A 57,671-nucleotide genomic window follows, 5' to 3' on the forward strand; every position below is an offset into this window, starting at 1 on the left:
CATCCGGCAGTTTGGTGCCCTGCCCAGAGAAAAATTTGATGCCGTTGTCGTAATGCGGATTGTGTGAAGCGCTGATCACAATGCCAGCCTCGGCGTGGAACGTCCGCGTCAGGTAGGCGATTGCCGGTGTTGGCATCGGGCCAAGCAACATGACATCGGCGCCCGCCGCGGATAGCCCGGCCTCCAGCGCCGATTCGAACATATAGCCAGAAATCCGGGTGTCTTTTCCTACCAGAATTCGGCAGGCGCCCATTTTGCGAAACGCCATTCCCGCAGCCCAGCCAAGCTTGAGCATGAAATCAGGGGTAATAGGGAATTGACCAACGCGACCTCGGATACCGTCGGTTCCGAAGTATTTTTTTGTGTTCATGGGTGCTCCAGATTTCTTATTTTGCTGATTCAACAGCAGCAATCATACGCACAACATCTACCGTCTCCGGGACGTCGTGCACACGCAGAATTTTCGCGCCTTTGACCATAGCGAGTGCCGCCAGCGCCAATGCACCGTGCAGCCTTTGGTCAACCGGCTTGTCGAGCACCTTGCCGATCATGCTCTTGCGCGAGACGCCGACCAGCAGCGGCCTCCCCAACGCATGCAACGACTCCAGGTGCTTGAAGAGGCTCAGGTTATGCTCAAGGTTCTTGGCAAAGCCAAATCCCGGATCGAGGATGATTTTTTCAACAGGAATGCCTGCTGCAATGCACGCCTCCATGCGCCCACGCAAGAACCCGCTCACCTCACCCACCAAGTCACTGTAACAGGGATCGTTTTGCATATCGGTAGGCTCGCCACGCATGTGCATGAGGCACACCGGCAATCCAGTTGCCACAGCAGCGTCCAGCGCACCGTCCCGGCGTAATGAACGCACATCGTTGATGAGCCCGGCACCCAGCCGGGCAGTCTCGCGAATGACGGCCGGCGTGGAAGTGTCGACGGAAATAATGACATCCAGCTCGGCGTTGATCGCTTCCACGATGGGCGCAACCCGCTCCAGCTCTTCGACTGAAGACACTGAGCGCGCCCCTGGACGCGTGGACTCGCCACCGACATCGATCAGCGTGGCACCTGCCAGCATCATCGATTCTGCATGACGCAAGGCAAGGTCGCGCTGTGCAAATCGGCCGCCATCCGAGAAGGAGTCTGGAGTGATATTGAGAATGCCCATCACGTGCGTGCGGGACAAATCAAGAACCCGGTTGCCGCAAGGCAACCGGGTTGGGTGTAGCGCAGAAATCATGTCAGGCCTTAGTGTTCAGCGGCAGGGCCACCAATGGGCGATTCCGGACGCGGACCCACTGGCGCGATGGGTGTCCCTGAATCTCCGGAACCACCTTCCCAGTCGCGAGGTTCACGAGGCGTACGCCCTGCCATGATGTCGTCGATCTGCTCGGCGTCGATTGTCTCGTACTTCATCAACGCGTCAGCCATGGCGTCCAGCTTCTCACGGTTGTCAGTGAGGATCTGCCGGGCGGTGCCGTAGCACTGATCAATGATGCTGCGAACTTCGGAGTCGATCAAACGCGCGGTGTCACCTGAAAGGCTGGCGTTCTGCCCACCACCGCCACGACCCAGGTAGCCGCCCTCTTCTTCATCCGAGTACATCAACGGACCGAGTTTTTCGGACAACCCCCACTTGGTAACCATATTCCGGGCGATCTGACTGGCACGCATGATGTCGTTGGAAGCACCCGTGGTGACGCCATCAAAGCCCAGAGTCATTTCTTCCGCGATGCGCCCGCCATACAGCGAGCAGATCTGGCTGATCAGTGCACGTTTCGACAAGCTGTAGCGGTCTTCTTCCGGCAGGAACATCGTCACGCCGAGAGCACGGCCACGTGGAATGATCGAAACCTTGTAGACCGGATCATGCTCAGGGACCACACGCCCCACGATAGCGTGACCTGCCTCGTGATAGGCCGTGTTGCGTTTCTCTTTGTCCGACATCACCATCGATTTGCGCTCGGCGCCCATCATGATTTTGTCTTTGGCGAGCTCGAACTCTTTCATCTCGACAATACGCTTACCCGTCCGAGCCGCGAACAGCGACGCCTCGTTCACCAGGTTAGCCAGGTCAGCACCCGAGAAGCCAGGCGTCCCGCGCGCGATCACGCCCGGCTGGACATCATCGCCCATTGGCACTTTGCGCATGTGTACTTTAAGGATTTGTTCACGACCGCGAATGTCGGGCAAGCCCACAACAACCTGGCGGTCGAAGCGACCAGGCCGCAGCAGAGCAGGGTCAAGAACGTCTGGGCGGTTGGTCGCGGCGATGACGATAATGCCGTCATTCATCTCGAAGCCGTCCATCTCTACCAGCAACTGGTTAAGAGTCTGCTCACGCTCGTCATGACCGCCGCCCATGCCGGCACCGCGATGGCGACCTACTGCGTCGATCTCGTCGATGAAGATAATGCAGGGCGCGTGCTTCTTGGCTTGTTCAAACATGTCACGGACTCGGCTTGCACCGACACCCACGAACATCTCGACGAAATCGGACCCGGAGATCGTGAAGAACGGCACCTTGGCCTCACCGGCGATGGCTTTGGCCAGCAGCGTTTTACCGGTACCAGGCGGGCCGACCATGAGCACACCGCGCGGGATGCGACCACCCAGTCGCTGGAACTTGCCCGGGTCGCGCAGAAACTCAACCAGCTCGCCCACTTCTTCCTTGGCTTCGTCGCAACCGGCGACGTCGGCCAGCGTAGTCTTGACCTGATCTTCGGATAAAAGCCGCGCCTTGCTCTTGCCGAAGCTCATCGGGCCGCCTTTGCCGCCCGCTCCGCCTTGCATCTGGCGCATGAAGAACATGAACACGGCAATAATCACGAGGATCGGGAAGCTGGCGACCAGAAGCTGAGTCCAGATGCTCTGCTGTTCTGGCTGCTTGCCTTCGATCACCACGTTGTTATCAACCAGATCACCAATCAGGCCGTTATCCTGGATGGCAGGTCGGATGGTCTTGAAGGAGTCGCCATCGCTGCGCTTGCCAGTGATGACATAGCCGTCAACGGCAACCTTCTCTACCTTGCCGTCCTTCACCTGCTGGATGAATTCGGAATAGTTGAGGGTCTGTGGCTCGTTAGGACTGGAGAAGTTGTTCATCACGGTCACAAGGACTGCTGCGATGATCAACCACAGGATCAAATTCTTTGCCATATCGTTCAATTAGCTACCCTCTGAAGCAAGCTCCACGCTGGAGCGTGCCTCGCATGATATTCACCGGCCTAACTTACTACAGATCCTACAGGCGTGGCAGGCGGCGTCTGTAACCCTTTGTGAAACTTTGACTACACGATGTTGGTTACGCTCCCTTGATAAAGCCATTTGAAAAAAGCTATCGCTTATTCAAAGGCGCTCATCGCTTGCCGATCCTTCAATGCCACGAAAACCGCGACCCAACAGATACTGCTCTCTCGAACGGTCCCGCGATGACAACGGCTTGCGCATCTGCACCTTGTCAAACAGCTTGCGGATGTCTTTGTGGTATACGTCAAAGCCCTCACCCTGAAAGACCTTGATGAGGAAATCACCACCTGGACGTAAGACGCGACCTGCCAGATCCAGCGCCAGCTCACAGAGGAACATGGCGCGCGGCATATCAACAGCGCTCAATCCACTCATATTGGGGGCCATGTCGGAAATCACAAGGTCCACTTGCGTATTACCGACCGCCTCAAGAATCTGGGCGAGCACGGCATCCTCGGTGAAATCACCCTGAATGAAGGTCACATCAGGGATGCTGTCCATCTCAAGGATGTCTGAAGCGATCAGTCGGCCCTGCCCACCAATCAGACGACTGGTCACTTGGGACCACCCACCCGGCGCAGCGCCGAGGTCGATGACGGTCATACCGGGGCGAATGATCTTGTCCTTCTCCTGGATCTCAAGCAGCTTGTAGCTGGCACGGGAACGGTAGCCGTCCTTCTGCGCCATTTTGACGTACTTGTCGTCGAAGTGTTCTTTAAGCCAGTTATGGCTGGTTTTGGAACGTGCCACGGAGCACCTCAAAAAATTAGGACGACTCGCGATTAACCGGGCGATCCCGGACTCGCTCGGGTAAACTGGCCGCCGCTTTTTACAGATCAGACGCAGAGGTCAGATTATGCCGCTCACTCAAGAGCAGAAGAAACAATACAAATCCATTGGCCACCATCTGAAACCGGTGTTGATCGTGGCGGACAATGGTCTGACTGAAGGTGTGCTGGCCGAACTGGAGCGCGCGCTGGGTGATCACGAGCTAATCAAGATCAAGCTCAACATCCTTGATCGCGAAAGCCGCCTCGGCGCCGTTGCCGAGTTGTGCAAGGCCGGTAAGGCCGATCTGGTACAGGTCATCGGCAAAATGGCGCTGATCTACCGCAAGAACCCGAAGGTCAACAAGCAGCTTTCGAACGTACACCGCTTCAATTGACCCTATCGGGTCCGGCCACGCTACTGGGTAATGCGCCTTTGGGTACCGACCTGTTCGACCCGGCTTTCATCGACATGGATGAGTCGTAACCCATACCAACAGCGTGTCGCCGGGGAGGCTCAATCAACGAGCCTCCCTGGCGGGCTGAGTCAGCCCCCACACCAGGCGGGTGCTGCTGGTCACACGTGGCGCACTTCCACGATCTCGTACTCGATGACGCCGCTTGGCGTTTTGACAGCCACCACGTCGCCTTCTTCTTTGCCAATCAACGCTCGGGCCAACGGCGAACCGACCGATATCTTCCCCAGTTTGAAGTCAGCTTCGTCCTCACCCACGATGTGATAGGTGACGCGGTCATCTGTCTCCACGTTGGCGATTTCGACGGTCGTGCCAAAAATCACTTTGCCCGTGTGAGGGATCGTGGTGACGTCGATAATCACCTGGTTCTGAATTCGCCCCTCGATATCACGAATACGCGCCTCGACCATGCCCTGCTGTTCGCGGGCTGCATGGTATTCGGCGTTTTCCTTGAGATCGCCCAGCTCGCGTGCAGTCCCGATGTCCTGGCTAAGCTTGGGACGCACGACTTTGGTCAGGTGTGCGTGTTCTTCTTCCAGGGCGCGAGCGCCCTGAACTGTCATTGGATACTTGATCATGCTTTGAGCCCTGCGTGTAGATCCTGCAAGCGGCGTACGGTCTTTTCCGGACCGAATTTCAGCGCTTCACAGATAGCCTCGCCCGCAGCAATGGTGGTGGTGCAATAAATCTTGTGCTGCAAGGCGTTACGGCGGATGGAATAAGAATCCGCGATCGATTGGCGACCTTCGGTGGTGTTGATGATCAAAGTGACTTCGTCATTCTTGATCATGTCGACCACATGCGGACGCCCTTCGGTCACCTTGTTGACGCGACGGACCTTCAGGCCCGCTTCTTCAATCAAACGTGCAGTTCCAGCCGTTGCAACGATTTCGAAGCCGAGCTCGATCAGACTGCGCGCCACACCGGCCACGAGCGGCTTGTCGTCGTCACGCACGCTGATGAAGGCAGTGCCGCCTGTAGGCAACACTTCGCTGGCGCCCATCTGGGCCTTGGCGAACGCTTCGCCGAAGGTGTCACCCACACCCATCACTTCGCCGGTCGATTTCATTTCCGGGCCAAGGATCGGGTCAACGCCCGGGAACTTGGCGAACGGGAATACCGCCTCTTTAACGCTGTAGAAATTCGGAATGATTTCTTTGGTGAAGCCCAGCTCTTTCAGAGTTTTGCCTGCCATGACGCGGGCGGCAATCATCGCCAGCGAGACACCGATGCACTTCGACACGAACGGCACCGTACGCGATGCGCGCGGGTTGACCTCGATGACGTAGATGTCCTCGCCCTGCAAGGCCAACTGGACGTTCATCAAACCGACAACGCCGAGCTCCAGGGCCATCTTCTTGACCTGGTCACGCATCTCGTCCTGGATATGAGCCGGCAGCGAATACGGCGGCAGCGAGCACGCCGAGTCACCTGAGTGAACGCCTGCCTGTTCGATGTGCTGCATGATTGCGCCAATGACCACATCGGTGCCATCGCAGACGGCATCAACGTCCATTTCGATTGCGCAGTTCAGGAAGTGGTCCAGCAGCACCGGGCTGTCGTTGGACACTTGAACCGCTTCACGCAGATAACGCTTGAGCTCGTCTTCTTCGTAGACGATTTCCATCGCACGACCGCCCAGCACGTAAGACGGACGGACCACCAACGGGTAGCCGATCTTCGCCGCTGCACGAATGGCCTCGTCTTCGCTGCGCACGGTAGCGTTAGGCGGTTGACGCAGATTCAACCGCTCGACCATCTGCTGGAAGCGCTCACGGTCTTCTGCACGGTCAATGGCGTCCGGGCTGGTGCCGATGATTGGCACGCCTGCGGCTTCCAGAGCGCGGGCCAGTTTCAATGGGGTCTGGCCGCCGTACTGGACGATCACGCCTTTCGGCTTCTCGACGCGCACGATTTCAAGCACATCTTCCAGTGTCACTGGCTCGAAGTAGAGACGGTCAGAGGTGTCGTAGTCGGTCGAAACGGTTTCCGGGTTGCAGTTGACCATGATGGTCTCGTACCCGTCTTCACGCAGCGCCAGCGCAGCGTGAACGCAGCAGTAGTCGAACTCGATGCCTTGGCCAATACGGTTCGGACCGCCGCCCAAAATCATGATTTTGTCGCGGGTCGACGGGTTGGCTTCGCACTCTTCCTCGTACGTGGAGTACATGTACGCGGTATCGGTGGAGAACTCGGCGGCGCAAGTGTCGACACGCTTGTAAACCGGGAGCACGTCCAGCTTGTGGCGGTGAGTGCGCAGGTTTTTCTCGGTCACACCCAGCAGCTTGGCCAGGCGTGCATCGGAGAAGCCTTTGCGCTTGAGGCGATACATGAGATCGCGATCAATGGCCGACAGCCCTAGAGTTTTGACCTTTTCCTCATCCTTGATCAGGTCTTCGATCTGCACCAGGAACCAGGGATCGATCATGTTCATGCCGAAAATCTGCTCGACCGTCATGCCGGCGCGGAACGCATCGGCGACGTACCAAATGCGCTCGGCACCCGGAACGGTCAGCTCGCGCTTGAGAATGCTCATGCTTTCCGGATTGCTCAGGTCCAGCTTCGGATCGAGGCCGCTGACACCCACTTCCAGGCCGCGCAAGGCTTTCTGCAGGGACTCCTGGAACGTGCGGCCGATCGCCATGACTTCGCCGACCGACTTCATCTGAGTGGTCAGGCGAGCGTCGGCCTTGGCGAATTTTTCGAAGGCGAAGCGCGGCAGCTTGGTGACAACGTAATCGATGGATGGCTCGAACGAAGCTGGGGTCTTGCCGCCGGTGATGTCGTTCTGCAACTCATCAAGCGTGTACCCGACAGCGAGCTTGGCCGCGACTTTGGCAATCGGGAAACCCGTTGCTTTGGAGGCCAGCGCCGACGAACGCGAAACCCTCGGGTTCATCTCGATGACAACCATACGCCCGGTGTCCGGGCAGATACCGAACTGAACGTTCGAGCCGCCGGTTTCAACCCCGATCTCACGCAGGACCGCCAGGGAGGCGTTGCGCAGGATCTGATATTCCTTGTCGGTCAGGGTCTGGGCCGGCGCAACGGTGATGGAGTCGCCGGTGTGAACGCCCATCGGGTCGAAGTTTTCGATGGAGCAGACGATGATGCAGTTGTCCTTTTTGTCGCGGACAACTTCCATTTCGTATTCTTTCCAGCCGATCAGCGATTCGTCGATCAGCAGCTCTTTGGTCGGTGAAAGATCCAGACCGCGCGCGCAGATTTCTTCGAACTCTTCACGGTTATAGGCGATACCGCCACCGGTGCCGCCCATGGTGAAGGACGGACGGATGATGCATGGAAAGCCCAGCTTTTCGAGGACCGCATTGGCCTCTTCCATGCTGTGCGCAATACCGGAGCGAGGGCACGCCAGGCCGATGGACTTCATCGCCTTGTCGAAACGGGAGCGGTCCTCGGCCTTGTCGATGGTGTCGGCATTGGCGCCGATCATCTCAACGCCGAATTTCTCCAGGATGCCTTCGCGCTCAAGGTCCAGTGCGCAGTTCAGCGCAGTCTGACCGCCCATGGTAGGCAGCAGCGCATCCGGGCGTTCCTTCTCGATGATCTTGGCAACGGTCGCCCATTTGATCGGCTCGATGTACGTCGCGTCCGCCATGGCCGGGTCGGTCATGATGGTGGCCGGATTGGAGTTGACCAGAATGACGCGGTAACCCTCTTCGCGCAGTGCCTTGCAGGCCTGGGCGCCGGAGTAGTCGAATTCACAAGCCTGGCCGATTACGATCGGGCCAGCGCCAAGAATCAGGATGCTTTTAATGTCTGTACGTTTTGGCATGGGTTGTCACTCGAATCCTGTGTCAGTCGGCAAGCCGTCTTGAACATCTCAGGTGCCGGGCGGGCTGTCGGATCTGGTCCGGTCCGCCGCGGTCACCTGCTCGCTACAGTCGCAAGGCAGCGTTAGCGGCGCTTGTCCATGGCTGTGATAAAGCGATCAAACAACGGGGCGACGTCAGTCGGGCCCGGGCTCGCCTCGGGGTGGCCCTGGAAGCTGAAGGCGTCCTTGTCGGTACGCTCGATGCCTTGCAGGCTACCGTCAAACAGCGACTTGTGAATGGCGCGCAGGTTGCTCGGCAACGTCGCTTCGTCCACTGCAAAACCGTGGTTCTGGCTGGTAATCATGACGACGCCCGAGTCCAGGTCCTGAACAGGGTGGTTAGCGCCATGGTGGCCCAGATCCATCTTGATGGTCTGTGCGCCGGACGCGAGTGCCAGCAACTGGTGACCCAGGCAAATACCGAACACCGGGGTATCGGTCTCCAGCACATCCTTGATCGCCTGAATGGCATAGTCGCAAGGCTCCGGATCACCAGGGCCGTTGGAGAGGAAGATGCCATCGGGCTTGAGCGCAAGCACTTCACTGGCCGGGGTTTGCGCAGGGACGACTGTCACTCGGCAACCGCGCTCGACGAGCATGCGCAGGATGTTCAGCTTGACGCCGTAGTCCCAGGCGACGACATGGTATTTCAAGTCTGCTGCGGCAATTTCAGGGCAGCTGTCGGACTGCAGGTTCCAGATCGTGTTGCGCCACTCGTAGGTCTTCTTGGTGCTGACCTCTTTGGCGAGGTCCATGCCCTTCAGGCCTGGAAAACCTTGCGCCGCCGCGATGGCGGCTTCTTCGGAGATGTCGTCGCCCGCCATGATGCAACCGTTCTGAGCGCCCTTCTCGCGAAGAATGCGGGTCAGGCGGCGGGTGTCGATGCCGGCGATCGCAACGGTGTTGTTGGCTTTCAGATAATCAGCCAGAGGCATCTTGTTACGCCAGTTGCTCGCCACCAGTGGCAGGTCGCGGATCACCAGGCCCGCCGACCAAACGCGGTCGGACTCGGCATCCTCCGGCGTCGTGCCGGTATTGCCGATGTGCGGGTAAGTCAGGGTGACGATTTGCTGGGCATAGGAAGGATCGGTAAGAATTTCCTGATAGCCGGTCATTGCGGTGTTGAACACCACTTCGCCAACGGTTTGACCGTCGGCACCAATGGCTTCGCCGCGAAAAATGCTGCCATCAGCAAGGGCGAGTATGGCTGGCTTAGTCAAGAAGACCTCCCGTAATAAAGCCTGAAAGGGCGATCGCAGGTTGCAAAAAAGCGGAATGACGTATAGACACGTCACCCCGCTTTTTTCATAGAATTATCTGCGCGCTTTTAGTGGACACACTAAAGCTGTAGCTTACAGAAAGAGGCTTTTTTTATCTACCGCTAAAATGCCCGGAGGGCGGAGACTGCGACGGTCCGTCGCGTAGCGGTGTGTAACTGCGGGCAGGATACAGGTAAACCCTCTCACCTGCCCGCATTGCTGACGGATACTTTCAAACCGCAGAACGGCTCAACGCAGATCAAGCACATCCTGCATGTCATACAGCCCCGGCGCCTTGCCATCAAGCCACAAAGCGGCACGTACCGCGCCCTTGGCAAAGGTCATCCGGCTTGACGCCTTGTGGGTGATTTCCACGCGCTCGCCATCAGCGGCGAACAAGACGGTGTGATCACCCACCACATCGCCAGCGCGCACGGTAGCGAAGCCGATGGTCTTGCGGTCGCGCGCGCCGGTCTGGCCCTCGCGACCATAGACGGCCACTTCGTTCAAATCCCGGCCCAGCGCCTGGGCAACCACTTCACCCATGCGAATCGCAGTGCCCGAAGGCGCATCGACTTTGTGCCGGTGATGGGCTTCCATGATTTCAATATCGACGTCATCACCCAGCACGCGAGCCGCCGTGTCGAGCAGCTTCAGGCACAGGTTCACACCGACGCTGAAGTTTGCCGCGAACACAATCGGGATGTCCTTTCCTGCCTCGGCAAGACGCTGCTTCTCTTCGACACTGAAACCGGTGGTGCCGATGATCATTGCCTTGCCCGCCTTGCGGCAGAACGTGAGATTTTTCAGCGTCACGGAGGGGTGAGTGAAGTCGATAAGCACATCGAACTCATCGGCGACTTTCGCCAGATCACCCGACAGTGGCACGCCGATACGGCCCAGCGCAGCCAACTCGCCCGCATCGGCACCAACCAGCGAACTGTCAGGACGGTCCACCGCAGCGGTCAGGCCGGCTCCCGCCGTCGCCTGCACCGCCTCGATCAATGTCTTGCCCATGCGCCCGGCGGCGCCCATCACAGCAATACGTCGCATGCCCTGCTCCTTAGAGGTCGCCGAAGAAACGCTTCACACCTTCAAACCAACCGCTGGCTTTCGGCGAATGAGAGCTATCGCCTTCAAGCGATGCACGGAACTCTTCGAGCAATTCACGCTGACGCCGACCCAGGTTCACTGGCGTCTCAACCGCAACGCGGCACATCAGGTCCCCCGCGCCACCGCCACGGACAGGGGCGACACCCTTGCCGCGCAAACGGAACTGCTTCCCGGTTTGCGTGCCTTCCGGGATCTTCAACTTGACGCGACCGTCCAGCGTGGGCACTTCCAGTTCACCGCCCAATGCAGCGTCGGTGAAACTGATCGGAACTTCGCAATAAAGGTGCTTGCCGTCACGCTGGAAGATTGCGTGTTCACGCACATTGATCACGACATACAGATCACCCGTCGGCCCGCCCTGAGTCCCGGCTTCGCCTTCGCCCGAGAGACGGATGCGGTCGCCAGTGTCCACGCCTGGCGGTACCTTGACCGACAACGTTTTGGACTCTTCGACGCGGCCTTCGCCATGGCAGGAATCGCAAGGGTCGGAGATGATCTTGCCGTTGCCGTGGCAACGCGGGCAGGTTTGCTGGACCGAGAAAAAGCCCTGCTGCATGCGTACCTGACCTATACCGCCACAGGTTGGGCAGGTGACCGGCGAAGAACCCTTCTTGGCGCCGCTACCGTCGCACGGTTTGCAGTTAACCAACGTGGGCACGCGGATGCTGACGGTAGTACCGCGCACGGCCTCTTCAAGATTGAGCTCAAGGGTGTAACGAAGATCGCTGCCACGCTGAGCGCCGCCACGACCACCGCCGCCAGCACGGCCACCGCCGAAGAAATCACTGAAAACATCACCGAAGATGTCGGAGAAATTCGCGCCACCGCCGCCGAAGCCGCCGCCGCCCATGCCCTGGTCCACACCGGCATGACCGTACTGGTCATACGCCGCGCGCTTGCTGGCATCGGAAAGCACTTCGTACGCTTCGTTGGCTTCCTTGAAGGCCTCTTCCGATGCCTTGTCACCCGGGTTGCGGTCAGGGTGGTATTTCATGGCGAGGCGACGGTAAGCCTTCTTGAGGTCTGCCTCGCTGGAGCCGCGCTCGACACCCAGTACTTCGTAATAATCACGCTTAGACATAAATTTTCTGCACTCTTGAGGACGTCCGACATGACCCTCCTGAGTCTGCCGAACTCGTTGAGCCCCTTTCAGGCCCGGACCCAACTCACGTCAATTCAACGATCCTGGTCTTGGTTCGACGGCCTTGGATCGACCGAACAAAAGCGGCTGAACAAGCCGGACTGCAGGAGCATCCGGCTTTGCCACAAAGCCCGCGATACAGCGTCGCGTGCTTGAAAAATTTTGGGTATTCCAGACACGCCAACGCGGGAGCAAGCTCCCGCGCGGCGACATCCTACCAGCGACCACAACGAAGCGGTCAACCGGCGATCAAGTGAGCCTGCGCTTACTTGTGGTCTTTGACTTCTTCGAACTCGGCGTCGACAACGTCATCAGCCGGCTTGCTTTCTTCCTGTGCAGCTTGAGCGCCACCTTCAGGCTTTTCGGCTTGCTCGGCATACATCTTCTGAGCAACCGGAGCCGACACTTTCGACAGCTCTTCAACCCTGGCGTCGATGGCAGCCTTGTCGTCACCCTTCACAGCGGCTTCAAGTGCAACCACTGCAGCTTCGATGGCGGTCTTCTCTTCCGCAGTGACCTTGTCACCAGCATCGTTGACCATTTTGCGAGTCGAGTGAACCAGCGCGTCGCCCTGATTGCGAGCGGATGCCAGCTCTTCGAACTTGCGGTCTTCGTCCGAGTTGGCTTCAGCGTCACGGATCATCTGCTGGATTTCTTCATCCGACAGACCGGAGTTGGCCTTGATCACGATCGACTGAGTCTTGCCAGTTGCCTTGTCCTTCGCGCCGACGTGCAGAATGCCGTTGGCGTCGATGTCGAAGGTCACTTCGATCTGAGGCACGCCACGTGGAGCCGGTGGAATCTCGGCCAGGTCGAACTTGCCCAGCGACTTGTTCTGGGTCGCTTGCTTACGCTCGCCCTGCAGCACGTGAATGGTCACAGCGCTCTGGTTGTCATCAGCGGTCGAGAACACCTGCGACTTCTTGGTAGGAATCGTGGTGTTTTTCTCGATCAGCGCAGTCATCACGCCGCCCATGGTTTCGATACCCAGGGTCAGCGGGCTGACGTCCAGCAGCAGAACGTCCTTGACGTCGCCAGCCAGTACCGCGCCCTGGATAGCTGCACCCATGGCAACGGCTTCGTCAGGGTTGACGTCCTTGCGCGCTTCCTTGCCGAAGAACTCGGTGACCTTCTGCTGCACCAGCGGCATACGGGTCTGACCGCCCACGAGGATGACGTCGTTGATAGCGCCGATGTCGATACCGGAGTCTTTCAACGCAATGCGGCAAGGCTCGATGGTGCGCTGAACCAGGTCTTCCACCAGCGATTCCAGCTTGGCGCGGGAGATCTTCACGTTCAGGTGCTTTGGACCGGTGGCATCTGCGGTGATGTACGGCAGGTTTACGTCGGTCGAATTGCTGGACGACAGTTCGATCTTGGCTTTCTCGGCAGCTTCTTTCAGACGCTGCATGGCAAGGGGGTCGCCCTTGAGGTTCATGCCAGATTCTTTCTTGAACTCGTCAACGAGGTAGTCGATCAGACGGTTGTCGAAGTCTTCACCACCCAGGAAGGTGTCACCGTTGGTGGCCAATACTTCGAACTGGTGCTCGCCGTCAACTTCGGCGATTTCGATAACCGAGACGTCGAACGTACCGCCGCCCAAGTCATAAACGATGACGGTGTGGTCGCCCTTGGCTTTGTCCATACCGTAAGCCAGCGCTGCGGCGGTTGGCTCGTTGATGATGCGCTTGACGTCCAGGCCGGCAATACGGCCTGCGTCTTTGGTGGCCTGACGCTGGCTGTCGTTGAAGTAAGCAGGAACGGTGATGACCGCTTCAGTGACAGGCTCGCCGAGGTAGTCTTCGGCAGTCTTCTTCATCTTCTTCAGGATTTCAGCGGAAATCTGAGGAGCGGACATTTTCTTGCCGTTGACTTCTACCCACGCGTCGCCATTGTCAGCCTTGGCGATTTTGTACGGGACCATCTTGATGTCTTTCTGAACGACTTCTTCGTCGAACTTGCGGCCGATCAGACGCTTCACCGCGTACAGGGTGTTGTGCGGGTTAGTGACAGCCTGACGCTTGGCCGACTGACCGACGAGGATCTCACCGTCGTTGGCGTACGCGATGATCGACGGGGTGGTACGAGCGCCTTCGGCGTTCTCGATGACCTTGGCAACGCCGTTTTCCAGAACCGAGACGCAGGAGTTGGTGGTCCCCAGGTCGATACCGATAATCTTGCCCATGCTTGAATCTCCTGAAACTGAATTTGGTTGCCGCAACTGCGTTTACAAATTGCGGTAATTCTTAAACGCTTGGCCTGTAAATGGGGGCCGCTCGGCTAATTTCAAGCCTGCTCGTCAATTGACGGCGAAACAGGCGATGGCGCCTTGCTGACCACAACCATGGCCGGGCGAAGCAAACGGCCATTGAGCTGATAACCCTTCTGGAACACCTTGAGCACGCTGTTGGGCTCGACGTCAGCGCTTTCCTGCATCGCCATCGCCTGATGGTGCTCGGCGTTGAACGGCTGGCCGTGCGGATCAATGGCTTCCAGGTTGTAGCGCTTGAGGGTGTCGTAAAACATTTTCAGCGTGAGTTCGATACCTTCACGCATTGGCCGGATGCTCTCGTCATCCGGGTTCGACAAATCCAGGCCGCGCTCGAGGCTGTCGACAATCGGCAGCAAGTCACTGGCAAATTTTTCCAGCGCAAACTTGTGCGCTTTTTCGACGTCTTGCTCGGCACGCCGGCGGACGTTCTGCAGATCCGCAGCCACGCGCAGCGACTGGTCTTGCGCGGCCGCCAGCTGTTCTTCAAGCACTTGCACGCGGGTTGCCAGGTCTTCATGGGAAGTCGCAGCGTCGCCAGCCTGATCCTGAGCCTGCGTATCCGGGTTCTGTTCGTCAGCCATAAATTCTCTCCTTCTAATTACATCCGTGAGCTCAACTCACGCCTCTGCCCGGCTATATGGGGCCGTAATTTTCCGGTTCAAGGGCTTTGCGTGCTGGAAACGCCGAATAACCCTACAAATTTTCCGACACGATTTGAGCCCGGTGGCAGGCTGGCGGAATGCGGGGGAGATGCTAAAAATGGGTCGTGACCATCTAAATCGAGCTAAGCCGGGGCATTGTCAGCCGAAACCAAAACACTGTATAAATAACCAGACAACTTGTTTGGGAGCCGCTCTGATGCTGGTCCACCTGTCCATACATAATTACGCCATCGTTGAACATCTCGACCTCGAACTTGATCGCGGCATGAGCGTGATCACCGGGGAAACCGGGGCTGGCAAGTCGATCATGCTCGACGCGCTCGGCCTTACGCTGGGTGATCGCGCCGACAGCGGCGTGGTAAGGCCAGGTGCCGACAAGGCCGATATTCTGGCGACGTTCGACGTGTCGGATATCCCGGAAGCGAGCGCATGGCTCAAGGAGCGGGACCTCGAAACCGACGGCCCCTGCATTCTGCGCCGCGTCATCACCGCCGAGGGCCGTTCGCGCTCCTACATCAATGGCACACCCTGCCCCCAGGGCGACCTGAAGGCGCTGGGTGAGCTGGTTATTGATATTCACAGTCAGCATGAACATCAGTCGTTGCTCAAGACTGACACCCATCGGCGTTTGCTTGATGAGTACGCAGGCGCGACCGAACTCGCCCGTCAGGTTCAACTCGCCTCCCAGCGCTGGCGCCAAACGCGCCAAGAGCTGGAGCGCCTGTCCAACTCCGGGGACGAACAGCGCGCCAAGCATCAACTGCTCAGCTATCAGCTCGAAGAACTGGAAAGCCTGAGCCTCGGTGAAAAAGAGCTTGAGCACCTCGAGCAGGAACACACCACGCTGACCAACGCCGAGAGCTTGCTGGGTATCTGCCGGCAAGTGGTTGAGTTGTGCAGCGAAAGCGACTCCGGCAATGCCTTGAACGCGCTGACTGCCAGTCTCAACCGGCTTAGCAGCGTGAATAGCACCCCTGATGCCCTGAACGAAGCCACGAACCTGCTTTCAAGCGCGCAAATTCAGGTGGAAGAAGCGGTGGGCGAAATCAATCGCTTCCTTGATCGCTTCGAAGCGGACCCGGCGCGCCTGCAACAGATTGAAGAGCGTCTCGACACGATCTACACACTGGCGCGCAAGCATCGCGTGCAGCCGACCGAGGTTGCGGCTCTGCACCAGAAACTGCTCGACGAGATCGAAACCCTCAATGCGAACGACGAGGCGATCGAGCGACTGCAACACGAGGTCGGTTCGTACGCCCGGCATTATCAAGAGAAAGCGCGCGAGCTCAGCGATTTGCGTCACCGTGCAGCGCCAGAGCTGGCGCACAAGGTCGAGTATGAAATTCAGCGCCTGGGCATGCCCGGCGGCCGCTTCAACATCGCCCTGCGAGAAAACGTCGACAAAGAGCTTTCACCCAATGGCCTGGAACAGGTGGAGCTGCTGGTCAGTGCAAACCCCGGCCAACCGCTCAAAGCCCTGGCGAAAGTTGCATCGGGCGGCGAGCTGTCACGTATCAGCCTGGCCATCCAGGTCATCACGGCGCAGACATCGCGAGTACCCACGCTGGTATTTGACGAAGTGGACGTCGGCATCGGTGGTCCGACAGCGGAAATCGTCGGCCAGTTGCTTCGCCGACTGGGCGAACGCGGGCAAGTGATGACTGTCACACACCTGCCCCAGGTCGCGGCGCAGGGACATCAACACTTGTTCGTGCACAAGGTTCGTGAGGCAGACGCCACACGGACGGCGGTGTCCAAGCTCAGTAAAAATGAGCGTGTGGAGGAAGTGGCGCGCATGCTGGGCGGCATTGACCTGACGAAGGAGTCACTGGCTCACGCCAGGAAGATGGTCGTCACGTCCAAGTCTTGAAACGAGAAAGGCGACCCTAGGGTCGCCTTTCGCGTACATCACAAAAGGTTTAGACCTTTTGCTTGCGTACGTAGAGCACCAGATTGTGATCCACCAGCTCAAAGCCGTGCTTGCTCACAATGGCTTTTTGCAGTTTCTCGATCTCTTCGTCGAAGAACTCGATAACCTCACCGGATTCCACGTTAACCATATGGTCGTGGTGGCCTCCGTCAGCCAGTTCGAATACCGCATGGCCGCCATCGAAGTTGTGGCGAACCACCAACCCGGCTGCTTCGAACTGGGTCAAAACCCGGTAAACCGTTGCCAGACCGACGTCTTCATTGGCCTCCATCAGCGCCTTGTAGACGTCCTCCGCGCTCATGTGGCGCTGCTCTGCAGAATCGAGCATTTGAAGGATCTTGACCCGCGGCAGGGTCACTTTAAGTCCGGCTTTGCGTAGTTCGCTATTTTCAACCATGGTCAGCTTTCTCGCAGACGCTGCTTCGCAGCTTCTCTTAATGCAGGTATGATCGGGGTTTACGTTGTCCCAGCCAAGATAGTGGAAGTCGCCCACCGATGCAAAACACCAAGCTCTTGCTAACCAGTTTCACCTTCGTGGGACTGCTCGCACTCGCCGGTTGTTCATTCCCCGGGGTTTATAAAATCGACATCCAACAGGGCAATGTCGTCACGCAGGACATGATAGACCAGTTGCGCCCGGGAATGACCCGTCGGCAAGTAAGGTTTATCATGGGCAACCCCTTGTTGACCGACACTTTCCACCCTGAGCGCTGGGACTACCTGTACAGCCTGCAGCCCGGAGGCGGCGAACGTCAGCAAGAACGCGTCAGCCTGATCTTCAACGGCAATGACCAGTTGGCCAGCCTTTCCGGCGATTTCAAGCCGGGCGTCAGCCGCGACGAGGCCATCCTCGGCAAGGGCAGCGATACCACTGTCACCCCGGAAAACCAGGGGACAGAGCCGCCAAAGGAAGAGCCGCCGAAGCCTGGGTCCTTGCTGGAACAAATCCAGAACGACGTCGACAAGGTCGAAACAGTGCCGGTCCCTTCGCAGGAACCGATCGACACGAACTCACGCTGATCCAGCATTTTTTGCTGAAATCACTTGTATAAAAAAGCCCGGAATCTCCGGGCTTTTTTACGTCTGTCAATCGAGTCGATGCAAAGTTTAAATCGAGCCACTGGCCTTTTTCAGCGCAGCGGCCTTGAGCGCACGCAGCCGTCGGACCTCTTTTGGGTCTGCCAGCAGTGGCCGGTAGATCTCGACTCTGTCGCCGGCTTCCAGCTTTCGGATTTCCGGAGAGCTGAAAAGTTGGCCAAAAACGCCTAGCGGGCACTGGGCTGGATTCAGTTCGGGAAACCTCTCAGCCATCCCTGAAAGAATGGCGGCAGCCCTAACTGTGGTGCCGAGAGGCACCTCCAGCTCAAGCAACTCCTGGCGGTCGGGAGTGGCATAGACCACTTCGACGCGTATCGACGTCTCAGCCATGCAGCTCTTTCGCGCGCTGACAGAACGCATCGACCAAGGTGTTGGCGGCCTGATTGAACAGCGGGCCCAATGTGGCACGAACAATCGGGCCAGCGTAATCGAACGAGAGGTCCAGGCTGATCTTGCAGGCTTTTTCGTTCAGCGCCTTGAACGTCCAGACGCCATGCAACTGGCTGAAGGGCCCCTCTTCGAGGTTCATCTCGATGACCTGTCCAGGTGTGAGCGTGTTGCGTGTCACAAAGTGCTGGCTCAAGCCACCTTTCGCCACCTCAACGCGCGCACGCATCGAGGTGTCACTCTGCTCAAGCACGCTGGCGCCGGAGCACCACGGCAGGAATTCCGAATAGCGACTCACGTCGTTGACCAAGTCGTACAGCGCCTGAGCGGGATACGGCAAAAGGGCGGAACGTTGAATATGCGTAGTCATGTCAGCGTCATTTCCAAAGCTGAGCGGCAAAAACAATCAGGATGCCGATCGGCGCCACATAGCGCATCAAAAAGAACGTTAAAGCGAACAGGACCGGGCTGCGTACCGACAACTCGTCGCGCACTGCGCCGCGTCCCATCACCCAACCTGCGAATACCACAAAGCACAATCCACCCAGCGGCAGCATGATCCGCGAGGTGAAGAAATCAATCACGCCAAAGAAGTCCAGCCCCGACGTCGCTCCCCACTGATAGAGGTGAAACCCGGCGCCTTCGTTCACGAAAAATTTGGCCTGCTTCCAGATATTGAACGAGAAAACCGTCCCCAATCCGAAGAACCAGCAGATGAACGATAGCCAGAAAGTCACCCAGCCGCGGCGCACTTTTGTGCGTTCAACCAGGTACGCAACCATCGGCTCAAGCAAAGAAATGGCCGAGCTCCAGGCGGCAACCGCGACGAGGATAAAAAACACCACGCCCATGACGGTACCAAACGCGACGTTACCAAATGCATAGGGCAAGGTGACGAACATCAGGCCTGGTCCCTCGCTCGGGTTCAGCCCTGCGGCGAACACAATCGGGAACAAGGCCATGCCCGCCAGCAGCGAAACGAACGTGTCGAGCAACGCCACACCCACCACCGTTGCACTGATGGAGGCTTCCTTGGTCATGTAAGCGCCGTAGATCATGATCGAGCCCACACCGACACTCAGTGAGAAGAAGGCGTGCCCCATCGCCGGCAGCAGGCCATCAAGAATCTTCTCGGGCGTGAAGTCGAACATGAAATGCAGGCCTTCCATGAAGTGCCCGGTTGTCAGGCTGTAGCCCAGCAGAATCACCATCAGCACGAACAGCAATGGCATCAGGATCCGCAAGCTGCGCTCAAGCCCGGCGTTGACACCCTTGGCGATGGTGATCGCCGACAACAGCATGAACAGCGTGTGCCAGCCGACCAGGCGCCACGGATTGGAAATCATCTCACCGAAATAGGCACCGACGCCGTCAGGCGACACGCCTTTGAAATCGCCCTTCCCTACATTGATGATGTACTCCAGCGACCAGCCACCGACCACGCTATAAAAAGAGAGGATCAGCAGCGCAGTGACCATGCCGGCGAACGCGCCCCATGACCACTTTGAAGAGTGCCCCGCCTCCAGCGCCAGTGTGCGCAGCGCGTTGGCCGGGCTCTGCCGTGAACGGCGGCCGATCAGCGTTTCGGCAATCATCACCGGAATACCGATCAGGGCGATGCACGCCAGAAACACCAGCACGAACGCACCGCCGCCGTAGACGCCAACCATGTAGGGGAATTTCCATATGCTCCCCAATCCCACGGCAGAACCGGTGGCAGCCAGGATAAACACCCATCGGCTGGCCCAACTGCCGTGTACAGAAACCTTGTCCGTCGACATCGTTGACACGTCCAACACGCAAAAAAGATCGCGCATTGTCCGGGATTCACTCCCCCCGCTCAAGCGCGCAACTTCTCCGGTGTGAGCCCGTAGCGCAGACGCAGGTTGATCCCTATAATGCGTCGCCTATGGCTAAGCTCAAGAAACATCCCACAGGGACCATCGCGCAAAATAAAAAGGCGCGTCACGATTACTTCATCGAACACAAGTTCGAGGCCGGTCTGGTCCTGGCTGGCTGGGAAGTAAAAAGCCTGCGTGCCAACAAGGTGCAGCTGGTAGACAGTTACGTGTTGCTCAAGGACGGTGAGGCCTGGCTGATGGGTAGCCATATCTCGCCGCTGACGACAGCCAGTACCCACGTCATCGCTGACCCGACACGTACCCGCAAATTGCTGCTCAACAAACGCGAGCTGGAAAAGCTGACGACGTCTGTTCAGCAAAAAGGCTATGCCTGCGTGGCCCTTGCCCTGTACTGGAAGCAGCACTTGATCAAGTGCGAAATTGCGCTGGGCAAAGGCAAGAAGGAATACGACAAGCGCGACACCGAGCGCGAGCGCGATTCCAACCGTGAGTTGCAGCGCGCCGTACGCAACAAGGGCAAGGAAGATTGAGTTCTTTCGATCATTTGTTTGACGCCCGGCGAACCGTCGCGCTGAGCTGCTGATTTATACGCGATTCGCAGGAGCCGGCTTGCTGGCGAACTCGCCGTTTCAGTTGTCACTGATGTGGACAGACATGACGGCTTCGCCAGCAAGTCGGCTCCCATCGAACATCGCCCACGCCGCAGATACATTGGTCGATGAGTGACTATGGGAGTGACCGGGGTGGCGCTCCACCTTGCTCGCGAAGCCTTCATTCCTGCCCGAGAAAATTCGTCGGATGTACCGGCTTCTTCGCGAGCAAGCTCACTCCCACAGGGATCGTGTTTGCTGCGCGACAGCGCGGCGCCTGGACGACTGGGGATCTCCTACAGATTTGGTAGCCGAGTACGATTAGGGTCGCAGGCCCGCCGGCATATCACATCCCGTTACGTCGCTCAGCCCTCGCGGTGCGCTGAACCTGCTGGCGCACTTCCTCCAGCACTTCCTGCACGTACAGCAAATGACGGCTCGAGACCTCCCGAGCATCGTCCGCACGCCCTTCGATGATTGCCAGATACAGCTCACGATGCTGATCGATGAGCATGTCGCGGGTTTCCGTGCGCTGTTTGTACATGCCACCGATGTTGGTGACCACGCTGCGCTTCAGTAGATCGAACAGGCCGCGGATGGTGTGCAGCAGCACGGCGTTGTGGCTGGCTTCGGCGATGGCGAGGTGGAAATTGGCATCGGCCGCGCCCTCCTCCGCCCTGCTCACCTCTTCTGCCCGGCTGTAGCAATCCTGCAAGGCATCGAACGCTTCGCGCAGCCGCAGCCGATCCACATCCGTCGCTCTGATGGCTGCGTAATAGGCGCAAGAAGCTTCCAGCGTGTGGCGAAATTCCAACAAGTCTCGCTGGGCGTCCGGACTGCTTTCCAACAAATGCAGCAAGGGATCGCTGAACGTCGACCCCAGGCTGTCCACCACGTAGTTGCCACCGCCCTGACGGCTGACCAACAGGCCCTTGGCCGTGAGCTTTTGAATGGCTTCGCGCAGCGACGGGCGCGAGACCCCGAACTGCTCTGCCAGCGTTCGCTCAGCCGGCAGTCGACCGCCGGCGCGCAACGTGCCTTCCAGAATCATCCTTTCCAACTGCTCGACGATATCGTCAGACAAGCGGCGCTGGCGCACCTGATCAAACCCCATAACACCTTCACTCCAGATCCCGCTGCCCCCGATATGGCTCGGCAGGGGGCGCGTATTCTCGCTGATCGCGATCCGACATTCACCCAACAGCGGTAGGAAAAATCGCCCCATCAGGCAAAAACCGGGCTGGCTCCGACGAAAGTTCAACCCGCATAAATTGACACACCCTCCGCAAGGCTTCTAACCTAGCGCCAAGACATTGTAAATTGGTATTACCAATTTACAATGCCGGCGATGCGCGGCTTCCGCTGCTATCCGCCGCAGGCAATTCCCGAGAGCGGAATGCTTGAGCTGGTGAGCTGTGCGACTCGTTCGTCAGCACCGACAGGGAGACAGACACGAGGCTGTCACCTGCAGGAGCCGCGCACGTAAGACATGGACACCGGGCCTAACCAAAAATAATTAGGGGCCTCATACATGCAAACCTGGCAACAGCTCTACACACCTCTCGGCAGCCTCGGCCTTTCGGCGCTCGTGGCTGTCATCCCGATCGTGTTCTTCTTCCTGGCGCTGGCCGTCTTCCGTCTCAAAGGTCACCTCGCTGGCGCCATAACGCTGTTGCTGGCTGTATTGATCGCCATCTTCGCGTTCCAGATGCCTGCCGACATGGCCATCGCGTCCGCTGGGTACGGGTTCCTGTACGGCTTGTGGCCTATCGCGTGGATCATCATCGCTGCGGTGTTTCTCTACAAACTCACCGTCAAGAGCGGTCAGTTCGAGATCATCCGCAGCTCGGTCATGTCGATCACCGATGACCAGCGCCTGCAGGTCTTGCTGATTGGCTTCTGTTTCGGCGCCTTTCTTGAGGGCGCCGCGGGCTTTGGTGCACCGGTCGCGATCACCGCAGCGCTGCTGGTCGGGCTGGGTTTGAACCCGCTGTACGCGGCCGGCCTCTGCCTCATCGCCAACACTGCGCCGGTGGCGTTTGGTGCCCTGGGTATCCCGATCATCGTGGCCGGGCAGGTTTCGGGCCTTGACCCGTTCAAGATCGGCGCCATGGCTGGCCGTCAATTGCCGCTGCTGTCAGTCTTCGTGCCGTTCTGGTTGATGTTCATGATGGACGGCGTCAAGGGCGTCAAAGAGACTTGGCCGGCAGCACTCGTCGCGGGTGGCAGCTTCGCCGTCGTGCAGTTCCTGACCTCCAACTTCATCGGTCCGGAGCTGCCTGACATTACCTCGGCGCTGGTCAGCCTTGTGGCCCTGACGTTCTTCTTGAAAGTATGGCAACCCGCGCGCGCAGCCGATGCGCAAGTCGCTGGCACCTCAGGTGGTGCAGCTGTCATGGGTGGCAGCACTGGCGGCTTCGGTCAGCCGCGCATTACCAAAAAATCCCCGTACTCGGCAGGCACCATCATCAAAGCGTGGTCGCCCTTCCTGATCCTGACGGTCATCGTCACGATCTGGACGCTGAAGCCCTTCAAGGCGCTGTTTGCTGCAGGCGGGCCGTTGCAATCGCTGACCATGAACTTCCCGGTGCCGCATCTGGATCAACTGGTCATGAAGGTCGCGCCGATTGTGGCCAACCCGACGGCCATGCCGGCGGTGTACAAGTTCGATCTGCTGGCTGCCTCGGGCAGTGCGATTCTGATCTCGGCCATTTTGGCGATGATTGTCCTGCGCATCGCTCCGAAGACCGGGCTGACCACGTTCAAAGAAACCCTGATCGAATTGCGCTGGGCCATCGTGTCCATCGGCATGGTGCTGGCGTTCGCGTTCGTCATGAACTATTCCGGGATGTCCTCGACGCTGGCGCTGGTACTCGCCGGCACCGGCAGCGCCTTCCCGTTCTTCTCGCCATTCCTCGGCTGGCTGGGCGTGTTCCTGACAGGCTCCGACACCTCGTCTAACGCGCTGTTTGGCTCGCTGCAGGCGACCACCGCGCATCAGTTGGGCGTCAGCGACGTGTTGATGGTCGCGGCCAACTCCAGCGGCGGCGTGACCGGCAAGATGATTTCCCCGCAATCCATCGCAGTGGCCTGTGCGGCGACCGGGTTAGTGGGTAAGGAATCCGACCTGTTCCGCTTCACCCTGAAACACAGCATCTTCTTCGCCGCGATCGTCGGCTGCATCACCTATGCACAGGCGTACTGGTTCACCGGCATGCTGGTTCATTAATCAGACGAGCGCCGGGTGTGCCGCTTGGCGCACCCGGCTGGCCTTGCTCACTCATCTGCGAGATCCCATGATCATTTCTGCCTCCACTGACTATCGCGCCGCTGCTCAGCGCAAGCTCCCGCCCTTCCTGTTTCATTACGCTGACGGTGGCGCTTACGCCGAGCACACGCTGCGCCACAACGTCTCGGACCTGGCCAGCATCGCCCTGCGCCAGCGCATCCTGAAGAACATGTCCGAGCTGAGTCTTGAGACGACGCTGTTCGGTGAAACGATGAGCATGCCCATGGCGCTGGCGCCGGTCGGCCTGTGTGGAATGTACGCCCGCCGTGGCGAGGTGCAGGCCGCGCGCGCGGCAGATGCCAAGGGCATTCCGTTTACCTTGTCGACGGTGTCGCTGTGCCCCATTGAAGAAGTGGCTCCGGCGATCAACCGTCCCATGTGGTTTCAGTTGTACGTTTTGAAAGACCGGGGCTTCATGCGCAATGCGCTGGAGCGCGCCAAGGCCGCAGGCGTCAAGACGCTGGTGTTCACGGTCGACATGCCGGTGCCTGGCGCGCGTTACCGCGACGCGCATTCCGGCATGAGCGGCAAAAGCGGACCAATGCGCCGCATCCTGCAAGCCATGACCCACCCGCAATGGGCGTGGGACGTCGGTGTCAACGGTCGTCCGCATGATCTGGGCAACGTGTCGGCGTACCGCGGCAACCCCACCGGGCTCACTGATTACATCGCCTGGCTGGGCAACAACTTCGACCCGTCGATCTCGTGGCAGGACCTGGAATGGATTCGCGATTCCTGGGATGGCCCGATGATCATCAAGGGCATTCTTGACCCGGACGATGCACGCGACGCAGTGAAATTCGGTGCCGACGGCATCGTCGTGTCCAACCACGGGGGACGCCAGCTCGACGGCGTGCTGTCCAGCGCCCGCGCTTTACCTGCCATTGCCGATGCGGTGAAGGGCGATCTGAAGATTCTGGCCGACTCCGGCATCCGCAGCGGCCTGGACGTGGTGCGCATGATCGCTCTTGGTGCCGATACGGTACTGATCGGCCGCGCGTTCATCTATGCCTTGGCGACCCATGGAGAGGCTGGGGTTAAAAACCTGCTGGATCTGTTCGAGAAGGAAATGCGCGTGGCCATGGTGCTGACCGGCGCCAAGTCCATTAGTGAGATCACGCGCGATTCGCTGGTCCGCGAGCTGGGCGCCTGACCGCAGAAAACCTCACGCATGCGACCCACAAGAGATCGCAGCGCCACCGTGATGACCGCACGAGGAACACCGCATGACCCTGCCCGCCGCTTTTGTGTCCGGCGTGACGCAACTCATCCCCGCAGGCCGGCGCTTCGATGATCCGCTCTCGACGCTGGCTTTTGGCACTGACGCGAGTTTTTACCGGCTGATTCCCAAGTTGGTCATCCGCGTGGAGTCGGAGGACGAAGTGGTGGCGCTGCTCAAGCTGGCGCAGGCCGAGAGAGTGCCTGTCACCTTCCGTGCGGCGGGCACCAGCCTGTCGGGCCAAGCCATCAGCGATTCGGTGTTGATCGTGCTCGGCGACAACTGGAACGGGCGTGAGATACGCCAGCAAGGCGCGCAGATCCGCCTCCAGCCGGGCGTCATCGGCGCCCAGGCCAACGTCTGGCTGGCGCCGTTCGGGCGCAAAATCGGCCCCGACCCCGCGTCCATGCATGCAGCGAAAATCGGCGGCATCGTCGCCAACAATTCCAGCGGCATGTGCTGCGGCACGGCCCAGAACAGCTATCACACACTCGCCGGAATTCGTCTGGTGCTGGCCGATGGCACGCGGGTTGATACCGAAGACGCCGCAAGCGTTGCTGCGTTTCGTGCAAGCCACGGTGAGCTGCTTGACTGTCTTGGACAGCTTTCGCGTGAGACCCGTGCGAACGCTGATCTGGCCGCAAAAATTCGCCACAAATACCGTCTGAAAAATACCTGCGGCTTGTCGCTGAACGCGTTGGTGGATTTCGATGAACCGCTCGATATCCTCAGTCATCTCCTAGTGGGCTCCGAGGGCACGCTCGGGTTTATCAGTGCGGTTACGTACAACACGGTGCCCGACCACCCGCACAAGGCCATCGCGCTGATTGTCTTCCCCGACATCGAAACCTGCTGCAACGCCGTGACGGTGCTGAAAACCCAGCCGGTGTCTGCCGTGGAGCTGCTGGATAGACGCAGCATGCGCTCGGTGCAAAACAAGCCTGGCATGCCGGCGTTCGTTCGCGAGCTGACGGAGGGCGCCTGTGCGCTGCTAGTTGAAGCCCGCGCTGCAAGCCAGCCTTTGCTGCACGAGCAGCTGGCGCAGATCATGGGGTCCATCGCGCATTTCCCGGTCGAGAAACAGGTTGATTTCACCGAAGACGCGATCGAGAACGCGCGGCTCTGGGCCATTCGTAAGGACACCTTTCCCGCCGTCGGCGCGGTACGTGAGACCGGCACCACGGTGATTATCGAAGACGTCACCTTCCCCGTCGAACATCTGGCCTTGGGCGTTCGCCGCCTGATTGAGCTGTTTGAAAAACACCGCTACGACGAAGCGATCCTGTTTGGTCACGCGCTGGAGGGCAATCTGCACTTCGTCTTCACCCAGGGTTTCAACGACCCGCAGGAAATCGCGCGCTACTCAGCGTTCATGGACGACGTCACGCAACTGGTTGCCGTCGAATTCAATGGCTCGCTAAAGGCGGAGCATGGGACCGGCCGCAACATGGCGCCCTTCGTGGAGCTTGAGTGGGGCAGCGAAGCCTACGGGCTGATGTGGCAGCTCAAGCGGCTGCTTGACCCTGCCGGCATCCTGAACCCGGACGTCGTGCTCAGCGATGACCCGCAGGTGCACCTCAAACACCTGAAGCCCATGCCCGCCGCCGATGCGATCATCGACAAATGCATCGAGTGCGGTTTCTGCGAGCCGGTGTGTCCGTCAAAAGGCCTGACGTTGAGTCCAAGACAGCGGATTGTCATGTGGCGCGACATCCAGGCGAAAAAGCGTGCGGGCACTGACACCGCTTCGCTGGAGCGCGATTATCAATACCAGGGCATCGACACGTGCGCCGCCACTGGCCTGTGTGCTCAGCGCTGCCCGGTCGGCATCAACACGGGCGAACTGGTAAAAAAGCTTCGCGGCGCGCAAGCGACTCACACAAAGGCGGCCAGTTGGGTTGCGCAGCATTTCTCGACCGCACTGCAAGGCGCACGGTTTAGCCTGCACGCCGCCAATGGCGCACGCATGCTGCTCGGCGCTCCGAGATTTGCGCGCATTTCCAGCGCGTTGAGCAAAGCAACTTCGGGCCGAGTCCCGCAGTGGACCTCGGCCATGCCGCAGCCGGAAAACGCCATTCGCGTCACCTTGCCAGTTGAGGATCAACGCCCTCGCGTGGTCTATCTGCCGGCGTGCGTGTCTCGTGTCATGGGCCCCGCGGCCAGCGACCGCGAGCAGATGTCGCTCATGGACAAGACGCGTGGCCTCCTGGAGAAAGCGGGTTATCAGGTCGTCTTTCCGCTGGATCAGGAAGACCTGTGCTGCGGCCAGCCTTTCGCGTCCAAAGGCTACCCCCAGCAAGCTGAAGAAAAACGCCAGCAGTTGCTGGCCGCGCTGATCAAGGCCAGTCGCGGCGGGCTTGATCCGATCTACTGCGACACCAGCCCGTGCACCTTGCGCCTGGTTCAAGACCTCAAAGAAACCCGGCTCGACCTCTACGACCCGGTGCGCTTCATCCGCACTCATCTGCTGGACAAGCTGGTGTTCACCCCGCAGCAAGCGGCTGTCGCGGTCCACGTCACGTGCAGCACGCAGCACTTGGGTGAGAGCCAGGCGCTCATCGACCTCGCCCGGATGTGCAGCGTCAACGTCGTCGTGCCTGAAGGCATTCATTGCTGCGGCTTTGCCGGAGACAAAGGCTTCACCACGCCAGAACTCAACGCCCATGCATTGCGCTCGCTTAAAGACGCCGTTCAGTACTGTGAGGAAGGTATTTCGACGAGTCGGACCTGCGAAATCGGCCTCACCCAACACGGAGGGATTGACTACCACGGGCTGGTCTATCTCGTGGATCGGGTCACTCAACCAAGATCCGCTTGATGCACACAAATGGGGCGGATATGACGCCAAAACGCTGCAACATCCTGCAACGTGGCTTTTTCACAGTATCGTGAAGAAAAAATAGAACCCCTGCGACGGCCGGTAGTCCATCTGTTTAAGCGCCACAATCCATTCGGCGCTTTTCCCTCTATCTCGGGCACCGGCCATTGACCGGCGATACCGAGTCAACAGGCTCAAGGAGATACACATGAAGCGCACCGCACTGACTGGACTGTTTCTTACCGCTGCACTGTTGGGCTCCCCGGTCTTCGCTGCCGATGACCTGTGCGGCGCGAACATCGCGGCGTTGAAAAATGCACAAGCGTCGACTGCCACCAACCTGGGCGGCGACAGCAAGGCCGAGCTGGACAAGACCATCGAGAACGCCACCATGGCGCAGAAAGCCGGCGATGAGAAGAAGTGCATCTCGATCACCACCAAGGCCATCACCGAGCTGAAAACTGGCGGTGACGGCAGCGACGGCGGCGCAGCGAAGTAATTACCGAATCGCGAGCAGCAACAGCTGGTCGCGAGCGGAATGTCAGGCGCGGAGGTCGACGCATCTCATGGATTCGGGTAGACTCCGCCGCCTGACTGCTAGAGCAGCAGAATTGGGGCCGATTAGGATTCGACGCCGGTGATGAAACTCTAGGGGCATGCCGACTTGGTAACAGAAGTCGTAAATCCACTGTTGCAACTTTCTATAGTTGCCAATGACGAAACCTACGGGGAACAAGCTCTCGCCGCGTAAGCGGTGCTAGCCTTCCTTCTGGTAGCTTCGGCTCCAGCAATCACCAGGGGATGCCTGTAAACCCAAAGTGATTGTCATATAGAACAGGATCGCCGTGCAGTACGCTGTGGACGAATCGGCTAAAACTTACACAGCTCGCCCAAAGCACCCTGCCCGTCGGGTCGCTGAGGGTTAACTTAATAGACACGGCTAAGCATGTAGGCCCGAAAGCGGAGTACTGGCGGACGGGGGTTCAAATCCCCCCGGCTCCACCAAATCCAAAAAAGAAGACGTCTCCGGACGTCTTTTTTTGTGCCTGGAATCCAGTAAATACGCGGTTTAAGGGGTGTGGGAGGCTTACCAAGCTTGGTGGGTTCGAGCCGATTTGGTATTCCCAATGGTCTTCCGAGCCATCCGGTGCCTATTTTTTGGAATACCAAAACGGTGTCAGAGCTAGCTCTCATGCCTGCTCCAGCCCTACGCCTTTCCGACTGCCAGCTCAAGGCGGTCAAAGCGAAAGACAATGATTACGTCCTCAGCGATGGTGACTGCCTTCAGCTCCGAGTCAGGAGCAATGGCTCGGGAGCATATTTGAGTACATTGCTTCAACTACCGCAGCCGGTAATCAAAAATCGTATCAACACGAAGCTAGGCGCCTTCCCTGAAGTGAGCCTGGCTCACGCGCAAAAGAACCGTGGAAGCTAGGGAGAGTGTCGCTCAGGGATACGATCCGGAGGAGAAGCGCGGCGCGGATCGAAAAAAGTTAAAGACAACCTCGGATCATACTTTAACAAATGTGGCTATTGCATGGTATGAACTCAAGAAAGACCCGGTTACTACTGCCTATGCGGAGACATCTGGCGCTCATTGACGCTGCATTTGTATCGGGGTCGCCTTATCATTCGGACGCGAGCTGGCCTCGGTCAATCGATCCGCCGCCTCAAAACCAAAGATGCTAGCGAACTCCCCGACCGCTCAATATTGGGCACAACCACTCCGCGCTCGACACGAGAAACGGCCTCGTTGATAGTTAAATAAGTCACACGAGAGGACCGACGGCGGACGGCGGACGGCGGACGGCGGACGGCGGACGGCGGACAAGAGGCTGAAGCATCGCTCGTCTGTCTACGTTCATTTTTTACCCTACCGAAACCCAAAATTCTGCCTGCGAGACCGCCCCAGCCTCACGTCCAGAACACATCTCGAAAGGCCGAGCACCTATGGCAGTCGCTGCCCAGAGCCTCCGTTTAATTCGTGGGCTCTACAACAGTCGACGGAAGTGACTTGTAGAAATCGCCAAAATGCCAATACTGTACATAATTACAGCTATGTAAATCATGCCTTCCAAACACCCGGACGTCATTGCTCACTCTTCAGTACCCCTCATGGGCTAGCGTGCTCCTAGGCCAGCACAGGGTTGCCCTGAAGAGAGAGGATTCGCGTTCCAAACCGGCTAAGGAGCTAAACCATGCGGGTACCATCAGGCGAAGCTACAGGCCTAGCCGATGCAACATTATTGAATGAATTCAACTATATAAGTGAAACCTGCAGTCACAAGTCAAACTCACCGGCAGGCAGCGCCGGTCATTGCGTTTGCTTGCGGGACATTCCATTATCCATCACTATTGCCCCCGCGACTCCTATCGAGCTACCTCGAGCCAGCTTATCGAGCAAGGCTCAAACATCTGTGACAAAAAAAGACTGCCACCTTGCTGCCTTTATGGATGATCGCCAAGTGTTTCGCGAGACGCTCCCTACCCTGAAAACGACCATATCCGGGCAGGAGCCCATGAAAAATATCAAAACCTCCGCTCCGTTACCCGCCGGCGGGCAACCTTTGATGTTTGCAGATCTTTTTGCGGGCTGTGGAGGTCTGTCTCTTGGCCTATCGCTCGCAGGCCTAAATGGCGTTTTTGCCGTCGAGCGCGACAAGATGGCCTTCTCTACTCTGTCAGCAAATCTGCTTGAAGGGCGGGACGTGCCCGTGCGCCAGTTCGAATGGCCCTCTTGGCTGGAAAGAAAAGCCTGGGGTATCGATGACATCCTTGAGCAGCATCCGCTTGATCTGTTGAAGCTCAAAGGCCAAGTGCATGTGCTGGCGGGAGGTCCTCCCTGCCAAGGATTTAGCTTCTCAGGGAAGCGACTAGAGTCCGACCCGCGAAATCAACTGTTTGAGAAGTATGTGGAAATGGTCAAGGCCATTCAGCCAGAGGCAATTGTTTTGGAAAACGTTCCAGGCATGAAGATCGCGCACAATGTTAAATCTTGGAAAGACCTTGGCATACAAGTGAAGCCCCAGTCCTATTATGACAAGCTTGTCGAAAGCCTGGACAGCGCTGGCTACCAAGTCCTTGGCCGGATATTGGACTCCTCACTCTTTGGAGTTCCCCAGAAGCGCCCGCGCTTGATCGTAATTGGGATTCGCAAGGATCTTGCTCGTCATCTTCACGGGGGCGCCACCAGAGCGTTCGAACTATTAGAGGAGGCAAGGCTGAATCAACTGCAAGAGCTTGGCCTTCCAAACATCGTCAGCGCTTCAGAGGCCATTTCTGATCTGGAAGTAAAGCACGCAGGGACCAGACCATGCACTGATCCATCTTCCCGGACCGGCTTTCAAGAGCTCGCATATCAGGGACCTAGGACACCTTACCAATCCCTCATGCAAAAGGGCATGAATGGCTCCATGGACAGCGTGCGCTTAGCGAAACACAAGCCCGAGATCAGTGAGCGATTCATGAAGATCATTCAAGATCCTGAATGCACTAAGGGCGGTTTAATGAGCTTGGCTCAAAGGGAAAAGTATGGTCTCAAGAAGCACCGTATTTGCCTAATGCGAGCGCAAAATCCCGCACCAACAATCACAACGTTGCCGGACGATGTGCTCCACTACAGCGAACCTAGAATACTAACCGTCCGAGAGTCTGCACGGCTGCAATCATTTCCCGACTGGTTCAAGTTCCGAGGTAAATTCACTACGGGGGGCAGCCGACGAACTAAAGAATGCCCGCGCTACACGCAAGTGGGAAACGCCGTTCCTCCTTACCTAGCACGAGCCATTGGTCTAGCCATCAGATCAGTGCTAGAAGAAGCCAAGGCTGCAGCTAGTCAACAAACAGTCAATGACGCAGAACAAGAAATCTTAGCCATAGCTTGAAAACATAGGAGTCGAGGGGAATGGATAGCACCCAAATGGAAGGGGCGCGCTACCCCGCTGCCCTTGTCGACTGGGCCGGCCATCACTCTGGTGGAGTGAAGCGGCTTTTAGACAACGAAAGCGGCCAGCCTAACAAATTATTATTAAGGACAAGCCTTCTCGCTCGACTCCAAGCCTGGGCCGAAAAGCTTCCCGCCGACAGCACGAGCATCCCGAGGATTATCCTTCTGGTTGGCGGACCAGGTAATGGAAAAACTGAAGCGATCGAATCCACTATCCACTGGCTAGACGCGAGCCTAGGCTGTGAGGGACGGCTCATCGAAGAGCTGTCAAAGGCGTTCCATCCGAGCGCTGGCTTCAAGGTCCCACGAATAGTAAGTGTCGATGCTGGAAGCCTTTCAAGAGTCGATAGTAGTCTAAGCTTAGATATAGTTCAGGACGCCACTTCGACAGCTGGTCACGAGGGAAGCACCGCGCCAGCACTCCTTATCGAGGAGCTCGACAGGCTTCTGGATGGGCCACAATCCCAAGCGTACCTATGCTGCGTTAACCGTGGCGTCCTCGATGATGCATTGATTCACGCTATCGACAATAATCTGGAAAAGCCGCGCACAATCCTAGAGGCTGTTACGAGGGCTGTGAGCCTAGCTTACGATGCCCCTTCATGCTGGCCGCTCGAAGGCTTCCCATCGATTGCAGTCTGGCCAATGGATGCGGAGTCTCTACTAGTCAAGCCTGACGAAGTGACTTCCGCGCCTGCGGAAATCCTCATCGGCCAGGCCACTGCATCCGAAATGTGGCCCGCAAAGGGAGCATGTCCGGCGGGCGAAAAATGTCCCTTCTGTACCAGCCAGGCCATCTTAGCCAGAGACGAGCACCGAACAGCGTTATTAAAAATACTACGCTGGTATGAGCTAGCCAGCGGCAAACGCTGGAGCTTCCGAGACCTGTTCTCCCTTACTTCGTACTTGCTGGCAGGGCACCATCCTGTAGTCCATGACTCAGCAAGACACACGCACCAATCAACGCCTTGCCAATGGGCGGAGAACCTTGTCGAACTTGACCACAAAGCAGCAGGGACAAAAAGAAACAGTAAGCAAACACTCACTGCGATTTTCCATTTAGCAACGTCAAGCTACCAACATGCACTTTTCCATCGTTGGGACAAGGATGCGGCGACCTCGCTCCGCCGTGATCTCAAGGACCTAGGTCTCGAGAAAGAGCTAGATGCCGAAGCAGGGCGAACCCTAATGGGGCTGGTGCACTTTCTGGCAGAGAGAAAGACACATTATCTTCCAGCTACAATTGCGCCATTGCTGGAAGGCCTCGTCGATACCTTAGACCCAGCATTCGCAAGTCCCGACAGTCAGGTCGCGGTAAGTAGCCAAAGCATGGTTAGCCTCGGTGACCTCGACATTCGTTTCAGTCGCTCCCTAGCCGGCGGGATAGAGTTCATCCGCAAATATAAAGTGTTATCGCGAAGCGAGCTGGAGCTACTCAAGCGACTTTCTAATGCAGACGACATGCTTTCAATGCCTGTTATCCGACGAAGAAGACCCGTCGCGGCCAGTCGTGTTCAACATTTACTCCGCGACTTTGCTTGCCGCCTAGTCCGTAGAAGCATTTGTACCCGAACGGCAGTAGTTGCAGACTTCAAGATCCTGCAGGCTTTCCAGCTGGTCGTCGAACAAAATGACAAGCACCAGCTTTATGAGGTTGTACAGCAAGTGAAAGGCCTGCTGAATACAGGTCAGGAATTCGAGGTCTCACTAACCACTACATTCGGACAACCACTTCCACCCAAGCAACGTCAGGCGACATTGGTTGTGCCTCTACGCCAGGTCAGGATGCTGCCCCAGAACACTTCAGGACGGCCTCGCCCACCAATCTGCTACCTCGGGGTGGGCCATGTGCAATCGGCGCAAGCAATCCCTCTTACCTATGACTTGTTCAAGGCAGTGAAGGAGCTAGAGAGGGGACTATCCCCTGCCTCTCTCCCTCGTACGGTCTTGGCCCTATTAGATACAACAAAAGCTCGTCTTTCCGGATCCATCGTCCGGGATGAGGAACTTCTCGAGCATGCCAAAATCCGCATCGGATCAGATGGCACTGTAGTAGCTCGCTCATGGGATGGCTTAGTCGCAAGCAAGGAGGATGTCGAATGAGCCTTATGGAATTCAAGCAAGCACCGTGGCGCTTCTCCAACAGCATTTATCAGAAGTCGGCTCTAGCCATGAGCCCTGCGCCAGAGTACGCAAGCTCAGAGGTCCTTCTAGCCTCGCTCTACCGGACGATAGGCTTTGAATCAGTAAGCGAAGGCAGCGTGCCACAGGCGGGACGTGACTTAGATCGACGCATACAGAAACTTCGGGAAAAGAGCCAACTGCCGCCAAGCGGAGCCGTGATAGGCGTGGATGCCTGGCATACAGTGCTTCACGGGATATTGGAGAGTCCGAAGCTTCCTAATCAGTCTTCCAAACGCTTTGTGCAGGTTACTCCACTCGTGCCAGGAGCGGCGATCTTCTCCGGCTCCGCTCGGCTAAGTAGCAACTCCTGGCCTGCCGGCAGCTTGATACGCCGCATGGTCTGCCTGGGCTCAAAGGATCAAGAATCAGCGCAGCGCCTTTGGAAAAGTCTCTTTGACTCTCTAAGTGTCAATGATAACGACGACTTCTTCGCCCGCTGGCTTGAGCAGGAGACAACGTCGTGGAATCAAGGCGCAGGAACATGGTCTCTAGCGCGGATCCCGGAGGAGGAAGCGACAACACTGACGGCGTCCGACTTTCAGAATATTCATTTTCTGCCCGCCAGACGATTTGCCAAGGACCTTCAAGCCATCATGCAGGCGAAAGACTCAATGACTCGCCGGCAATGGACTAGTTTATTAGAGGCTGTGTTGCGTCTAGGAACAGTCTCCCATGTCACATGGCTATGTGACGTCCACGCGAAGATTTGGAGCTGTCTTTCCGCAGCACTTTCCGAAGGCGCGGCGCCAAACGAGCAAGAGGTAAGGAACGCAATCTTCCCTGAGGCCCCGCAATACATGGCTTACGGAGGAAAAGCTCTTCAAGGTATCAAAGACAAAGTTTCCAGCTACCTAAACGCTAGGCTTGGGATAAATACGCTCCTTTGGTCACTCAAGCAAATAGGTACCCCCTACGAAGGCGATTTCTCCTCAAGCAAAGGAATTGCCGCACTTTGCCAGCATATTCAAAACCATAGAAATGCCCTTCTTCGCGCTGGGACTCTCGAAACCGTTATCGATATACGCGAGCAAGAAGCTCGCGCGCTGCTATGCAGGAAGGGCATCGGCTCGAATCTACTGGAGTTCGCAAGGCACGCGCTAGGGCAACGCCAGACTGCAGTTCCGTTACTCAGGGGGTATGACCAGGGATATATTCTCAAGAAAAAAGGAAGCAGCCCATCCAGTCCATGGATCGTATCCCTTGGACCTGTAGCTGTGTTGGCATTAGTCCACTGCGCCCTCGCCGGGATGGGTGGGCCACGCTCAATCCATAGACTAGGGCTACACCTCGAAGCCTATGGCGTGACCGTAGATAAACACGAAATTGCCAGGAATGACTTGGGGCACCAGCTGAGGATGCTAGGCCTTGTGCTCGATAGCCCAGACGCCGAGAGCGGCATGCTGCTATTGCCACCGTTCCATACGAGCCAAGCCCTTCAGGAGTACGATTATGAATAAACTCGCAAACTGGCTGGCGTCAATTGTCCGTGAAAAAGCTTTGGGTGCAACACAGGGGCTAAGCGGCAAGAAATTTGAATACCGGCTAATTTTCCGTGGCCCTCCCCTTGAGATTCTCGAGCAAGTCTACGAAGAGCTCGCTCGTGATGGGGGAATTCAAGTCATGTCTGGAATAGACGGCAGTATGGTGATGTTACCAGTACTGCTCCAGTATCCAACTGACCAGATGATTAGTCATAAGCTTCGTATCGGGGAGTCTGGCAAATGCGATAACGACCACTTGCTGGATGTACGAAATGATCCAAATAATTCCAGCTTCGTAGCCTTAGTTCCTGCGGGCCAGCACAACAACCTTTCGATCGAGTCTTCAAGTGATGTCTTCGGCATGAGTTCCGATCTCGAAAAGTGGTGGGACGATGGCTTTGTGCAGCAATCGGTAAACGAGGCATTACTGGTCGCAGGTATCGTAGATTCGCAGAGAGACGATGCGAAGCAATTAATCCGTGCAGCTGCAAGCTCAATCGACGAAGTGGATCCAGAACACGCCAACCACTCAGCGTCATGGCGCATGCTGTCACGCATATTTTCGATAGAGACCGCTCAACTACATCTCTCACCGGGAAATGCGCTTGCTCTGGCATGCGGTCTACCCCCAATGGCAGACAGTGGGATCTCTTCGAAGGCACAGCTCTCCGTCATAGCTAAAATTGCAGATGAGCTAGCAGATGGGTTCAAGACTGGTATTGAACGCCTAGCACACGTTGCGCCTGACGACATTGCTCAAGCTCTTCGAGCATTGCTTCACCACCTTCAAGCAAACTGCGACGTCCCTACTGCCTTTGAACGTGCTACCCAGGCTTTTTATTTGCCGGGGAAAGCCCTAACGCTAATTTCTCCACCCCTTTGGTGGACGCTGCTAACTATAGAGCAATGGACTGATCTGCTTGCCGAAGAGCCCGATGAAGCCATCGGAGAAATCAGCATTCGATGCACGAATAGTATTATTCCCGCAACCAAGGGCCTGCCAGCGATCGTTCGTGACAAGGTGGAGCTAGCCATCTCTACGAGCGAAAGCGGTCAACCAGAAGAGTTTCTACTGACGGGGGGCTCCTATGGCAAGGCGCCAACTCCATTCCAAGCGTCCTCTAGCGGAGTTAATGAATACACTGATTTTTTCCCTCCCTCACACAAGACACCCATGACTTATAAGGTCACCTCTACGGGGTGCAAGCCTGCAAGTGTCCGGGTCATTTCCTTAATGAACTGGAAGCCAGGGATACTGGTAACCTGCAGACTAGCGACAAAACTGTCACCGCCTAAGAAACCTAGTAAGAAGACTGCGGCGATAGACTGGGAGACATCCCTTTCACTACCTGGTTCGGGGCGATATGAATTGCGCCTCCACTTATCGCCAGGGGCAACCATTGGCAACGTAGAGGGCATGCCGGACGATGCTACTGAGCTAGAAGGACAGCAACAATCCATCGACGCGCGCCTCATTGGAGAGAATGAATATTTAGTAGAAGTGGAGGCTGACGGTAAGTATCAACTAGATATAGCCTTCAAGCTCTTGAACGAGACTTCCCCTCAGTCCTGCAGAGTTTACCTTGCTTGCGATGAGGCAAAAGAGGAAGGCTGCCGCAGCGAATTCGAGCGCTTAATCAAGCTGAACCGCCGACATCTTGAAAAATTCGATACAAAGGCCGTCGTCCATCTGGACCGGAATGCGCGCGCTTCAAGCTTGCAGTCTTGGATACTTGAGGAGCAGAACGTAGCCAAATCGTTCAGCCCACTAGTGATAGCAGATGACTACGTATCTAGTTGGGTTCCACCCAACTGGAATGCCGCTAATGGCCCCATTCTCTCTCAAGGCCGCTTCCTGCATGACCCCCGCCCCAATATCCTGAGTTTCCAGCCACCAAAGGGATTCGTAGAAACTCGCCAAGAGATTGCAAAATACATTCGAGGCGATGACCAGTCGGGACTCATCGAATCCGCGACGCTAGGAGCCTGGCTGTCGGAGGATACGGAGTTTCGCGTACTCGTTGAAACCTATCTAGATGCTTACATGTCTTGGCTCGACACCGACCCGGACGTCGCTTGTTGGATTGATACCGTTGCGGTCTGTTCGCTAGAACTAGACGGACGAACTCTGAGTAGAATTCCAGAAGCCATCATCCTTTCCCCCCTTCATCCGTTGCGGCTTGCATGGCATTGTCTTGCCCAGAAAGTCCTACTGGACGAGGTGGAAGGCGACTCCCCCTTGCCTTGTCCGGCGGCAAGTATCCTTGACCCAGATTGTGTTCCCGACCTATTAACCATCTCGCTACAGTCTCCGAGTGGCATTGAGCGGATAGACTTCCTGTCAGTCGAATGTAGTTCCGACTACTGGTCTGTCCTTTGGAATGGCTCTCGCCTGGGCCAGTTACCAGCCCGTACCCGGCGCCCCCCCTTCGACAATACCTTCGGCCTAACTGTCGGCGGCATCTCAAGTGGATTCAGCCCGGCTCAGGTTTCGCGCGCACTCGACGATGTAACCAGCCTTCTTGCAGCGAAACCCATTATCAGTCTAGTAGTGTCTAGCGCAGGTGGAACTACTGATGCCTGCAATGAAGGTTTGACCAACTGGTGTACAAAGCGGTTCGGTAACGGAAGCGCGAACACACCTACGCAAAGCGTCGGTGCGAAGATTTTGGAAGTCTTCGACACTAGGCTTTCAGGAAGACCTGACCAGGCCACGATCGCCAACCTCTCCGAGGACACCGATAACCACGTTCGCTGGTATGACAAACAACCGTTAGGCGCAACGCCGGATCTGGGAATAATTGCACAACTGGATTCGGCAGAACCTGGTTCCAAGGATGTAGGCATGCTCTCACCGATGGGTGTTGGTGGCCTAATCAGACACAGGGTCAGGCGTCAGCTTCAAGGCTCATTCCTAAGTGAATCCCGTCAAGGCCGGCAGATGCCTCCCTCTGGCGAACAATTCGCCGACAAGGTTTCAGCATGCATGCTTAAGGTTGAAAGGATGAGGGACAGTAAGGTTGGCCTGCAGTTCTCGCCCAGCGTTCACGCAGTGTCCGACATGCTTAAAGGGAATAGCGCTGGCTATGTTGCAGTCTCGTCTTCTGCAATTGACCCAGCTTGTTTTTTGGGTGGCTGGATCGAAGGCACTTATCTGTGGGACTACGACCTTCCCTCGTACTCCCATCGTGCAGGCGATACCAGCGGCTACTACCTCTTGTCGCAGGTCAAGCAAGCCGATCGTGATGCCTTACGCCGTGTTCTGAAGCCTCTTCCGGGATGCGACGACTTGGACGACGCCAAGATCGAGCAGATTCTTCTAGAGGTTGCTAGGCGAGGAATTCCCACGGTTCGCGGGCTCTCCGGGGACGATACAGGCGCTACAGGCGACCTCGGCCTATTCCTAGCGGTCCGACTCCTTCAAGACCAGTTCCGGACTGAAGGAAACCTGAACAGCCTGTTACCAGTGCTCGCGGGTTCGCCAGAGGAAATTACAATCGCAATAATCGTTCCCGTCGACCCGTTCAGAGGTTACCTTGCCGACCTTGCACGCTCGCTTGGCAAGGAGCGCAAAGACACTTCCCTTTCACGCCCCGACTTGCTTGTCGTGGGCGTGCGAATCAGTGGCGACAAAGTCCATTTGCATCTGACGCCCATAGAGGTCAAGTGCCGCCAAGGAAGCGTGTTTGGAGCAACCGATTCCGTCGAAGCCCTATCTCAGGCCAGAACACTCTCAAACCTTTTGCAAGCCATCGAGGAACGGGCCAATAACTCTCTGGCCTGGAGCCTGGCCTACCAACATCTACTACTCTCGATGATTGGCTTTGGCTTACGAGTCTATAGTCAGCATCAGGCCGTAGAAGGACATGCTACTCGCTGGGCCGGGTACCACGAGCTAATCGCCGCAGCGATCCTCGACCCCGACTCGAGACCAAGTCTAGACGTACGGGGACGACTCATCGTCGTTGACGAATCTAGCCTAAGCGGCCCACATAATCGTGATGGCGACAATTTCGACGAGACGATTGTTATTTCAAGCAAGGATGCAGGTCGAATCGTACTCGACAGTGACCCACAGTCATTCTACGACGCCGTGCGCGCCAAGGTGGGTGATTGGGGACTATTACCTCCCCTGCTAGCCCAGAAGACCGGCTTGCCACCTTTCGACAGTTCTGCAGCGGAAAGCGAACAGTCGATAGACCCTTCGATAGCTTCAAACAACGTACCTGTTGTGCAGCTAATCAGTGAAGAAGCATCTCCCAGCAGTTCAAATGGAGAGACCGCAGCTTCCTTGACTCCTTACGAGTTAGGCAGCGGAGTAATCCTTTCTGTAGGTAAAACAGTTGATGGATTCGAGCCAAGACAGGTAAGTTTGAACATATCCGATACTCGACTCAATCAGTTGAATATCGGTGTGGCAGGTGACCTCGGCACAGGCAAGACCCAATTCCTCAAATCGCTTATCCTGCAGATCTCCAGAGCCAGCGATGCAAACCGTGGGATCAAGCCACGCTTCTTGATCTTCGATTATAAGAGCGACTTTAGTAGCCCAGATTTCGTAGAGGCTACTGGGGCCAAGGTGGTGAAGCCCTACCACCTACCTCTGAACCTATTTGATACCACCGGAATGGGCGAATCCTCAGCACCATGGTTGGATCGGTTCCGGTTTTTCGCAGATGTCCTCGACAAGGTGTACTCAGGCATAGGTCCAGTGCAGCGGGACAAACTTAAAGCAGCGGTCCGTAACGCTTACGAATCAGCTAATACTCAAGACCGCCAGCCTACGATCTACGATATCCATGCGGAGTACAGAGAAATACTTGGCGGGAAGTCGGACGCTCCAATGGCAATTATTGACGATCTGGTGGACATGGAGGTGTTTGCAAAGACCAAAGGTGAGACAAAATTTTTCGACGAATTCTTCGATGGCGTCGTGGTGATATCCCTGAGCTCAATGGGACAAGATGACCGAAGCAAAAACATGCTCGTCGCCATCTTACTAAACATGTTTTACGAGAACATGCTCAAGGTGCCCAAGCGAGCGTTTACAGGCACCGACCCGCAGCTCAGAGCGATCGACTCCTACCTATTGGTGGACGAAGCCGACAATATCATGCGCTACGAGTTCGACGTTCTACGCAAGCTGTTGCTACAGGGGCGGGAGTTCGGCACTGGCGTGATACTAGCCTCGCAATTCCTTAGGCACTTCAAGGTCGGCGCTACCGACTACAGGGAACCATTACTGTCCTGGTTCATCCACAAGGTACCAAACATCACGCCCGCCGAACTGGGAGTCCTTGGCTTTACATCGGATCTTGCTGAACTATCAGAGCGTGTGAAGACCCTACCTAACCATCACTGTCTCTATAAGTCTTTCGATATTTCAGGAGAGGTAATTCGTGGTCTACCTTTCTACGAACTGGTAAAGGAGGGAGATGAAAGCCCGGTTTAGGAGCTCTCGAGCTGGAGGTCGGATATGACCGACTTCCTCTCCCCTAAAGAACGGTCAGAAAGGATGGCCCGAATCAAGGGGAGTAACACTCGCCCAGAAATAGCGCTGCGCAAAGTATTGCATGGTCTCGGCCTCCGCTACCGCCTGGGTGGAGCTGGATTACTCGGCAAGCCTGACCTTGTCTTCCCCCGGTACAAGGCTGTGGTTTTCGTCCATGGATGCTTCTGGCACAGGCATTTCGACTGCAGTATTGCCACGACACCTAAAAGCAACACAACATTTTGGGTGGAAAAGTTCGAGAAAAATGTCGCTCGGGACTGCCGCGTAACAAATACTCTCGAAGCGTTGGGCTGGAGAGTATTTGTTGTCTGGGAATGTGAAGTTGCATCCATTAAAAAGGCAAAGGTCACAGGAGAACGCCTTGCTGAACGCATACGCAAGAACCAGTAACGGCTAGAAGGTAATCGTTAATCCATCCTGTGCGTTGCCATACGTGGTGACGTAGTCGAACGCACTGCGCCAGTCATCCCTATCCCATTTTTCATTGATAACACTCGGGACATTAAATCCGACATTTGCAGGACGTTGTTTACTATAGCTGAGAATACGAGCTAGAGTTTCGTCATCTGGATGCCGGAACCGCGAGCCATCGGTAGAAATTAGCCATTGTTGGCAAATCACACTTTCTATCATCGCCTTACACAGATTGCCATTGCTGCCATGGTGAGGGATTTTAAAGGCTGTCAGCTCAAGTGGCTGGGTCGGAGACAACAACTGTACTGATCTCTTCAAGTCCGTAGAGAAAGAATCTCCGGACAGTAATATTCGCTTACCTTGATACTCCAGTAACAGGACAATGCTGCTGGCATTAGCCGGACTATCATCGCGGTTCCGACCTCGCTCGGCGAGGCGACTGAGCTCCGACTGGCTGTCTAGCTCTCGAAGGTCTGCAGTGCCCCCCATCCGTTCCAGTACTGAGGTGCTATGCTGCTCCCTCTTCAGCGCTGCCTGCACTTCTTTCTTCCAAATAGGTTTCAACGCACTGAGCCTTTCTGCTGTTGGTCCTAAAACGGTCAACCGCATACCGCCTTCCAGATCCAGCCAAGGAAGAGGGAGCGTCTTTTCACAACAAACGGGACCACCATTGAAATGTTCGTTCCAGTGTTGTGTCTCAAGCCAGCGGCTCAATCGTTCGCCCTGAACGGCACCCATCGACTCAAGCCCACTGTCTGGCTTGTGGCCATCGAGATGCGCAAAACCATTAAACCAAAAATCCTTAGTCGCAAAACCTGGTAGGGGAGCGGCATCGACTAGACAGGACAACAAGCCACCAATATGGTCTCGGTCTATGTGGGTGACCACTATCAGCTCGAATACTCGTTGAGCTTCCGGCAGGCTGTTGATGCGCTCACGCAACTGCCTGCCAGTTTCCTCGGTGCCCATGTCGATCAGCAATTGATAAGACGCTTCAGAGTTGCCCCAGCGCACCCAGATGGCATCACCCTCACGCGCGGGTAGGAGTTGCAGCGTCAGCATCGTGGTCCTCCGGTAATCGGTCGCATAAATAGGTCGAGCGCCAGTCGACAAAGGGCGCGCATTTACCCAGACGAGACAGGGCTTCGCTACGAGCACTACTGTCGCCCTCAGCCGGCCAGTAGCGCAGCAGATCAAGAAGTAAGGAGAAGGTTTCGGTGAATAAAATTCGCTGCTTACTCGCATCACAAGCAAGTTGCGACGCTATGTGACGCTTCTCAGGAATTCGCGCCAACTGCGAGGCGAGCAAGATTTTACCGTCAGGAAGCCAGTCGAAACGCTGTACCAAATGGATGAGAAGAGCTAGCTTATCATCGAGGCGATCTGTCTTGTGAAGGATCAGTGCGGCCAGTACGGCACCGGTTGGATCGACGAACTTCTCCAGCAAGGTTTTCATCGCGTTACTGGCAAGCCGTGCGGCCGACTCAAACTGACCAGCGAAAACCATGCTCTCCATCGCTGAGGCAATGCTACGGGATTGCGAGATATTGATCTCGGGTAGTTTAGATCGGGTTTCGGCATGGCGTTTTACATGACAAGTCACCGAGTAGCGATGGTCGCCAGCACTAATAGGCAGGCTTGCTCGAACCGCGCGTCCGGCTATACGTAATGTTGCAACTGGAACCTGCTCCATGTCCTCTGCATGACGGATGATCCAATGGCTTTCCACTGCATATACGGTGACATCTGAACTGATGTCGACTAATTCCATTTCTGATTTCAAGGATTCAAGCTGGTGCATTTCGCTTAGCGAATGAAAATCGTGCTCCTTTGTAGACGCCGGCGGCTGAAATGGCAAATCTGGATCCAGCGAGATACGGGTCGACTCTTTTTCGGTGACCGCTACAATTTTGGTGGTTCGCTTCCCATCCTCGAGAACCGCGCTAATTTCGTAGAGCCCGATGGGCAGGTCAAAGCGTCGACGAGTGGTCGCAGGCTGGATCAAAATCAAATCACTGTCGCGAATTTCCACCCGGATCCCTTGGCCGCGATAGTAGAGTTTTGAATCGACATCTATCTGCAACACCCCACTCTTATCTCCATCAGTTGTCATAGGGGCAGCACCTTCTCATTGCTGGGAGGTTGGAGATTCAGGCAATCCTCATCTTTATCTGGAGGAGTGAGAGTCGTTACTTCAATCGTATAAAGACCCGCACGGACCCTAGCGGTGAGTGGCCACGCTGAATGATTCGCGTAAAGCAATGCACCTCGATGCTTGAGGTTGGCCGTGTAGTTGGCGCTGTTGAAACCTGATCGAATAGAAATCGTCAAGTCGACATCAGGCGGCTTCGAACATTCGTGGAAAATTGCGTTGGTGATTTTTCCAGTGCATTCAACCTGCTGTACCTCACCGGCTGCGTTGGCCAAGGACTGCACTGCCGCAGGTAGGTACTCGACCAACGTATTGACCGACACACGCCAAGGAGAGTTGCGCTCTCCTTCGGAGCGCGCCGCATGCCCCTCTTTAAGACCCGACATAAGAGCATCACAAAAGAGAGTCAGTTTATCTTTGCTTGCAAAGGCACCTTGCCCAGAAGATGCCGAGAGAAACAACGGAGAAGTCTTGGCTGAACCGGCACGGCTTACGTTACCACCCATCACACCGGCGAGGACGTCGTAGCGTTCGACGTCGGCAGGCACATCGCGGCATACATCGACGAACCAGAATTGTGTCTGGGCAGTTTCTTCATGGTTCATAGCGTCGTGCATCATTTTCATATCCACAGCACCGGTATACGTTGCATAACGATGCTGCGGGTCAGCGAAATCATTCAACAACAATACCGCACCATTTTTACTAAACTGCACACCGTGCCCTACAACATACACAATGGCGATATTATCTTCCTGGCTTGCGGCAGCATCTCTGAATTCGCTGAACATGGCCTCGACATTTTGCCTGGTGGCCTTCCAGTTACCTTTAAGGAGAGCGTGAATACTTGGCGCGATGGTCTCATCTGGTGAAGGAGATAAAAGCACGCGCAAGCTGCGCAAAGGTAGGCTGCTGCGGCTATAGTCTTCCATCAACCAAGCAGCGAACTCTGATGCAGATCGAGCAGCGGCTGAAAGTTGGCCGATACCAAATTCCTGACCTTGCAAGCTGCAATTTTGGCTCCCGAGCAGAAATTCGTAGGCACTCACTCCAATCACCAACGCATGGGTACCGGGCTGGCTCAAATCTTCTGTTATCAATGACGCCATGGTGGCAGCCCACTCCTTGCCTGATGACGAACGAAAGCGCGTGAGCATAGCAACAAGCCTTTATTGACGCAGAGGATTATCCGTAACATAGCGACCTTGATCCGTCCTTCAGTCGAATTCAAGCACTGGAGTGCCCTGATGCCGTCTCACAGTTACGCAAGCCCTAACTGGGGGGACAAATGGGGGACAACGATTCAACACCAAAAGAAACCTAGCAAAATAAGGACAATAAGGACAATTACGCCGGCCACAAGCCGGGCAGCCTAAAGTCGAATGGATAGAACAGGAGGGATGGATCGACGCCAACGTTGAAGGGACACGATCAAGTCCTCCAGATCAGGAGGAACCATATCCGCTCGGCCTATTACGCCTCTAAGCATTGCAACGCGGCTCAGTATTCCAAAGAGTATTCCAACAAAAATCCAAAACCATAAGAGTTTATATAAATCAACAGGTTACGCAACGAGTTCAGATTACCCCAGCCCACCAAATCCAAAAAGAAGACGTCTCCGGACGTCTTCTTTTGTGTCTGAAATTACGAAAGCTTGGGCAGTGAGGACCGCGAGCATCCTTAGTGCTCTAACTGCTAAAGCCCGCGGAATTTCGTCTGGAAGACAGAGCGTCTGCCTTGGCGATCGTGAGCGGAGCCAATATCATTCCAACTCGCGGGAAGCCTGGCGGCGCCATCCCGAACACGTCTGTAGCATCAATACTTTCAAGGCGCGTGCTCAGGGAAAAAAATTTCCCGGCGGGTATCGAGCGCCAACGCTCGTCGGAATGGCACCGCCCAGGTTGAGACGAACACCCTATATCGCTGGCTTCGTAGGCCGTGCTATTCCCGTCGTCGGATGGGCTTATACTGCTGCCGAGCGGGGCTTGATCGGCTACAAGACCGTCGTCACCTACAACGCCATTGTGCGACCCGAAGACCAGGTATTTTGAATGACCAACGATGACGTTGATTATGAGCTGCTTGGCAACGTAATACGGTGCATTCAAGACACCTTCGAATTCGGCAAAGACGCGTTCAAAGGCTTGAGCCTCTCCACCGATATTAATCGTGACTTGGGCGTTGAAGGCGACGACGCAAACGAACTGATGCCTGAGTTTTTCAAGCGATTTGCGGTTGAGATCGAAAACTATGACCCGTGCCGGTACTTCGTGCCAGAAGGCTACGATCTGCTTGCCTTCAGGCGAGGCGCAGAAAGGCAGGGGAATATACCGATCACGCTAGGCATGCTGTATTTGGCAGCCAAAACGGGAGCCTGGAATCCAGCTCTGCTGGAGCAAACCCATTACAGCAACAATCCTCTTTACAAAAGCACCTCTGATGTCCCGCTGCTAGGGTATGAGGTGTAGCGGATATGATATCTGCCAGCCCAATAGGCATCGCCAACTAGCAAAGCACAAGCACTATTCAACCACCCACAAAAAACCCCGCTATCACCAGCGGGGCTTTTACGTTCAGAGCGACCGGATCAAACCCCACCCTTCCCCGGCAACGGCTCGTCATTACCACGCCGAGTGGTCGGCTCTTCGGTCACTGGATCGTTCTCGGTCCGTGCTGGCTCGGTCGGGTCTACCTGCGGGTCGGACACATCAGGTGATTCCTCATCGAAACCGAGCTCTTCATCCGGGTCGGTGTGTGCTGATGTTCCGGTCAGCGGAGCGCCATTGGCCATGTAAAGTATCTCCTCGTCTACGCGCGGGTTGTCCGCACCATGTTTATGAGAAGCCTTCGAGCGCCAAGAGTGCCCCAGCTTAGACGGGCGGTTTCGCTTCTCCCTGCCCGGTCACGCTCACCAACTGACACGAACCCCCATGCTGCCGCTAGCCCCCGCCAAGTCATTGCTGTCCAGCTGCGCAGCGTAATCGACCGCCATATAAACGCTGACGCCCGGTGCGACGCCGACGACAACCCCAACGCCGAGCTCGCTCGATGAGGACGTGTGCCGGGTTTTGATCCGGTCGATGCCGTTGTAGGTGACGGTGTCTTTGCCGTCCAGCACATGCCAGAGGTTCGCCCGCACGTAGGGCTCGACGGGCAGGTTGTCGACCACGTAACGCCCCTTCACGCGTGCGCCAAGCCGAGTGGTCCAGTAGGGCTGGGAATCAAAGGCAACGTCGGAGATGCCGTCGTTGTACCGGTCGAGATCGATGCGCTGGTGAATCACTTGCGCCTGCGGTTCGACAACCCAGTGCTCGGAGATCGCCATCGGATAACCGGACTCCAGGGAGAGACTGAGCGAGTGGCCGCCGGTGTCGAGCCTGACTCCTTGATGGGATCGGCTGCTGCCGTCGAGACGCGTGGCCATGACCACGGCGTCCAGATATGCGCCATCGGGGTCGACCAGCGTCCAGTAGGCGCCAAAGTGATCGCCGTTGACTTTCATGCGCCCCGCCTTGGTGTCTTTGAAACCCTCGGCGAATCCTTTGACGCTGCCTTGCAGCCGGCTTTGCCCCACGAAAACCCCGGCGTGTTGCACCTGGCCAGAATCGGTGGGTGCGGCATACAGGTCGTGGCCCACTTGGTAGCCCTTGGTCGACCCATCGAAGCGGGGCGACGCCGTGCCGGCCCACTCCCGGCGCACATCGCTGCCGTACAGCCGTGCCCACCCTGCCCTGGTGATACCGGTTTCGCTGAGCAGGCGCTGATCACCCTGGCGATCATGAAAAGTGCCCACTGCCTCACGTGCCATGATTTGTGCGGCGGGGATGAACACCGAGTAGATCGGCACCTCCAGACGGTACAGCGGGATCGGCTCGGCGCCAGGCGAGATGTCGGGAAAAGGCGACGCCGATGGCGCCGGTATTGGTGACGCGTCAGCAGGCGTGGCCGAAGGCGCGATGGGCGTAGGAGGCGTGACAGGCAACGCGGCGGGAACTGCGGTAGGTGGCTCAACAGGCGGTTCATCCGCAGCAACGGGAATGGGACGTGCAGGCTCGGTGACGGCTGGCGGGATAACGAGCGGCGGCGTGACGGGATCCGGCACGGGGTTTACCACCGGGCCCACCACGGGCGGGGCATTCGGAGGCATCGGTGGCGCGCTCGCAGGAGGGCGGATCGCCGCCACGGATGAGCGCAGGAACCAGCTGTTTTCAGTGCCCGCCGTGAGTCCGCCCTTGAACAGCTGGTAGCGATAGGCGCCCGCTACGACGCGATTACCCAGCACGAATGCATCACTTGTACTCGTCGCGCCGTTAATCGCCTGCACCACTTCGATGCCGTTCACCTGCGTCAGCCCGCCCAGCCCGTTGAGGTTACGAATACCGACTTGCGTGTTGCCGCTGATGGTTCCCTGGGACACTACAAGTCGGTCACTGGCCGAGCGGTCATCGCCCAGCGTGGTCTGCAGCAACAATTGGCCTGCGCTGCCGATGTAGTTGCCATCGACGGTCAGTGTGTCGCTGGCAACGGAGCTGTTGGTGGCCATGTCGATAACCCCGGCGTTACTCAACGTCGTTAACTGACCTGCGGTGTAGGGGCGAACGGACCCTTGGCTGACATCAAGAACGCTGGTGCTGTCGATCACGAACGTGCCGGTGCCGCTTACGCTGTCACCCAGAAAGAAATTACCTTCCAGCTTGAATCGGGACTGCTCGGTGAGTTCGACCGTCTCCCATCCCGGGTAGCGACCGGCGCCGGCCGTTGATGTCTGAATGAAGGTCAGGCGGTCGCTGCCCAGACCACCGTCCACCGATGGGGTCGAGCTCAGCGAGCGCTCGTCAAGGTTGCCGATCAAGGCCCGGTCGTTGCCGTCGCCCATGAGCACCGAGGCGTCAATCAAGCCTCCGCCGCTCCAGCCAAATACGTCGTCGCCAAAGCTGGCGCGAACCTCACCCGATATTGTTCCGCCGCTCACGCTGATGCTGTCGTTGCCACCGCTGACGCTGAGATTACCGCCGATACTGCCACCGCTGATGACAATGGTGTCCCGGCCGAAACCGGTGACGAGGTTGCCGACGATCCGCCCTCCCGACAGCTCGAACAGGTTGTTGTCGAGCTTCATGTCGACGCGGCCGATTGTGCCGCCGCTCATGGTGGCGACATCGCCGTCCTCGAATGCGCCGATGATGGTGCCGCCGCTCATGGAGAATACGTCGCGGCTGTCACCTTGCGCCAGCGACTGGACGCTACCGCCGTGCATGAAGACGTTATCGATACCGGCGCCCTGCACGACGCGGCCTGTCACCGTCCCGCCGTCCATGACGAACACGTTCGCGCCGGCCCCTTGGTTAACCGCACCCTGGAGCGTGCCCGAGCTCATGATGATCCGGTCAGCGCCGCCGCCGTAGAGGACGTCGCCCGATACAACGCCGCTGCCGCCCTCGGGAAATATCAAAACGTTGTTGCCGGCCAGATCGATCAAGCCTGCGCTGACGCCGCTGTCGCACACGGAGCTGTCGTTGCCCGCGCCGGACGCAAGGGTGCAGGCCGCTTCGATGGGTGCGATTGGCAATAACAACGATATGCACGAAACGCGTAGAAAGGTGCCGAACAGCGTCCGGCCGGAGAGGTTCATCACAGCATCCTGCGGGATAACCCGATTGATTAACGTCCTGTAAGGCGCACCTTCCTGAGTGCGTCCAATTGTCGCCCTGACTACAAACAGCGAAGGACAGTAACGCGGGTCTGTCAAACGGTGGCGCCTTGAGCACGGGGCGTTGGGCCAAAAACCTGACTGTCTGAATGACCTGCCAGGCCTCGCTTGCCCAGCCGCGCGCCAGCCCGTGCCTCGGTTGTGACAACGTTAACAAGGGCGTAGAATTCGCAACATCCAGTCGCACTTCCCCATACTCATAATATTCAGCTGACAGCACGCACCGCCCAGGTAAACACCTTGAGCGGTATTTTTGTTTGTCGGCGTTTTTATGGGGTAAGCGGCAAACCGAATTTTCAGGAGGGCATTCGATTTAATGAATACCACTAACGCACACACCGGAAGTTGGCTGAGCGTGATCGCGCTGGCGTTGGCTGCCTTCATTTTCAACACGACCGAATTCGTGCCAGTGGGCTTGTTGAGCGCCATCGGGCACAGCTTTGACATGACCACCGCGCAGGTCGGCCTGATGCTTACTGTGTATGCGTGGATTGTGTCGCTGACCTCGCTGCCGATGATGCTGCTGACCCGCAACATCGAGCGGCGCAAGTTGCTGCTGTTCGTGTTCCTCATGTTCATTGCCAGCCATGTGATGTCGAGCCTGTCGTCGAGCTTCGCCATGTTGCTGGTCAGCCGTGTGGGCATCGCCGTGGCGCACGCCGTGTTCTGGTCCATTACTGCCTCCCTGGCGGTGCGCGTGGCGCCGGAGGGTAAGCAGGTTCAGGCCCTCGGTCTGCTGGCGACCGGCACGGCGCTGGCGATGGTGCTTGGCATTCCTTTGGGCCGCGTGCTGGGCGAAGCGCTGGGCTGGCGTGCCACGTTCCTGGCCATTGCCATGGCGTCGGGCCTGACTGTGCTGGTGCTGATGAAATCGTTGCCGCTGCTGCCGAGCCAGAATTCGGGGTCGCTGCGCAGCCTGCCGGTGCTGTTCAAACGCCCGGCGCTGATGTCGTTGTATCTGCTCACAGCCCTGGTCGTAACCGCGCAATTCACGGCGTACAGCTACATCGAACCGTTCGCGCAACTCGTCGCGAAGATGACCAGCGACATGACCACGGTGATTCTCCTGTTGTTCGGCGGCGCCGGCATACTGGGCTCGGTGATCTTCAGCCGTTACAACAACCAGTTCCCGCGCGGCCTGCTGATTACCTCGGTCGGGGCGCTGGCTGCTTGCCTGGTGATGCTGCTGCCGCTGTCGGGCAGTGCTTCATCGATGGGAACGCTGAGCGTGGTCTGGGGCATGGCGATCATGTGCTTTGGTTTGGTGATGCAGTCCAAGGTGCTGGCGATGGCCCCGGACGCTACGGACGTGGCCATGGCGCTGCATTCCGGCATTTACAACATCGGCATCGGCGGTGGCGCGCTGCTGGGCAGCGTCGTCATCAGCCAGCTGGGCGTTGCGAACATCGGCCTGGTCGGCGGGATGGTCGCCATCAGCGGCCTGCTGCTGGCCTGCCTGGCCACGCATCGGTATGGCGAAACCATCCGCGCCTGAATCAAGAGCCCGTGCGGGCAGGCAGAACACGCTCCTCTCACTGTAGAAGCGCGCCTGCCCGCGAAGGCGTTCTGTCAGAGGGTTCACATCCTCTGACTCAACAGGATTCGCCCTCCAGCGCGCTTCCAATACGCCCCCCTCGTCCTCTTGCATCAATCCCATCGATAACCAACATTCCCGCGAATGCCTTCCGCTAAAAATGGATGGGCGTAACATCGCCCTCACACCCAAACACGAACCGAGGGCAGGAAAATGGTTGTTCATCTCCTTACTTGCTTGACGCTGACAGCTTTCACCAGCTACGTCGTCGCCCTCAAAATTTTCGATCTGGCGTCGGTCGTCATGACCGCAGACGAAGAGGATTGTCGTGTTGTGGCACAGGCCAATTAAGGCCAAGTAGCTGACACTTATCAGCACCTTTCAAGCTTTCAACTTCTTGTTTGATGTGGAGCACCGACATGACCCGAGACGTCACCCTGAACGTTAGCTTTCCCCTCTTTGGGAAAAACTATTACTCACAACATGTCGTCCTCCGAAATAACCGCCACGGTCTCGTTGAAGACAATCGCTTCGACGCCTTCATGATGCCCGCGGCGGAAAACCACTTCAGCAATGAGGTGGTCGGCCTCAACGATCAGTTTCGGTTTTTGACTGACGTATTGGCCATGCATTTGCTGGAAGTTGAAGCGTCCCGACCGGCACGCAGAGCTCGTCCGTCAGCTCCTTCGCTCGGTCTGTGAATGCAGCTTTTTTGCATATAGCCACTCATGCAGTCGGTCATCCCGGACTGGCTGCATGAGTGGTTTTGTTTTTTACAGCAGATGCGCAGGTGCTCGGCACACGGTTCGGTTCAGTGGCCTGAATTAATTCGCCGTTTGCCTAAGCGAACCAATGTGTTGAAAATCCCCGCGCACTGCCCTCTCTCAAAGTCTTGATCGTGAAAAACCTTCTTCGTAGTTTCATTCCTCAATCGCTCAACACGCACCCGGCCGAATGGTCGCGCGCGGCCATTGGCGCCTGCCTGGGGATCTTTGTCAGCGCGGTGTTTTGCCGCGAGCTGTTCGGCATCGATATCACCCTGCACCTATTGGGGCCGGTGGGGGCATCGGCGGTGCTGCTGTTCGCCGTGTCCACCGGAGCGCTCGCGCAGCCGTGGTCGATCCTCGGCAGCTACCTGATTGCCGCGCTGGTGGCGCTGGTCTCCATCAAGCTGTTCGGCAACACCATCATTGCCGCCAGCGTGGCGGTCTGTTCGTCCATCGTGCTGATGTGCATCTTCCGCTGCCTGCACCCGCCTGCGGCTGCGGTGGCGATCTGTATCGTTACCTCGAAGAACGAACTCTCTCCCATGGGGCTGCACGTCCTCGGGCCAGTGATGCTCAACGCGGTGTGCCTGCTGGCCGGTGCTCTGATCTACAACAACCTGACGCGGGTGCGCTACCCGAAAGCGCACGTCGGGGAATTGCCGGCGCCGCAACAGGCGCCCATCGGCAATGAGGGTTTCAACGCTGAAGATCTTGAGAAGGCGCTGGAGGAGATGGGCGAGTTCGTTGACGTCTCCCGAGAAGACCTTGAAGCGATTTTGCACAAGACCGAAGCGCACGCCCTGCGGCGCAACCGGTCTGACATCGACGCCGCGCGGATCGTCTCGCGCAGTACCGAGAGCCTGTCGCTGGAGCACTCGATGGCAGACGCGATGACCCTGCTTGCCAAAAATGACAGCAAGTACCTGCCGGTCCTCGATGGCGACAAAAAAGTGGTGGGTATCATTTCGCTGGTCAAATGACCGTCAGCGCTGGGCACCCACTGGCGGAAATCCTGAATCTGAGGTCTGATGCGACAAGGTCCGCCCTAATAACGGGCCACACACTTACCTCTGCGGAAGTCCCCATGAAACATGCCTTGCTCGCTGGCCTGCTCCTGACTGCATTTGCCCTGCCCTGTGTGGCGAATGCCAATGACGACAACAATCAGTGCCAGATGAACCTGAGCAAGATTCGCGACGCCAAGGTCGCCAATCCGGATCTCAGCGACGCCGTGAAAAGCGACATCGACACCACCGTTCACCGCGCCGAGGCTGCGCTGGCGCGGCACAACGATGATGGCGGACGCGAGTGTGTGGCACTGACCCAGCAGGCGCTGCAGAAAGCCCAAAGCCACTGAGCCTGAACGCCGCCCGGCGAGCCATCTCCGCCGGGCGAGCTTTGCTTATTTCAGCACCAGCATCCGATAAACCCCCGCCTCGTTTTCGATCCCGTGGGTGTCGTGGGTGAAGCCCGGGAACGACCGGTCGAAACTCTCCAGCGCGCGAAGATAGGCCAGCAAGGGCCCGGCGACAGGACCGGCATTTTCGCCCGGCATCAACAGCGGAATGCCAGGCGGGTAAGGCACGATGCCGGTCGCGGCAATCCGTCCGGCTGCCTCCTCCAGCGTGACCTGTTCGATCTCGTTCCTGACCAGTTTTTCGTAGGCCTCCACCGGGCTGAATTCCGCCTTGGGTAACGTACCGAACGCTTTGGACATGGCCGCTGTGGTCTTCGTCTCTTTCATGGCGGCGAAAATCTCTTCGGCCAAATCCTTCAACCCCATGCCGGCGTAGCGCTGCTGGTTCGCGGTCAGCAAATCAGGCAGGCAAAGCTCCAGCTCAAGGTTCGTGTCGTAGTCGCGCTTGAAGTCCAGCAAGGCGTTGACCAACGTGCCCCATTTGCCCTTGGTGATGCCGATGGAGAACAGGAAGAGGATGGTGAAGTCGGTGGTTTTCTCAACGACGATGCCCTGATGCCCCAGATACGCACTGAGCACGCAGGCAGGAATGCCGAAATCCAACAGGTTTCCATCGTCGCCCATGCCGGGGCTGAGGATGGACACCTTGATCGGGTCGAGCATGCAGTAGCCGTCTTCGATGTCGCCGAAGCCGTGCCACACCTCGTTCGGGTGCAGGACCCAGCAGTTCGGATCGGTCTTCAGCCGAACCGGGTCGACTTCGTGAAAGGCAATCGCAGTGGCGCCGACTTGAACCGTCGGCGGCTGCCAGCACGAGAAAAACCAGTCGTCATGGCTGAGCATGTCGGTCTGCATGCGCGAAATGACCTGCCGAAACGCGATGGCTTCTTCAATGGATTCATTGGTCAGGATCTGACCGCTCGGCGCCTCCATCATCGCCGAGCTCACATCACACGAGGCCATGATCGCGTAATTGGGTGACGTCGACGCATGCATCATGTAGGACTCGTTGAACCGGCCGTGAGGAATCGGGTTGCGGCCGTTACGGACGTGAATCATCGAGGCCTGGGACAACGCCGCCAGCAGCTTGTGGGTCGACTGCGTGGCGAACACGGTGGGTTTGGACGGGTCGTGATCCTCCGGGCGACCGTGCATGGCGAAGCGATCTTTGTACAACGGGTTGAACCGAGCGTAGCCATACCAGGCCTCGTCGAAATGCAGCCGGTCGACGCTCTGCCCCAACAGCTCTTCGACGCGGGTAACGTTGTAGGTCAGGCCGTCATAGGTGGAGTTGGTGATGATGGCATGCACCGGCGTCGGGTCAATGTGGCTCTTGACCAGCGGATTGCTGGCGATGGCCGCTTTGACCGCCTCGGCGCTCAGGGTTTGCGGCAGGATCGGGCCGATGATGCCGAAGCGGTTGCGCGTCGGCACCAGGTAGGTCGGAATAGCGCCGGACAGCGTCATCGCGTGTTCCGCGGACTTGTGGCAGTTACGGTCGCACAAGGCGATCTGGTCCCGCGTCACGCTGGCCATCAGGATCACGCGGTTGGACATCGAGGAGCCGTTGGTCACGTAATAGGTGCGATGAGCGCCGAACACCTTCGCTGCATAGCGCTCGCCCTGGCCAATAGGGCCGCTGTGGTCGAGCAGCGAGCCCAGTTCGCCGACCGAAATCGACAAGTCGGAGCGCAGCAGGTTTTCACCGAAAAATTCATAGAACGCGCGGCCAGCCGTGCTTTTCAAAAAGGCGGTGCCGCCGGCGTGGCCCGGGGTGTGCCAGGAATACTCGTAGCTGCGGGCGAATTTCAGCAGCGCGCCGAACATCGGCGGCAGAACCGCCTGACGGTAGCGCTCGATGGCCGCCAAGATGCGTCCGCTTAAAAAGCGACTGGTGTCTTCGGGTAGCCAGATGAAGTCATCGGCGTGCTGCATGACAATCAACGGCACACTCGACGCCGTGCTGCGATCGCTGATTAGAAACACTGGCACGCGCGTGTTGCGCTCACGCAATGCCGTGAGCAGATCGATGCATTCCTTGTGGTCGTCGCTGCTGTCCATTTCCCAACTGAGCAGCACACACTGAATGGCCGGATCGCTGCTGAGGATCGATTTGGCGTCGCTCAGGCTTTCCGAGGTCAGCACGCTGATGGCGCGGTCTTCCACGTCGCTGATCAGCTGGATCAGCGCCCGGCCGAACACGCTGCGTTTGTCGGGCTGGCTGCTGACCAGCAGTGCCAGCATGCCGAGCAGGTGTCTGTTGTCGGTCATGGTCGAGTCTCCAGAGTGGCCAGGTTCAGGTTATTGACGGGGACAGGCTCGCCGACGATGTGTTGCGCGGCAACGGTCTGGGTGGGCACGCTGTTGTTCAGCGCTTCGAGTTTGATCAGGCGAGTGTTGACGTAGCCGAACAGCGTATAGCCGACAATCGTTGCCACACCGCCGAGCATCAACGCCTCGGCGCCGGAACTGTACAGCGCCAGATAGCTGTAGGCCGTCGCGACGCCCGCCACGATGTTGGTGATCAGGGCCTTGTTTGGCGGAACGTTCGAGACCTTTTGCAGGGTCATGAGCGTTGCCATCGACAGGATGTACGGCACCAGATTGGTGACCACCGCCAGATTCACCAGCGTGTCGAACTGCTTGGCCAGGTCAGGGCTGATGGTCAACAACGCCAGTGCAGTCTGGATCGCCAGCAGGATAAGCATGCTGATGATCGGCACGCCGTGCTTGTTGGCCTTGGCGAAGATCGGCAGGAAGTAACCGGTGTCCGCCGAGCTCTTGAACACTTGGGCCACGGTGAATTGCCAACCCAGCAACGAACCGATGCACGCCAGCACCATGAGGCCCATCACCAGATTGCCGATCATGGGGTTGAACATCTTGGCGAATACCAGACCGAACGGTGCAGTCGACGACACCAGCTCTGCGTTGCCGACGATGCCGGCGATGACGTTGGTCGAAACGATGTAGATCACCGCCGCACCGAGGGTGCCGCCGAGGACCGCGATCGGTACGTTCTTTTCGGGGTTCTCCACTGCATCGCCATTGGCGCACGCCGACTCGAGCCCGAGAAACGCCCACAGGGTGATCGCCACCGAGGCGCCTGCGGCTTGGTACCACGGCATCTCATGGGGATTCCAGCCTGCGGCATAGGTGCTGCTGTCGAACCAGAACCAGCCAATCGTCGAGACCAGCACCACCGGCGCGATTACGCCCCAAACAGTCACGGCACCGATCTTGCCGGTAATGCTGGCGCCACCGAAGTTGGCAAACGTGGTAATCCACAATAGGGCGATAGTCGCCAGACCTACTTCCAGCGAACCCAGTTTGATATTGAACAACGTCTGGATATAACCAACAGCAGTAATGCTGATTGCCACATTGGCAATCAAAAGTGATAAACCGTAGGTGTAGTTAGTAATGTAGTTACCGGACTTACCGAACGTGTACTCCGCGTAACCGCCCATGCCGCCGGTCTTTCGGCTGAGCATGCCGCATCGCGCAAACGCGTACGCCAGAGCCAGCGAACCGGTGGCGGTGATCAGCCAGGACAGGATGGAGATACCGCCGACTTCAGCGAGTTTGGTTGGCAACAACACAATGCCGGACCCCAACATGTTGACCGCGGTCAGCATCGTAAGCTGCCCCACGCTCATTTTCTTAGCGACTGACATTCCGTTGCCCTATTGGAAGAAGTGAGAAGGTTTAGCTATAGCAAAGGATTCTTGTTAATCAAGAACTTGCCACGCAATAAACAACGTTTAACAGCCGCTAGTTACTGGCGTCAGGCCAGCTTTAATGGGCCATTCAAGAGTTTTAAATGCAGGTAGCGCTGGAAAGAACTTCCAGTTCAGAGGGATGGCGGCGAGTGCCCTTAGGCAAGAAGAATAGCGTCAGAAAACAGCGGAGCGTTGATCCATATCAACGAGGTGGCGTTTAGGAAAAGGCTTGTCGAGCAGTGGCCTGAGAGAAGAGTTGGACATCGATCGGAAGACACCGGCAACCCCGGCGCCTTCCGACAACGCTGTTGTTAACGGATCAGACGAACAGCGTGATGAGCGCAAACCCGACATACCAGACGATGGCCGAGCGAATAAGCAGCTCCCACAAGACGTCCAGGCTATTGACGCCCTCTACACCCACCACCGGCGCGGGCACCTCGCCTGCGACGCAACCGACCCTGGAGATGAGCCGCGACGCACTGATGTTCCAGTTGAGCAGTTCGCTCAGCATTACTCGGCTGACCGCCACAAAGTTACCGACGAGGGCAAAGCTTGCCGCCAGCAAGCGCACCGGCACCCAGTCAAACGCATGCCTGGCCTGAGTCGCGCGCTCAACCAGTGCCGGCGTCTTGCCGTGCTCCGAGGCAAGCGCCAGCAAGCGGTAAGCCAGCGCAGCAACCGGACCTAAAACGAAATACCAGAAGATGACCGCGAAAAAACCCTGATAAACCTGCCACAGCAGATAGGTGTGGGCGCCGCCCAGCAGCTGCTCTTCATCCTCGGCCTGGACCCCCAGGTCACGCTCGGCCACCAATACGGCTGCTTCCTGATCACCACGGCGGCAGGCGTCCCGGAACGAACCCA

42 protein-coding genes, 1 other RNA gene and 2 pseudogenes (2 of these 45 cut by a window edge) are annotated in these 57,671 nt (G+C 57.4%); 21 read left to right on the plus strand and 24 right to left on the minus strand.

Annotated elements, in window-relative coordinates; all coding sequences use genetic code 11:
• The 4 genes from glmM to rlmE form a co-directional block, all read right to left on the minus strand.
• Nucleotides 1-370, minus strand: partial view of a phosphoglucosamine mutase gene (glmM, locus tag QRN48_RS02410; RefSeq protein WP_191943091.1) — the start only. The gene continues 974 nt to the left of window position 1, outside the view; 370 of the gene's 1,344 nt are visible here — the first part of the coding sequence; it begins with the start codon at nt 368-370; its stop codon lies beyond the left edge, outside the window.
• Between the two features lie 16 nt (nt 371-386).
• Nucleotides 387-1,238, minus strand: coding sequence for a dihydropteroate synthase (gene folP / locus QRN48_RS02415; protein WP_191942880.1), 852 nt, complete (start codon nt 1,236-1,238; stop codon nt 387-389).
• An 8-nt stretch (nt 1,239-1,246) separates the two neighbouring features.
• Entirely contained in the window at nt 1,247-3,157 is a 1,911-nt protein-coding gene (ftsH, locus tag QRN48_RS02420; protein ID WP_037015130.1) for an ATP-dependent zinc metalloprotease FtsH, read from the minus strand.
• A gap of 189 nt (nt 3,158-3,346) precedes the next feature.
• Nucleotides 3,347-3,997 (minus strand): 23S rRNA (uridine(2552)-2'-O)-methyltransferase RlmE, encoded by a 651-nt coding sequence (rlmE, locus tag QRN48_RS02425; protein WP_037015133.1) that lies wholly within the window; start codon nt 3,995-3,997, stop codon nt 3,347-3,349.
• Nucleotides 3,998-4,103: 106 nt separating this feature from the next.
• On the opposite strand from rlmE, the gene QRN48_RS02430 reads away from it, so the two are divergent.
• Nucleotides 4,104-4,412 (plus strand): YhbY family RNA-binding protein, encoded by a 309-nt coding sequence (locus tag QRN48_RS02430; protein ID WP_285348679.1) that lies wholly within the window; start codon nt 4,104-4,106, stop codon nt 4,410-4,412.
• Nucleotides 4,413-4,591: 179 nt separating this feature from the next.
• Here QRN48_RS02430 and greA read toward each other — a convergent pair whose 3' ends face one another.
• The 7 genes from greA to grpE form a co-directional block, all read right to left on the minus strand.
• Complete coding sequence (greA, locus tag QRN48_RS02435) at nt 4,592-5,068, minus strand: transcription elongation factor GreA (protein WP_037015137.1); 477 nt, start codon at nt 5,066-5,068, stop codon at nt 4,592-4,594.
• On the minus strand, nt 5,065-8,286 hold the full coding sequence (gene carB / locus QRN48_RS02440; RefSeq protein ID WP_037015140.1) for a carbamoyl-phosphate synthase large subunit: 3,222 nt from the start codon (nt 8,284-8,286) through the stop codon (nt 5,065-5,067). Before carB ends, greA begins: the two co-directional genes overlap by 4 nt.
• A 122-nt stretch (nt 8,287-8,408) precedes the next feature.
• Entirely contained in the window at nt 8,409-9,545 is a 1,137-nt protein-coding gene (gene carA, locus QRN48_RS02445) for a glutamine-hydrolyzing carbamoyl-phosphate synthase small subunit (RefSeq protein ID WP_191942877.1), read from the minus strand.
• A 288-nt stretch (nt 9,546-9,833) separates the two neighbouring features.
• Nucleotides 9,834-10,637, minus strand: a complete 804-nt coding sequence (gene dapB, locus QRN48_RS02450; RefSeq protein WP_285348680.1) for a 4-hydroxy-tetrahydrodipicolinate reductase — start codon at nt 10,635-10,637, stop codon at nt 9,834-9,836.
• Between the two features lie 10 nt (nt 10,638-10,647).
• A complete protein-coding gene (gene dnaJ, locus QRN48_RS02455) occupies nt 10,648-11,778 on the minus strand; it encodes a molecular chaperone DnaJ (RefSeq protein ID WP_037015149.1) in 1,131 nt (376 codons plus the stop codon).
• Nucleotides 11,779-12,103: 325 nt separating this feature from the next.
• Nucleotides 12,104-14,023, minus strand: a complete 1,920-nt coding sequence (gene dnaK, locus QRN48_RS02460) for a molecular chaperone DnaK (RefSeq protein ID WP_191942875.1) — start codon at nt 14,021-14,023, stop codon at nt 12,104-12,106.
• Nucleotides 14,024-14,124: 101 nt separating this feature from the next.
• Complete coding sequence (gene grpE, locus QRN48_RS02465) at nt 14,125-14,691, minus strand: nucleotide exchange factor GrpE (RefSeq protein ID WP_037015155.1); 567 nt, start codon at nt 14,689-14,691, stop codon at nt 14,125-14,127.
• A 277-nt stretch (nt 14,692-14,968) separates the two neighbouring features.
• Here grpE and recN point away from each other — a divergent pair, with 277 nt between their 5' ends.
• On the plus strand, nt 14,969-16,642 hold the full coding sequence (gene recN, locus QRN48_RS02470; protein ID WP_191942874.1) for a DNA repair protein RecN: 1,674 nt from the start codon (nt 14,969-14,971) through the stop codon (nt 16,640-16,642).
• 49 nt (nt 16,643-16,691) lie between these two features.
• Here the strand turns inward: recN and fur are convergent, their stop codons facing one another.
• Nucleotides 16,692-17,099: a ferric iron uptake transcriptional regulator gene (gene fur / locus QRN48_RS02475; RefSeq protein WP_037015160.1), complete on the minus strand. Its 408-nt coding sequence runs from the start codon at nt 17,097-17,099 to the stop codon at nt 16,692-16,694.
• Nucleotides 17,100-17,197: 98 nt separating this feature from the next.
• On the opposite strand from fur, the gene QRN48_RS02480 reads away from it, so the two are divergent.
• Complete coding sequence (locus QRN48_RS02480) at nt 17,198-17,722, plus strand: outer membrane protein assembly factor BamE (RefSeq protein WP_037015162.1); 525 nt, start codon at nt 17,198-17,200, stop codon at nt 17,720-17,722.
• Nucleotides 17,723-17,809: 87 nt separating this feature from the next.
• Here QRN48_RS02480 and QRN48_RS02485 read toward each other — a convergent pair whose 3' ends face one another.
• Genes QRN48_RS02485 through QRN48_RS02495 form a run of 3 tightly spaced genes read right to left on the minus strand, consistent with a single transcriptional unit; the run spans nt 17,810 to nt 19,968 of the window.
• Entirely contained in the window at nt 17,810-18,130 is a 321-nt protein-coding gene (locus tag QRN48_RS02485) for an RnfH family protein (RefSeq protein WP_191942873.1), read from the minus strand.
• Nucleotides 18,123-18,557 (minus strand): type II toxin-antitoxin system RatA family toxin, encoded by a 435-nt coding sequence (locus tag QRN48_RS02490; RefSeq protein WP_037015170.1) that lies wholly within the window; start codon nt 18,555-18,557, stop codon nt 18,123-18,125. The genes QRN48_RS02485 and QRN48_RS02490 overlap by 8 nt, the downstream gene beginning before the upstream one ends.
• A 7-nt stretch (nt 18,558-18,564) precedes the next feature.
• On the minus strand, nt 18,565-19,968 hold the full coding sequence (locus QRN48_RS02495; RefSeq protein ID WP_191942872.1) for a sodium-dependent transporter: 1,404 nt from the start codon (nt 19,966-19,968) through the stop codon (nt 18,565-18,567).
• 128 nt (nt 19,969-20,096) lie between these two features.
• Between QRN48_RS02495 and smpB the strand changes: the two genes are divergently transcribed.
• On the plus strand, nt 20,097-20,579 hold the full coding sequence (gene smpB, locus QRN48_RS02500) for an SsrA-binding protein SmpB (RefSeq protein ID WP_037015173.1): 483 nt from the start codon (nt 20,097-20,099) through the stop codon (nt 20,577-20,579).
• Between the two features lie 406 nt (nt 20,580-20,985).
• Here the strand turns inward: smpB and QRN48_RS02505 are convergent, their stop codons facing one another.
• Nucleotides 20,986-21,753, minus strand: a complete 768-nt coding sequence (locus QRN48_RS02505; protein WP_191942871.1) for a GntR family transcriptional regulator — start codon at nt 21,751-21,753, stop codon at nt 20,986-20,988.
• Between the two features lie 417 nt (nt 21,754-22,170).
• On the opposite strand from QRN48_RS02505, the gene QRN48_RS02510 reads away from it, so the two are divergent.
• The 11 genes and pseudogenes from QRN48_RS02510 to QRN48_RS02560 all read left to right on the plus strand — a co-directional run bounded on the left by QRN48_RS02510 (nt 22,171) and on the right by QRN48_RS02560 (nt 41,478).
• Nucleotides 22,171-23,868, plus strand: coding sequence for a lactate permease LctP family transporter (locus QRN48_RS02510; RefSeq protein ID WP_191942870.1), 1,698 nt, complete (start codon nt 22,171-22,173; stop codon nt 23,866-23,868).
• A gap of 67 nt (nt 23,869-23,935) precedes the next feature.
• Complete coding sequence (lldD, locus tag QRN48_RS02515; protein WP_285348684.1) at nt 23,936-25,081, plus strand: FMN-dependent L-lactate dehydrogenase LldD; 1,146 nt, start codon at nt 23,936-23,938, stop codon at nt 25,079-25,081.
• 73 nt (nt 25,082-25,154) lie between these two features.
• Complete coding sequence (locus tag QRN48_RS02520) at nt 25,155-27,965, plus strand: FAD-binding and (Fe-S)-binding domain-containing protein (protein WP_285348686.1); 2,811 nt, start codon at nt 25,155-25,157, stop codon at nt 27,963-27,965.
• A 208-nt stretch (nt 27,966-28,173) separates the two neighbouring features.
• The gene (locus QRN48_RS02525; RefSeq protein WP_191942867.1) at nt 28,174-28,464 is read left to right on the plus strand and encodes a PA2433 domain-containing protein; all 291 of its coding nucleotides are present in this window, start codon (nt 28,174-28,176) and stop codon (nt 28,462-28,464) included.
• Between the two features lie 114 nt (nt 28,465-28,578).
• Nucleotides 28,579-28,970, plus strand: a transfer-messenger RNA (tmRNA) gene (gene ssrA, locus QRN48_RS02530).
• A 187-nt stretch (nt 28,971-29,157) separates the two neighbouring features.
• Nucleotides 29,158-29,580: pseudogene (locus QRN48_RS25245) on the plus strand (integrase arm-type DNA-binding domain-containing protein); the annotation flags it as partial.
• Nucleotides 29,581-30,163: 583 nt separating this feature from the next.
• On the plus strand, nt 30,164-31,849 hold the full coding sequence (locus QRN48_RS02540) for a DNA cytosine methyltransferase (protein ID WP_285348688.1): 1,686 nt from the start codon (nt 30,164-30,166) through the stop codon (nt 31,847-31,849).
• 20 nt (nt 31,850-31,869) lie between these two features.
• Nucleotides 31,870-34,014 (plus strand): hypothetical protein, encoded by a 2,145-nt coding sequence (locus tag QRN48_RS02545; RefSeq protein WP_285348690.1) that lies wholly within the window; start codon nt 31,870-31,872, stop codon nt 34,012-34,014.
• Complete coding sequence (locus QRN48_RS02550; RefSeq protein WP_285348691.1) at nt 34,011-35,552, plus strand: hypothetical protein; 1,542 nt, start codon at nt 34,011-34,013, stop codon at nt 35,550-35,552. The genes QRN48_RS02545 and QRN48_RS02550 overlap by 4 nt, the downstream gene beginning before the upstream one ends.
• Nucleotides 35,545-41,028 carry an ATP-binding protein gene (locus tag QRN48_RS02555; RefSeq protein ID WP_285348694.1) on the plus strand — a complete coding sequence of 1,828 codons (5,484 nt, stop codon included), beginning with the start codon at nt 35,545-35,547 and terminating at the stop codon, nt 41,026-41,028. Before QRN48_RS02550 ends, QRN48_RS02555 begins: the two co-directional genes overlap by 8 nt.
• A 24-nt stretch (nt 41,029-41,052) precedes the next feature.
• On the plus strand, nt 41,053-41,478 hold the full coding sequence (locus QRN48_RS02560) for a very short patch repair endonuclease (RefSeq protein WP_285348696.1): 426 nt from the start codon (nt 41,053-41,055) through the stop codon (nt 41,476-41,478).
• Nucleotides 41,479-41,481: 3 nt separating this feature from the next.
• Here the strand turns inward: QRN48_RS02560 and QRN48_RS02565 are convergent, their stop codons facing one another.
• The 3 genes from QRN48_RS02565 to QRN48_RS02575 are packed head-to-tail and all read right to left on the minus strand — an operon-like array spanning nt 41,482 to nt 44,811.
• On the minus strand, nt 41,482-42,564 hold the full coding sequence (locus QRN48_RS02565) for a ComEC/Rec2 family competence protein (protein WP_285348697.1): 1,083 nt from the start codon (nt 42,562-42,564) through the stop codon (nt 41,482-41,484).
• Nucleotides 42,533-43,615, minus strand: a complete 1,083-nt coding sequence (locus QRN48_RS02570) for a hypothetical protein (protein WP_285348698.1) — start codon at nt 43,613-43,615, stop codon at nt 42,533-42,535. Before QRN48_RS02570 ends, QRN48_RS02565 begins: the two co-directional genes overlap by 32 nt.
• The gene (locus QRN48_RS02575) at nt 43,612-44,811 is read right to left on the minus strand and encodes a caspase family protein (RefSeq protein WP_285348699.1); all 1,200 of its coding nucleotides are present in this window, start codon (nt 44,809-44,811) and stop codon (nt 43,612-43,614) included. Before QRN48_RS02575 ends, QRN48_RS02570 begins: the two co-directional genes overlap by 4 nt.
• 559 nt (nt 44,812-45,370) lie before the next feature.
• Here QRN48_RS02575 and QRN48_RS25250 point away from each other — a divergent pair.
• Together QRN48_RS25250 and QRN48_RS02580 are read left to right on the plus strand one after the other, a co-directional pair.
• Nucleotides 45,371-45,705: pseudogene (locus QRN48_RS25250) on the plus strand (STM2901 family protein).
• A complete protein-coding gene (locus QRN48_RS02580; RefSeq protein WP_285348701.1) occupies nt 45,706-46,122 on the plus strand; it encodes a DUF1493 family protein in 417 nt (138 codons plus the stop codon).
• A gap of 119 nt (nt 46,123-46,241) precedes the next feature.
• Here the strand turns inward: QRN48_RS02580 and QRN48_RS02585 are convergent, their stop codons facing one another.
• Nucleotides 46,242-46,445, minus strand: coding sequence for a DUF6021 family protein (locus tag QRN48_RS02585; protein ID WP_285348703.1), 204 nt, complete (start codon nt 46,443-46,445; stop codon nt 46,242-46,244).
• Between the two features lie 117 nt (nt 46,446-46,562).
• Nucleotides 46,563-49,286 carry an autotransporter family protein gene (locus QRN48_RS02590; protein WP_285348705.1) on the minus strand — a complete coding sequence of 908 codons (2,724 nt, stop codon included), beginning with the start codon at nt 49,284-49,286 and terminating at the stop codon, nt 46,563-46,565.
• Nucleotides 49,287-49,680: 394 nt separating this feature from the next.
• On the opposite strand from QRN48_RS02590, the gene QRN48_RS02595 reads away from it, so the two are divergent.
• The 4 genes from QRN48_RS02595 to QRN48_RS02610 all read left to right on the plus strand — a co-directional run bounded on the left by QRN48_RS02595 (nt 49,681) and on the right by QRN48_RS02610 (nt 53,022).
• On the plus strand, nt 49,681-50,859 hold the full coding sequence (locus QRN48_RS02595; RefSeq protein WP_285348708.1) for a sugar transporter: 1,179 nt from the start codon (nt 49,681-49,683) through the stop codon (nt 50,857-50,859).
• Between the two features lie 458 nt (nt 50,860-51,317).
• Nucleotides 51,318-51,599: a hypothetical protein gene (locus tag QRN48_RS02600; RefSeq protein ID WP_191942850.1), complete on the plus strand. Its 282-nt coding sequence runs from the start codon at nt 51,318-51,320 to the stop codon at nt 51,597-51,599.
• Nucleotides 51,600-51,796: 197 nt separating this feature from the next.
• Entirely contained in the window at nt 51,797-52,645 is an 849-nt protein-coding gene (locus tag QRN48_RS02605) for an HPP family protein (protein ID WP_285348710.1), read from the plus strand.
• 104 nt (nt 52,646-52,749) lie between these two features.
• The gene (locus QRN48_RS02610) at nt 52,750-53,022 is read left to right on the plus strand and encodes a PA2433 domain-containing protein (RefSeq protein WP_037015318.1); all 273 of its coding nucleotides are present in this window, start codon (nt 52,750-52,752) and stop codon (nt 53,020-53,022) included.
• Nucleotides 53,023-53,067: 45 nt separating this feature from the next.
• Here QRN48_RS02610 and QRN48_RS02615 read toward each other — a convergent pair whose 3' ends face one another.
• The 3 genes from QRN48_RS02615 to ampE form a co-directional block, all read right to left on the minus strand.
• Nucleotides 53,068-55,353 carry an Orn/Lys/Arg family decarboxylase gene (locus QRN48_RS02615; protein WP_285348711.1) on the minus strand — a complete coding sequence of 762 codons (2,286 nt, stop codon included), beginning with the start codon at nt 55,351-55,353 and terminating at the stop codon, nt 53,068-53,070.
• Nucleotides 55,350-56,759 (minus strand): putrescine-ornithine antiporter, encoded by a 1,410-nt coding sequence (potE, locus tag QRN48_RS02620; protein WP_037015322.1) that lies wholly within the window; start codon nt 56,757-56,759, stop codon nt 55,350-55,352. The genes QRN48_RS02615 and potE overlap by 4 nt, the downstream gene beginning before the upstream one ends.
• A 364-nt stretch (nt 56,760-57,123) precedes the next feature.
• Nucleotides 57,124-57,671, minus strand: the 3' portion of a protein-coding gene (gene ampE / locus QRN48_RS02625) for a regulatory signaling modulator protein AmpE (RefSeq protein WP_285348713.1). Its footprint extends 289 nt past the window's final position; only the last 548 of its 837 coding nucleotides appear in the window; its start codon lies beyond the right edge, outside the window; the stop codon is at nt 57,124-57,126.

This window comes from Pseudomonas sp. ME-P-057, assembly GCF_030208975.1.
Lineage (GTDB): Bacteria > Pseudomonadota > Gammaproteobacteria > Pseudomonadales > Pseudomonadaceae > Aquipseudomonas > Aquipseudomonas lutea.

Excerpts from the sequence above, each read along its gene's own strand:
- folP (WP_191942880.1), bottom strand. The coding sequence starts at position 1,238 with ATGATTTCTGCGCTACACCCAACCCGGTTGCCTTGCGGCAACCGGGTT.
- ftsH (WP_037015130.1), bottom strand. The coding sequence starts at position 3,157 with ATGGCAAAGAATTTGATCCTGTGGTTGATCATCGCAGCAGTCCTTGTG.
- QRN48_RS02430 (WP_285348679.1), top strand. The coding sequence starts at position 4,104 with ATGCCGCTCACTCAAGAGCAGAAGAAACAATACAAATCCATTGGCCAC.
- greA (WP_037015137.1), bottom strand. The coding sequence starts at position 5,068 with ATGATCAAGTATCCAATGACAGTTCAGGGCGCTCGCGCCCTGGAAGAA.
- carB (WP_037015140.1), bottom strand. The coding sequence starts at position 8,286 with ATGCCAAAACGTACAGACATTAAAAGCATCCTGATTCTTGGCGCTGGC.
- dapB (WP_285348680.1), bottom strand. The coding sequence starts at position 10,637 with ATGCGACGTATTGCTGTGATGGGCGCCGCCGGGCGCATGGGCAAGACA.
- dnaJ (WP_037015149.1), bottom strand. The coding sequence starts at position 11,778 with ATGTCTAAGCGTGATTATTACGAAGTACTGGGTGTCGAGCGCGGCTCC.
- dnaK (WP_191942875.1), bottom strand. The coding sequence starts at position 14,023 with ATGGGCAAGATTATCGGTATCGACCTGGGGACCACCAACTCCTGCGTC.
- grpE (WP_037015155.1), bottom strand. The coding sequence starts at position 14,691 with ATGGCTGACGAACAGAACCCGGATACGCAGGCTCAGGATCAGGCTGGC.
- recN (WP_191942874.1), top strand. The coding sequence starts at position 14,969 with ATGCTGGTCCACCTGTCCATACATAATTACGCCATCGTTGAACATCTC.
- fur (WP_037015160.1), bottom strand. The coding sequence starts at position 17,099 with ATGGTTGAAAATAGCGAACTACGCAAAGCCGGACTTAAAGTGACCCTG.
- QRN48_RS02480 (WP_037015162.1), top strand. The coding sequence starts at position 17,198 with ATGCAAAACACCAAGCTCTTGCTAACCAGTTTCACCTTCGTGGGACTG.
- QRN48_RS02485 (WP_191942873.1), bottom strand. The coding sequence starts at position 18,130 with ATGGCTGAGACGTCGATACGCGTCGAAGTGGTCTATGCCACTCCCGAC.
- QRN48_RS02490 (WP_037015170.1), bottom strand. The coding sequence starts at position 18,557 with ATGACTACGCATATTCAACGTTCCGCCCTTTTGCCGTATCCCGCTCAG.
- QRN48_RS02495 (WP_191942872.1), bottom strand. The coding sequence starts at position 19,968 with ATGTCGACGGACAAGGTTTCTGTACACGGCAGTTGGGCCAGCCGATGG.
- smpB (WP_037015173.1), top strand. The coding sequence starts at position 20,097 with ATGGCTAAGCTCAAGAAACATCCCACAGGGACCATCGCGCAAAATAAA.
- QRN48_RS02505 (WP_191942871.1), bottom strand. The coding sequence starts at position 21,753 with ATGGGGTTTGATCAGGTGCGCCAGCGCCGCTTGTCTGACGATATCGTC.
- QRN48_RS02510 (WP_191942870.1), top strand. The coding sequence starts at position 22,171 with ATGCAAACCTGGCAACAGCTCTACACACCTCTCGGCAGCCTCGGCCTT.
- lldD (WP_285348684.1), top strand. The coding sequence starts at position 23,936 with ATGATCATTTCTGCCTCCACTGACTATCGCGCCGCTGCTCAGCGCAAG.
- QRN48_RS02520 (WP_285348686.1), top strand. The coding sequence starts at position 25,155 with ATGACCCTGCCCGCCGCTTTTGTGTCCGGCGTGACGCAACTCATCCCC.
- QRN48_RS02525 (WP_191942867.1), top strand. The coding sequence starts at position 28,174 with ATGAAGCGCACCGCACTGACTGGACTGTTTCTTACCGCTGCACTGTTG.
- QRN48_RS02540 (WP_285348688.1), top strand. The coding sequence starts at position 30,164 with ATGCGGGTACCATCAGGCGAAGCTACAGGCCTAGCCGATGCAACATTA.
- QRN48_RS02545 (WP_285348690.1), top strand. The coding sequence starts at position 31,870 with ATGGATAGCACCCAAATGGAAGGGGCGCGCTACCCCGCTGCCCTTGTC.
- QRN48_RS02550 (WP_285348691.1), top strand. The coding sequence starts at position 34,011 with ATGAGCCTTATGGAATTCAAGCAAGCACCGTGGCGCTTCTCCAACAGC.
- QRN48_RS02555 (WP_285348694.1), top strand. The coding sequence starts at position 35,545 with ATGAATAAACTCGCAAACTGGCTGGCGTCAATTGTCCGTGAAAAAGCT.
- QRN48_RS02560 (WP_285348696.1), top strand. The coding sequence starts at position 41,053 with ATGACCGACTTCCTCTCCCCTAAAGAACGGTCAGAAAGGATGGCCCGA.
- QRN48_RS02565 (WP_285348697.1), bottom strand. The coding sequence starts at position 42,564 with ATGCTGACGCTGCAACTCCTACCCGCGCGTGAGGGTGATGCCATCTGG.
- QRN48_RS02570 (WP_285348698.1), bottom strand. The coding sequence starts at position 43,615 with ATGACAACTGATGGAGATAAGAGTGGGGTGTTGCAGATAGATGTCGAT.
- QRN48_RS02575 (WP_285348699.1), bottom strand. The coding sequence starts at position 44,811 with ATGCTCACGCGCTTTCGTTCGTCATCAGGCAAGGAGTGGGCTGCCACC.
- QRN48_RS02580 (WP_285348701.1), top strand. The coding sequence starts at position 45,706 with ATGACCAACGATGACGTTGATTATGAGCTGCTTGGCAACGTAATACGG.
- QRN48_RS02585 (WP_285348703.1), bottom strand. The coding sequence starts at position 46,445 with ATGGCCAATGGCGCTCCGCTGACCGGAACATCAGCACACACCGACCCG.
- QRN48_RS02590 (WP_285348705.1), bottom strand. The coding sequence starts at position 49,286 with ATGAACCTCTCCGGCCGGACGCTGTTCGGCACCTTTCTACGCGTTTCG.
- QRN48_RS02595 (WP_285348708.1), top strand. The coding sequence starts at position 49,681 with ATGAATACCACTAACGCACACACCGGAAGTTGGCTGAGCGTGATCGCG.
- QRN48_RS02600 (WP_191942850.1), top strand. The coding sequence starts at position 51,318 with ATGACCCGAGACGTCACCCTGAACGTTAGCTTTCCCCTCTTTGGGAAA.
- QRN48_RS02610 (WP_037015318.1), top strand. The coding sequence starts at position 52,750 with ATGAAACATGCCTTGCTCGCTGGCCTGCTCCTGACTGCATTTGCCCTG.
- QRN48_RS02615 (WP_285348711.1), bottom strand. The coding sequence starts at position 55,353 with ATGACCGACAACAGACACCTGCTCGGCATGCTGGCACTGCTGGTCAGC.
- potE (WP_037015322.1), bottom strand. The coding sequence starts at position 56,759 with ATGTCAGTCGCTAAGAAAATGAGCGTGGGGCAGCTTACGATGCTGACC.